A 56,558-nucleotide genomic window follows, 5' to 3' on the forward strand; every position below is an offset into this window, starting at 1 on the left:
CACCTCGGGTTACGTGCCGATGGGCGCGGTGGGCATCCACGAACGCGTCGCGCGCCCGATCATCGACAACGGCGAATTCAATCACGGCCTCACGTACTCGGGGCACCCGGTCGCGGCGGCGGTGGCGGTCGCGAACCTCAAACTGCTGCGCGACGAAGGGATCGTCGAGCGCGTGAAGCACGACACGGGCCCGTACTTCCAGGCGCTGATGCGCGAAACCTTCGCGCGTCACCCGATCGTCGGCGAAGTGCACGGCCACGGGATGGTCGCGAGCCTGCAGCTCGCCGAGTCGCCGGCCGAACGCCGCCGCTTCGCGAACGGCGGCGAGGTCGGCACGATCTGCCGCGACTTCTGCTTCAACGGCAACCTGATCATGCGCGCGACCGGCGACCGGATGCTGCTGTCGCCGCCGCTCGTGATTTCGCGTCAGGAAATCGATGAACTCGTATCGAAGGCGAAGAAGGCCGTCGATGCGACCGCCCAGCAACTGGGCCTTTCGTAACGACTTTGCCTACAGGCGTGCGGCGGGTGCCGCGCGCCGCCATAACCCAGGGGAATTCCACCATGCGTGCCTGCTTTCTTCGCCAAGCCTGTTCCATCGCGGCCCTTGCCGCGGTGGCCGCGTTCACGTCGGTCGCCAGCCCGTCGGCGCATGCCGACGAGCTGAACGTCTACAACTGGTCCGACTACATCGCACCCGACACGATCCCGAACTTCCAGAAGCAGACGGGCATCCACGTCAAGTACGACAACTACGACAGCGACGACACGCTGCAGGCGAAGCTGCTGGCGGGCAGCTCGGGCTACGACATCGTCGTGCCGACCTCGAACTACATGGCCAAGCAGATCCAGGCCGGCGTGTACCAGAAGCTCGACAAGTCGAAGATCCCGAACCTCGCGAACCTCGACCCGCTGCTGATGAAGATGATCTCGGACGCCGATCCGGGCAACCAGTACGGCGTTCCCTGGGCCTACGGCACCGACGGCATCGGCTACAACGCGCAGGCGGTGAAGAAGGCGCTCGGCGACAAGGCGCCCGTCGACAGCTGGGCGCTGGTGTTCGACCCGGCCAACATGGAAAAGCTGAAGAGCTGCGGCGTGTCGTTCCTCGATCAGGCCGTCGACGTGTTCGCGGCCACGCTGCAGTACATGGGCAAGGATCCGAACAGCAAGAACCCCGGCGACTACCAGGCTGCGTTCGAAGTCCTGAAGAAAGTCCGCCCGTACATCACCCAGTTCAACTCGTCCGGCTACATCAACGACCTCGCGAACAACGACGTGTGCGTCGTGCTCGGCTGGTCGGGCGACGTCGGCATCGCGCACCGCCGCTCGTCGGAGGCGAAGCGCCCGTACGACATCAAGTTCTCGAACCCGAAGGAAGGCGGCCTGCTGTGGTTCGACGTGATGGTGATCCCGAAGGATGCACCGCACCCCGAGGCCGCGCTGAAGTGGATCAACTACGTGTCCGACCCGAAGGTCAACGCGGCGATCACCAACACGGTGTTCTACCCGACCGCGAACAAGGCAGCGCACCCGTTCGTCACGCCGGCCGTCGCGCAGGATCCGACCGTCTATCCGCCCGAGGACGTGCTGAAGAAGATGGTGCTGATGAAGCCGATGCCGGCCGACATCCTGCGCCTCGAGAACCGTCTGTGGGCGCAGCTGAAGACGGGCCACTGATCACGAACCATCACGGCGGCGCAGGCATCGGCTGAACGCCTGCCCGCCAGAGATCCGCGGACGCTTCGTCCGCCCGCGCGCACCGCGCGCTGTTCCATCCGGCACGAGCCGTTGTCCGCGAGTCGCGTTGTACGCCTCGCGCGGGACGCTCACGCCTGCAATCCGTGAAGAACGAATGGTGACTCCCATGCAATCGATACCCTCTTCCGCTGCCGCACGCCACACCCAACCGGCCGCCGCGGCCCGCACGAAGAACGATGCGTTCGTGCGCATCGAAAACGTCGTGAAGAAGTTCGGCGACAGCACGGCCGTCGACAACGTGAACCTGACGATCGCGAAGAACGAGCTGTTCGCGCTGCTCGGCAGCTCCGGCTGCGGCAAGTCGACGCTGTTGCGCATGCTCGCCGGGCTCGAGACGGCGACCTCCGGCAAGATCTTCGTCGACGGCGAGGACCTCGCGTCGCTGCCGCCGTACCGCCGCCCGGTCAACATGATGTTCCAGTCGTATGCGCTGTTCCCGCACATGTCGGTCGAATCGAACGTCGCGTTCGGGCTGAAGCAGGAAGGCACGCCGAAAAACGAGATCAAGGAACGCGTGGCCGACGCGCTCGCGCTGGTGCAGATGAGCAAGTACGCGAAGCGCAAGCCGCACCAGCTGTCCGGCGGCCAGCAGCAGCGCGTCGCGCTCGCGCGCTCGCTGGTGAAGCGCCCGAAGCTGCTGCTGCTCGACGAGCCGATGTCCGCGCTCGACAAGAAGATCCGCCAGAAGACCCAGCTCGAACTGGTGAACATCATCGAGAAGGTCGACGTGACCTGCGTGATGGTCACGCACGACCAGGAAGAGGCGATGACGATGGCGAGCCGCCTCGCGGTGATGAGCGAAGGCAAGATCGTGCAGATCGGCACGCCGGGCGAAGTGTACGAATACCCGAACAGCCGCTTCTCGGCCGAGTTCATCGGCTCGACGAACCTGTTCGAAGGCCGCGTGGTCGAGGACGAACCCGATCACATCTTCGTCGAAAGCGACGACCTCGAGGCACGCATGTACGTGAGCCACGGCGTGACCGGCCCGCTCGGGATGCCGGTCGGTATTTCCGTGCGGCCGGAGCGCGTGCACGTATCGCGCGAGAAGCCGGGCTCGCATCACAACTGGGCGCGCGGCGTGGTGACCGACATCGCGTACATGGGCGCCTACTCGCTGTATCACGTGCGTTTGCCGAGCGGCAAGACGGTCGTGTCGAACCTGTCGAGCTCGCACCTGATGCACGACAGCGCGCCGGCGTGGAACGACGACGTGTTCGTGTCGTGGTCGCCGGCCAGCGGCGTCGTGCTGACGCAGTGAGGACGACATGATGAGAACTTCCGCCTCCACTCCGTCCGCGCCGGTTTCGACCGGTGCCGCCGCAACGACACAGGCTTCGAAGCGCCGCAGCCGGTTCGCCGCGCTGTCGCGCTTCCTGCCGTCCGGCCGCGGCGTCGCGATCGGCGTGCCGTTCCTGTGGCTCGTGATCTTCTTCGCGCTGCCGTTCGTGCTGGTGTTCAAGATCAGCTTCGCCGACCAGGTGATGGGGATCCCGCCGTACACGTCGCTCGTCGAGATCAAGGACGGCGTCGTGCACTTCGCGCTGCAGCTGTCGCACTACGCGTTCCTGCTGCAGGACGACCTGTACATCGCGACCTATCTCAGCTCGCTGAAGATGGCCGCCGTGTCGACGCTGCTGTGCCTGCTGATCGGATTCCCGATGGCGTACTACATCGCACGCTCGGAGCCGGGCCGGCGCAACGTGCTGATGATGGCCGTGATGCTGCCGTTCTGGACGTCGTTCCTGATCCGCGTGTACGCATGGATCGGGATCCTGAAGGATGACGGCCTCCTGAACCACACGCTGATCGCGCTCGGCATCATCCACACGCCGCTGCGCCTCTATCACAGCGACGCGGGCGTCTACATCGGGATGGTCTATTCGTACCTGCCGTTCATGGTGATGCCGCTCTACGCGCACCTCGTGAAGATGGACCTCACGCTGCTCGAGGCCGCCTACGACCTCGGCGCGAAGCCGTGGGTCGCGTTCACGCGCATCACGCTGCCGCTGTCGAAGAACGGGATCATCGCCGGCAGCCTGCTGGTGTTCATCCCGGCAGTCGGCGAGTACGTGATTCCGGAACTGCTCGGCGGCGCCGACACGCTGATGATCGGCCGCGTGATGTGGGATGAATTCTTCAACAACATGGACTGGCCGATGGCGTCCGCGGTGACGGTCGCGATGGTGCTGCTGTTGCTGGTGCCGATGGCGCTGTTCCAGTACTACCAGGTCAAGGAACTGGAGGAAGCGAAATGATCAAGCCGAGCAAACCGCTGTCGACGGGCGTCCTCGCCTTCGGCTTCCTGTTCCTGTACATCCCGATCATCAGCCTGGTCGTGTACTCGTTCAACGAGTCGAAGCTGGTGACGGTGTGGTCGGGCTTCTCGCTGAAGTGGTACGCGGCGCTGTGGCAGGACGACGAGCTGCTCACCGCCGCGTGGCTGTCGCTGAAGATCGGCCTGCTGACCGCCACCGCGTCGGTCGTGATCGGCACGTGGGCGGGCTTCGTGCTCGCGCGCTTCGGCCGCTTCAAGGGCTTCACGCTGTACACGGGGATGATCAACGCGCCGCTGGTGATTCCGGAGGTGATCCAGGGGATCTCGCTGCTGCTGCTGTTCGTGGCGCTGGAGCAGATGTTCGGCTGGCCGAAGGGCCGCGGGATGGTGACGATCTGGATCGGCCACGTGATGCTGTGCGTGTCGTACGTGGCGATCATCGTGCAGTCGCGCGTGAAGGAGATGAACAAGTCGCTGGAGGAAGCCGCGCTCGACCTGGGTGCGACGCCGCTGAAGGTGTTCTTCGTGGTGACGCTGCCGCTGATCTCGCAGGCGCTGCTGTCGGGCTGGCTGCTGTCGTTCACGCTGTCGATCGACGACCTGGTGCTGTCGGCGTTCCTGTCGGGGCCGGGCTCGACCACGCTGCCGCTGGTGGTGTTCTCGCGCGTGCGGCTCGGGCTGAACCCGGAAATGAACGCACTGGCGACGCTGTTCATCACCGCGGTGACCATCGGCGTGATCGTCGTGAACCAGATGATGATCGCGCGCGAACGGCGCCGGGTGGCCGACATGAAGGCGGCGTTCGCGGCGGCCTGACGCCCCGCTTCCCTTTTCATCGATAACAAGACCCGCGCGCCGCGAGAAGCGGCGCGCGGGCCGATCACAGATTGACCAAGCGCACGACAAGGAGAATCCGCAATGAAGAAGAAACTGATCTGCCTGCTGGTGGCCGGCGCGTTGCCCGGCATCGCGCTGGCCGACTCGACCTCCGCCGAAATCAAGGCACTGCAGGCGCAGGTCGCCGCGCTGCAGAAGCAGATGAAGGCCATGCAGGCGCAGCTCGCCGCGAAGCCCGGCGTCGCCCCGGTCGCGCAGGCCGGCGCGACGATCGCGGCTAAGCCGGTGATCGTGGCCGCCGACCCGTCGTCGCCGGACTACGGCAAGGCTCAAGCCACGCTGACCAACGACGAAGTCAGTGAAATGAAGCAGCAGATCGCGAACCAGCAGCTGAAGGTCGACTCGCTGACGGACGCGGCCAACACCGGGCCGCTCGCGGGCCTGTCGGTCACCGGCTACATCGACCCGACCTACATCTACAACCGCGCGGCCGGCACGTCGTCGTTCCTGTTCGCGAACCACGAGAACGCGTACAACTACTTCAACAGCACGTTCGGCGATCTCTACCTCGACATCAAGAAGACCTTCGGCGTCGGCCCGATGGCGCCGTCGGCGGAGATCACGCTGATGCCGAACCGCGGCAACGGCATCACGCTGCTGCAGAACTCGCGCGGCTCGATCACCGACAACCTGCTGAACACCGCGGTCGTCAACGTACCGATCACCGCCGAGACGACACTCGTCGCCGGCCTGATCCCGAGCTTCGGCGGCTACGAGGTGCAGCAGTCGAACCAGATGCTCACGCTCACGCACAACCTGCTGTACGATTTCTCCGATCCGGGCAGCTACGTCGGTATCGGCGCGAACTACACGAAGGGCGCCTGGGCGTGGAAGTTCTTCCTCGGCAACGAGCAGTACCGCACGTACGGCTCGGTCACGCAGACGGGCACCAACGCACTCGGCGATCCGATCTCCACCAGCAACAAGGTGCCGACCTTCACCGCGCGCGCGGACTACACGTGGTCGAGCGCGCTCGACATCGGCGGTTCGTTCAACATCGGGCGGCAGACGCTGGCGAGCGCGATCGACGACCAGGGCAACGTCCACTACGGCCCGGGCGGCGCGGCACCGAGCGCGTACGGTTCGTTCTTCTTCGGCGAACTCGACGCGACCTACACGCTCGCCGACATTCAGTACAACGCCGAAGTCGACTACGGCCGGCAGCAGCATGCGGCGTTCAACGGCGGGCTCGCGCAGTGGTACGGCCTGTCGCTGCTCGCGCACCGCAAGTTCAACGCGCCGGTGGTCGGCCGCATGGGCGTGACGCTGCGCTACGACCTGCTCGCCAACTCGAAGAACGGCGGCGGCGGCGGCGGCATCGCGCTGAACGGCAACGGGATGGATCCGAGCAACGGCTTCGGCGTCGACGCGGACTGCCTCGCGCAGTCGAAGGCCGGCGGCGGCCTGGGCTTCGAGTGCAAGGGCGCGGTGCGCCAGGACGTCGCGCTCGACCTGCTGTTCTATCCGACCCAGCAGATCACCGTGAAGGTCGAATACCGGCACGACTGGGCGAACAACAAGGTGTTCCTGCGCAACGACGGTTCGTACGGCAAGTCCAACGACCTGCTCGCGACGCAGTTCATCTATTCGTTCTGATGCGGGCCGCGCGGGACGCCGTGCCGCGCGCATGGCGTCCCGCATCGTTTCACCCGGCCGGATCGCGGTGCGTCGCGCACCGGCGCCGGCCGTCTTCGACGGAGTCGGTTTGATGACGCAGTCTTTCACCCGCCGCGCCGACGCGCTCGCGCGCGACTCGTACTACGAAGCAACCGCCACGCGCCCCGTGGCCGACGACCCCGTGCTCGAGGATGCGATCGACGTCGACGTGTGCGTGATCGGCGCGGGCTTCGCGGGCCTGTCGACGGCGCTCGATTGCCGTGCGCGCGGGCTGTCGGTCGCCGTGATCGATGCGCATCGGCCCGGCTGGGGCGCATCGGGCCGCAACGGCGGACAGGCGATCACGGGTTTCGCGAAAGACGAGGTGATCGAGCAGCAGCTCGGCGCCGCCGGCGCACGCGCGGCGTGGTCGCTGTCGCTCGACGGGCTCGCGCTGATCGCCGAGCGGATCGCGCGCCACGGCATCGACTGCGACTTCACGCGCGGCTACCTGACGGTCGCGACCAAGCCGCGCCGCATCGACGACCTGCGCGCCTGGATGGATGCCGCGCGCTCGCGCTGGGGCCATCCGTCGCTGTCGTGGCTCGACACCGGCGAAATCCGCGCGCGCATCGCGTCGCCGGGCTATCTGGCGGGCGTCTACGATCCGCTGTCGGGCCACCTGCATCCGCTCAAGTATTGCCTCGGCCTCGCCGAGGCCGCGCGCCGCGAAGGCGTCGCGCTCCACGCGCACACGCCCGCGCTCGACGTCGTGCGCGGCGCCCGGCCGGTCGTGCGCACGCCGTCGGGCGAGGTGCGCTGCCGCTTCGTCGTGTCGTGCTGCAACGCGGGCCCCGGCGGCATCCTGCCGGCCGCGACCGCCGCGCGCATCGCGCCGATCGCGTCGTACATCATCGCGACCGAACCGCTCGGCCGCGCGCGCGCCGACGCGCTGATCGCGCAGCGCGAAGCCGTGTGCGACAACAACTTCTTCCTCGACTACTTCCGTCTGTCGGCCGACCACCGGATGCTGTTCGGCGGTCGTGCGAACTCCGCGGGCGCGTCGCCCGACACGCTCGCCGACACGATCCGGCAGCGCATGGTCGGCGTGTTCCCGCAGCTCGCCGACGTGCGCGTCGACCACGCGTGGGGCGGCTTCGTCGACGTCACGCGCAACCGCGCGCCGGACTTCGGCGCGCTCGATCCGAACTTCTTCTACGTCCAGGGCTTCAGCGGGCACGGCGTCGCGCTGACCGGCATCGCCGGACGCGCGATCGCCGGCGCGATCGCGGGCGACACGCGCGCGTTCGACCTGTTCGCGCAGCTGCGCCACCGGCGCTTTCCCGGCGGCGACGCATGGCGGCAGCCCGCGCTCGAACTCGGGATGCTGTATCACCGCGTGCGCGAGCTGTTCTGAGCCCACTTCATTCGTTTTCCTGATCATGCAGACATTCGCCAACCAGCCGCACGTCGCGTCGTACTACGCGGCGACCGCCAACGATACGACCCGCCATGCGCCGCTCGCCGGCGCGACCGACACCGACGTGTGCGTGATCGGCGCGGGCCTCACCGGCTTGTCCGCCGCGCTCAACCTCGCCGAGCGCGGCCATTCGGTGACCGTGCTCGAGGCGTCGCGGGTCGGATGGGCGGCGAGCGGGCGCAACGGCGGCCAGCTGATCGGCGGCTTTGCATGCGACATCGACACGTTCGGCAACTTCATGCCGGAAGGCGACGTGAAGCGGATCTGGGACATGGGGCTCGAAACGCTGTCGCTCGTGAAGTCGCGCATCGCGAAGCACGACATCGACTGCGCGCTCGTGCCCGGCTACCTGACCGCCGCGAACACCGAGCGCGACGCGGATGCGCTGAAGCGCTGGCGCGACGAGGCCGCGAAGCGCTTCGGCTACGACCGCTTTCATTTCGTCGAAGCGGACGAACTCGGCGACTACGTGCAATCGGCGCGCTATCGCGGCGGCCTGTACGACCCCGACAGCGGCCACCTGCATCCGCTGAACTACACGCTCGGGCTCGCGCGCGCGGCCGCCGACGCGGGCGTGCGGATCCACGAGGACAGCTGCGTGACGCGCGTGCGCGACGTGTCGGGCGGCCACGTCGTCGAGACCGGCCAGGGGCAGGTGCGCGCGCGCTTCGTGGTGCTCGCGTGCAACACGTACGTCGGCACGCTCGCGCCCGCGCTGTCGAAGAAGATCATGCCGGTCGGCACCTACGTGATCGCGACCGAGCCGCTCGGCGCGGCGCGCGCCGCCGCGCTGATGCCCGCGCGCGCGGCGATCTGCGACAGCCGCTTCGTGCTCGACTATTTCCGGCCGGCGCCCGACACGCGGCTCGTGTGGGGCGGCAAGGTCAGCTATTCGACGCGGCCACCGCGCAATCTCGCCGACGCGATGCGCGCGGACATGCTGAAGACGTTCCCGCAGCTCGCGGACGTGAAGGTCGACTACGCATGGGGCGGCTTCGTCGACATCACGATGAACCGCGCGCCGCACTTCGGGCGCGTCGCGCCGACGCTGTATTTCGCGCAGGGTTTCTCGGGGCACGGCGTGAACACGACCGCGCTCGCGGGCAAGCTGATCGCCGAGGCGATCGACGGCCAGGCGAGCCGCTTCGACCTGTTCGGCAAGATTCGGCATCGCGACTTCCCCGGCGGCGCGACGCTGCGCACGCCGGCGCTGGTGCTCGCGATGAGCTGGTACCGGCTGCTCGACGCGTTCGGCATGCATTGAGCGGCGGCGCACGGCACGACGCACGCGACGTACCGGCCACGCAAAACGGCCGCGCAAGCGCGGCCGTTTCATCGAATCTCGCGGCTTCGGCACGGCTTGCAGGCGACCTTGCCTGCCCGACGCGCCGAAGCCGTGGTCCGCGCGCCGGTCAGTCGGTCCCGTACTTCGGCGAACGCGGCCCGTACAGCAGCCCGTTCGGCGGCCCCGCGGACAGCAGCCTGCTGCTGGTCAAACCGGCCACATCGTGCGCTTCGTCGGTCAGCGAATGCGCGACCTGCTTGACGGCCGCCTGCACCAGCATGCCGACGACCCCGAACGCGTTGACGCTCATGTTGTTGCCGACTTCCTTGCCGGTCGCACGGCCCTCGCCCTGCCACAGCACGTCGCCGGTCTTCAGGTCGACGAGCTTCGCCGACGCCGCGACCACCGTCGTGCTGTCCACCACCTGGTAGACGGAGCCGTATTGCGTGATCTTCGCGTACAGCGCGGCGTCCGCGCCGAAGATTTCGCGCAGCTTCGCCGGCGACGTGCCCTGGATTTCCGCGGCGTTCGTGAGGCCGTTCTGCTTGAACGTCTCGTCCATCACCGCGACCGGCACCACGTAGTAGCCCGACTCGGCCAGCGGCTGCGTCATCTGCGACAGCACGCCGTAGGTCGCGCCGACATCGGTCGTCTCGTTGAGCGGCGGCAGCACGAGGATCGAGCGCGGCTGGCTCTTCTTGAAGGCCGTGTAGTCGGGGCGTTTGACGGGCTGCGCGCACGCGCTCAACAGCGCGACGATCGACAGCACGGACAGCAGCTTGAATGAAAGTGTCTTGATCATGGCAGGCACGTCACTGTTTGGCGGGAGTCGGATCGGCATTCTTCTGGCCGGCGATCGTCTGGCCGGCGGCCGACGGATTCGCGGCCTTCGCGGCCTTCGCGTCGCCGGCTTTCTTCTTCATCAGGAAATCCATGAACGACGCGGATTCCGGAAAGAGCGCCTTCTCGGCCTGGAATTCCTGCGCGGCCTGCTGTTCGCTGCCGACGCTCGCGTAGAGCATCCCGAGATGCGCATGGAAGCCCGGCGGCGGCGTCTTGCCCTTCGCGCGAATCTCCTGCAGCGCCTTTTCGAGCGCGTCGATCTGCTCCTGCGGGGACTTCTGCCCCTTGAAGTATTCGTACACCTGCGGCTGATAGCCGTTCCATTGATAGAGCGGCGGCGTGGTCGGCGCCGCGCAGCCCGCGAGCAGCATGACGGCCGCCGTCGCCGGCAGCCAGATTCCCCGTTTCATGGTCTTGTCTCTTCTGGTTGATGAATGATTCGTCGCGCCGTACTGCGCACGGCGCCTATTGCGGTGCCTTCAGCGTGCCGGCGTCGACCTGGTCGACGAGGTGGTTCACGGCCTCCTGGATCGCGAGGTCCAGCACCTTGCCGTTGAGCGTCGAGTCGTAACCGGCCGTGCCGCCGAAGCCGATCACTTCGCGGTTCGACAGGCTGAACTCGCCCGCGCCCTGGCTCGACGCGACAACTTCCGACGTCGTCGTGTCGACGATGTTCAGGTTGACCTTCGCGTACGCGACTTGCGTCTTGCCGCGGCCGAGAATGCCGAACAGCTGGTGATCGCCGACGTCCTTGCGGCCGAACTCGGTCACGTCGCCGGTCACGACGTAGTTCGCGCCCTTCACCGCCTGCGCCTTCTTCATGAAGCCCGCTTCCTGCTTGATCTCGTCGAGGTTCTCGCGATCGAGCACGTTGAAGCGGCGGCTCTGCTGCAGGCGCGTAACGAGGATCGTCTTCGCCTGTCCGCCGAGGCGGTCGATGCCGTCCGAGAAGATGCCGCGCATGTAGCTCGAGCGGTTGTCGAACTTGCCGACCGCGATCGCGACGGGCTTGCCCGCGTACGGCTTCTGCGCGCTGCTCACGGCCGGCACGTCGAGCGTGCGCGACGACTCGGTCGCGCAGCCAGACAGCGCCGCGACGAGCGCCGCCGCCACGAGAACGGTGCGTCGTGTCTGATTGTTCACTGCGGGTCTCCTTACGTGAAAAGATTGCCCGGAACGGGCTCGCCGGCTTGCCGACAAACCGGCGGTCGATGCGATGATCGAAGCGGCCGGGGCGCGCATCGGCGCGCGCGACTTCATCGCCCGGACGGCGATGGAGATGGCGGCATGCGAAGGGAAAGTGCGCGCAACGGACGTGTTGCGGCGAGACGCGAACGCGCGGCGCATGGATCGACGACCCCGCTTGCGCCGGCTACCGCGTGATTCTGGTTACTGCGCTGTTGATCGCGCATGATCGGCCCCGTATATGATTTTGGCCGATCATACCAAGTCTGATTATCGAGACGGGATTTCTTTAGAAGAATTGACGATCTTTACAAATCGCCGCGGATCCATGGTGCGTCAACACGCCAGCGGCGCGTGCGCGGGACGCCCGCGCCGGCCCGCGAGCCGGCGCGCCGCTGGCGGTCAGTCGGCCGCCTTCTGCCGCATCGTCACGAACTCCTCGGCCGCGGTCGGGTGAATGCCGATCGTGTCGTCGAATTGCGCCTTCGTCGCGCCCGCGCGAATCGCGATCGCGATGCCCTGGATGATCTCGCCCGCGTCGCGGCCGACCATGTGCGCGCCGATCACGCGCTGGCTGTCGCGCGCGACCACCAGCTTCATCAGCGTGCGCTCGTTGCGGCCCGACAGCGTGTGGCGCAGCGCCTTGAAGGACGTGCGGTAGATGTCGACTTCACCGTGCACGCGACGCGCATCGGCCTCGGTCAGGCCGACCGTCGCGACCTCCGGCTGGCTGAACACGGCCGACGGGACGTAATCGTGATCGGCCGCGACGCGCGCGCCGCCGAACAGCGTGCGCGCGAGCAGCGCGCCGTCGCGCGTCGCCACCGGCGTGAGCTGCGGCCGCGACGTGACGTCGCCGAGCGCATGGATCGAAGGCACCGACGTCGCCGAATACGCATCGACCGCGATCGCGCCGCGCGCGTCGAGCATCACACCGGCGCGCTCGAGGCCGAGCCCTTCGACGTTCGGCACGCGGCCGGTCGCATAGAGCACCGCGTCGTACGGCCCGTGCTGCGCGTCGCCGACGTGCACGGAGAGCGTGCCGTCGTCCGCGCGCGCGATCGATTCGATCACCGCGCGCGCGTGGATCGCGACGCCCTGCTTCGTCATTTCGTCGGTGAGGAACTGTCGCACGTCGTCGTCGAAGCCGCGCAGGATCTTCTCGCCGCGATAGAACAGGTCGACCTGGCTGCCGAAGCCGTTGAAGATGCCGGCGAACTCGACCGCGATATAGCCGCCGCCGACCACCGCGATGCGCTTGGGGCACGCCGGGAGCGACAGGGCCTCGCGCGACGTGATCGCATGCTCGATGCCGGGACGGTGCGGCAGCGCCGGCCGCGAGCCGGTCGCGATCGCGATGTGGCGCGCGCGGATCGTGCGCTCGCCGATCGCGACCGTATGCGCGTCGACGAGGGTCGCGCGTCCTGCGTGCATCGCGACGCCGGATTGCCGCAGCAGGTCGATGTAGATGTCGCTGAGCCGGTTGATCTCGCGATCCTTCGCGGCGATCAGCGCGGACCAGTCGAGCGTGCCGGCGCCGAAGGTCCAGCCGAAGCCCTTCGCATCCTCGAGTTCGTGCGGATAGTGCGATGCGTAGACGAGCAGCTTCTTCGGGATGCAGCCGCGCAGCACGCAGGTGCCGCCGATCTGCTCCTGTTCCGCTATGCCGACGCGCGCGCCGTATGACGCCGCCATCCGGGCGAGCCTCACGCCGCCGGAGCCGGCCCCGATGACGAACAGGTCGTAGTCGAAATCCATCGCAAGCCCTCATCGCAGTTCGGATGACGGCACGATAGCAAGATTCGGGAATTCGTGCGGAACGTGGCGCCGCAGGACGCGCGCGCCATAAAAAACGGCGAGAGACGTTGCCTCTCGCCGGTCAAACCGGCTGCCGGGTGTGCCATGCGTCACCGATCGACCACATGCCCGGCCTGCCGGCCGCGCGGCACCGGTCCGCCCGGATGCGCGAACGGCGCACCCGCGGCGGGACCAGCCGCCTTGCTCAGGCCTGCGACGTGTCGCTGCCGTCCGTCGCCTGCGTGTCGTCTGCCTGCTGCGGCTGCTCTTCCTTCTTCTCGAGCATGCCTTCGATCGCCTCGGCGCCCTTGAAGCCGGCGACGGCCGCCGCCGCCTTGGTCAGCAGGCCCGCATCCGGATCGACCTTCTCGGCTGCCTCGACGGCTGCCACTGCGCCAGCGATTTCACCCACGGTGTTCAGGATACCCATCGTCATCCCCTTTCAAAAAAATCGTGAGCGCATCGTCCCACGAAAAAAAACCGGCGGACCGTGTTTGTCATCACCGGATACACAAGTTACGCACCAGGCCGGCCGCACGCGAAACGCGCGCCGGAACGACGCCCGCGCGTGCGTTGCGGCACGCGGCGGACCCTGCACGCAGCGTAGCGGAATCGCTTCGCGCGCACTGTCAAAGTATGTTCTGGAATGCCGACGGAACCCTTACGGGCGGCGTGTTCCCGATGGAGCAATCGCTGAATGGTCGTCTGCGCGCAGGAAGGCGCGTGGCGAAAAAAAAGAGGCTCCTTCCTGGAGCCTCTTCGATGCGCGCCGAACCGGGGCCGGCGCACGCGTTGACGATTTTCGTCAGAAGATATTGCGCAGGCCGATCGCGATGCCGGTCTGGTTGCTGCGACCCGGCAGCTCGACGTTCGCCGCGCCGTTCGTCTTGTTGAAGTCGACCGTGCCGTAGACTTCCGTGCGCTTGCTGAGCGCGTATTCGGCGATGCCGACGATCGCGTAGCGGTTGCCGCTCGCGAGCGTGCCGTTCGCGGTCATCGCGTTGCGCATGTGGTCGTAGTAGAACGCGCCCGTCAGCGTCAGCGGCGTGCTGACCTGCCAGCTCACGCCCGCGAACGGACCGTCGTCGATCCGGCCCGTGCCCTTCGCGACCGGGATCGACTGCTGCGCGAGCAGGCTGTCGACGAAACCGGTGTCGTCCTTCGAGCGCAGGTAGCCCGCATAGATCTTCGCCTTGCTGAACGCATACACGACGTTCGCGTGGTAGATCGTCTGCTTGCGTGCGGAGTTGTCGCTGTTCTGCTGCGCGCCGGCCGCGATGCTGAGCGGGCCCGTCACGTACGACAGCGACACGCCCCATGCATTGCCCTTGCCGAGCGAGCCCGGGATCTGGCCCGAGAAGCCGCCCGCGCCGGTCGATTCGTAGTTGGTGCCCGTCGAGTACATCGCCTTCGCGGTCAGGCCCGCGAACGTGCCCGTGTACTTGATCTGGTTGTCCGCATACAGGCCGCCGCCGAGTGCGACCGGCAGCCAGGCATTTTCGAGGTAGTTGCCGACCGTCAGCGGATCGTAGGTGTCCGACAGCAGGTCGAACAGCGGCGTCTTCTGGCGGCCGAGGGTCACCGTGCCGTACGGGCTGTCCAGGCCGACGTATGCCGCACGGTTGAACAGGCGGCCGCTGTCGGCGAATGCGCCGTTCTGCAGGTTCACGCCGCTTTCGAGCTTGAACACGGCCTTCAGGCCGCTGCCGAGGTCTTCCGTGCCGTAGATGCCGAAGCGGCTGTTGGTGATCGCGCCGTTGGACATCGACAGCAGGCCGTCGTTCTTGGCGTTCGCGTTGGTCAGGTAGCGAACGCTGACGTCGGCGACGCCCCACAGCGTGACCGAGCTTTGTGCTGCTGCGTACTGGCTGGCGAAGGCCAGCACTGCGCCCCCTGCGATGGCTGCGAGCCGGGTGGTCTGCTTCATGAGCTTTCCTTTTTGTAGGTGTCTCCATTCATGGCCGGCCGCGTGCGCAGCCGGGTGGCGATCGCGGACGCTCATGGCGCGCGCGATGTGGGCTGAATCATAAGACCAGTGCGCACGCTGAAAGAAATTGAAACGCGCGGTCGCGCGCGATTGTCGCCCTGGAACAACGTTTCCCGCGCCGGGCTTGCCTGTCGCGCGACGGATGCGGGTTGCGGCGATGGCGGGACGAAGGCCGGCGCTGTAAGGCGCGGCCGGAGCAACCGGTTTGCGCTGGGGCAGCGTGGCGGAGGGTGCCGCGATGAGCCGGTGATTCGGTCACGCGGCGGACCGGCCGGCCGCATGGCGGCGGCCCTGCGCGCGTCAGGCCGGCCGCGGCGTTCCGCCGTCGGGGTTGCTGCCGTTACTGCCGTTACTGCCGTTACTGCCGTTGCTGCCGCGAACTTCGGCGCCCCCGTTGCCGGCCGCCCCATCGCCACTGTCGCGCCCACCGCCCGCGCGCCGCCGCGCCCGCCGCACGATCTCCGCGAACGCACCGGCGAGCAACAACACGGCGCCCCACAGCGCGACGTCCGGCATGAGCCGCGTCACGAGGCCGCCGACCACCGCGCCGGCCAGGAAGCAGAAGCTGATCGTCGCGAGCAGCGCCGAATCGTGCAGCGCGCCCGCGTCGTAGCGGGGAATCAGCCCGACGAACAGCTTCTGCGCGGCGCGCCGCAGGTTGCCGGTCGTCATCACCGACGTGTACGACAGCTCCTCGAGATGAGTAAACGACAGCGTCTGCAGCGTCGCGACGAACGAGATCCCGGGAATCAGCCACGCGCTCGACGCGCCGACGAGCCCGCTCGCGGCGACGCCGAGAAACGCGATCTCGACGATCAGGCTCGCGAACGCGGTGTGCCGCATCCAGCCGCGCTGCGCGGCGAGACCGAGCAGGTGCGCGACGAACACCGCGACCACGAAACCGCCGAGCGGCGGCACGTGATGCAGCGCGGCCGCCCATTCGCCGGCCGACACGTTGATGCCGAGCAGCGCGACGTTGCCGGTCATCGTGTTCGCGAACACGTGGCCGTGACCGACGTACGTGTACGCGTCGAGATAGCCGCCGGACAGCGTGAGCAGCGCGGCGACGGTGAGATTGCGGCTGGCGCCGTCGAGATCCATCAAGCCTCCCGTGAAGAGTCGCGCCAGTATCGCGCACGGGAGGCCGGTTGTGCGCCGCTCACTGGCCGATGCCGGTGAGCCCGATCAGCGCGCCGGCCGCGAGCAGCCACAGCGGATGGATACGCGTGCGCCACGCGAGCACCGCGCATGCGGCGGTGATGCCCCACTGGATCGCGGTGCGGTTCGACGCTTCCGAGATCAGCACCGCGCTGGCCGCGACGAGCCCGGCCGTGACCGGCATCAGCCCCTGTTGCACGTAGCGGCGCCACGGCCGGTCGCGAAAGCGCTCCCACGCGCGCAGCGCGAGCACCGTGACGATCGACGACGGCCCGAACTTCGCGATCGATGCGACCAGCAGCCCGGCCCAGCCGGCCACATGCCAGCCGACCAGCGGCACGATCATCATGTTCGGCCCCGGCGCGGCCTGCGCGAGCGCGAACAGCGCGGTGAACGCGTGCGCGCTCATCCAGTGGTGCACGTCGACGACCTGCCGCTGCATCTCCGGCAGGATCGTGTTGCCGCCGCCGAATGCGAGCAGCGACAGCTGGCTGAAGATCGTCGCGATCGCGATCAGCGTGTCGTTCATGACCGGCCTCCATCGCGCACGGCGGCGCGCTGCGGTGCCGGCGTCTCGCGGCGCCGCGACGCGAGCCAGATGCTCACGGGCGTCAGCACCAGCATCGCGCTCAGGAGCGGGATGCGCAGCACCGCGATCGCGGCGAATGCGAGGGCCGCGATGCCGGCCGCGGTGCGCGGCGCGTGCAGCAGCGGCTTCGCGACCTTCACGGCCATCGCGACGAGCAGGCCCGCTGCCGCGGCGGCGAGCCCGCCGAACAGGTGCTGCACGCGCGGATCGCCCTGCGTCTTCGCATACAGCACACCGAGCCCGACGACCACGAGCGTCGGGCCCGCGATCAGCCCGAGAATGCCGGCGAACGCGCCCGCGACGCCGCGAAAGCGCATGCCGACGGCGACCGACAGGTTGATCACGTTGCCGCCCGGCAGGAACTGGCACAGCCCGAGCAGATCGGTGAATTCGTCGGCGGTGAGCCATTTGCGGTCGTCGACGATCGTGCGCCGCGCGAACGGCAGCGCGCCGCCGAACGACATCAGGCCGAGCGACAGGAAGCCGGTGAACAGCTCGGCGAGGCCGACACGACGTGGGGACGCGGCAGGCGGCGGAGAAACGGATTGCATGGGGCTCCTCATCAAACGATGCCCCGAGGTTACCGCCGTGCGGCACGCCGGCAAAACGATTTTATCGGCGCGTCCTTGTGATCTAGAATCACAAGCATGGCACGCGATCTCCCGCCCTTTTCCGCGCTTCGGGCCTTTGAAGCAGCGGCACGACATGAAAGCTTCAGCGCCGCCGGCGACGAGCTGCATGTGACTCATGGTGCCATCAGCCGGCAGATCGCCGGGTTCGAGGCGTGGCTCGGCAAGCCGGTGTTCCACCGCTACGGCAAGCGCGTGAAGCTCACCGACGAAGGCCGCCGCTATCTGGATACCGTCCGCGCCGCGTTCGACAGCATCGCGCTCGCCACCGAGCAGTTGCGCAACACCGGGGCCGCGCGCGTGCTGCGCATCAATGCGCTGCCGACCTTCGCGATGAAATGGCTGCTGCCGCGCCTGTCGCGGTTCCAGCGCGACGTGCCGAACGTCGAGCTGAAGCTGTCCACGTCGAACGCGCCGCTCGATGCGCTCGACGGTTTCGACGTCGCGATCCGCCGCGGCCCCGGCCACTGGCCGAACTGCACGAGCGGCCACTTCCTCGACGAAAGCGTGATTCCGGTCTGCAGCCCCGCGCTGCTCAAGCGCGCGCCGATCACCCGCGCGGACGATCTCGCGCGGCACGTGCTGCTGCATTCGGACACGCGACCGGAAGGCTGGCGCGACTGGTTCGCGGCGGCCGGCGTGACGATGAAGGGGCGCAAGCGGCAGTCGTTCGACCACTTCTACCTGGCGCTGCAGGCGGCCGTCGACGGGCTGGGCGTCGCGCTCGGCCCGCTGCCGCTGATCGACGACGAGCTCGCGAGCGGGCGTCTCGTGATGCCGCTCGACGGGCCGCGCATCGCGACACGCAGCTACTGGTGGATCGCGCCGGGCACGCCGGCCGACGATCCGCTGGTCGCGCAGTTCTGCGCGTGGCTGGAAGCGCTGGGGAATGCGAACGGATGACGCGCGCCGCGTCGCCGCTACCCGATCGAAACGACGCGCCGTGCCACCTCACGTCCCCGTCCGCGTTGCAGGAATGAAACCGATCCGCGCGCAACGCCCGCGATTCCCCTGCGGAATCGATGTCGCGCGCCCCTGCGTTTCCCCGTCGTTCCCGCCACCGCACGTGAGGCCTGGCATGCGGCCGACCGGCCCACCGCCGCGCGTTTCAGCGCTGAAACATTTTCGCGTGCGCCACCTTGCACCGGCGTCACGCGGCCCCCGCCGAGCCCCTGTTTGCGCGAAAGTCCGCGTGCTGGCCCGTTGCTTGCTGATGCAGCCGTGCAGACGACGAACCCTGCACGGGCGAACGACCCGATGCAGGTGACAAACATTCATCCAGCGGGTCGGGGGAAATCATGTCGAAACTCATATCGGCCGTCACACGGCTGCTGTCCTGCATCACTGCCGCTGTTGCGCACCCGCTGATGCCGACGGCGCGACTTCGCACCGTCGAGATCCGCTGCGCCGACACGGTCCGCAACAGCACACGACGTCACGACACCGCGATCCGGTAAGCGAAATCCGCAGCCCCGGCGCGCGCACGCGCGCTACGACGATCATCCGCGCCGTTCGCGCGGGCATTGCCGCCGGCGTCGCGGCTCACACCACCGGCCCCGGCTCCTTTTCCTTGCGCAGGATCGCGTACAGGATGATCGCGCCGAACGTCGCGGTGCCGATCCCTCCGAGCCCGAAGCCGCCGATCTTCAGCGAGAAGTCGCCGGCGCCGAGCACCAGCGTGACGGCCGCGACGATCAGGTTGCGGTTGTCGGAGAAGTCGACCTTGTTGACGACCCAGATCCGCGCGCCCGTCACCGCGATCAGCCCGAACACGACGATCGACACGCCGCCGAGCACCGGGCCCGGAATCGTCTGGATCACCGCGCCGAACTTCGGCGAGAAGCCCAGCCCGATCGCGATCAGCGCGGCGACCGCGAACACGAGCGTCGAATAGATCCGCGTGACGGCCATCACGCCGATGTTCTCCGCATAGGTGGTCACGCCGGTGCCGCCGACGCTGCCCGACACGATCGTCGCGAGCCCGTCGCCGATGAACGCGCGACCGACGTAGCGGTCGAGGTTGGTGCCCGTCATCGCGCTGACGGCCTTGATGTGGCCGAGGTTCTCCGCGACCAGGATCACCGCGACCGGCGCGAGCATCAGCATCGCGTGCGGATCGAACACCGGCGCGCGGAAGCTCGGCACGCCGAACCACGCGGCATGCGCGACGATCGCGAAATCGACCGGCTTGCCGAGGCCCATCCCGTTGGTCGCGATCGCATAGATCACGTAGGCGATCACCAGCCCGACGAGGATCAGCAGGCGCTGCATCATCCCGCGCGCGAACACCGCGACGCCGCCGACGCACAGCACCGTGACGAGCGCCATCACCGAGTCGAAGGTCGATGCCGACACGCCCTTGACCGCGATCGGCGCGAGGTTCAGCCCGATCACCGCGACCACCGCGCCGGTGACGACGGGCGGCATCAGCGTCTCGATCCAGCGCGTGCCGATGGCCTGCACCAGCGCGCCGAGCGCGACGTACACGACGCCGCACGCGACGATCCCGCCGAGCGCGACCGGGATGTTCGGGTTCGGGCCGCTGCCGCCGTAGCCCGTCACCGCGATCACGAGGCCGATGAACGCGAAGCTCGAGCCGAGGTAGCTCGGCACGCGGCCGCCGACCAGCACGAAGAACAGCAGCGTGCCGATACCCGACATGAAGATGCACAGGTTCGGGTCGAAGCCCATCAGCAGCGGTGCGAGCACGGTCGAGCCGAACATCGCGACGACGTGCTGCACGCCCATCGCGACCATCTGCGGCCACGCGAGGCGTTCGTCGGGGCCGACCACGCGCGAGACCGCGCCGGTCGGTTGCACCCGCCAGCGCGGGAAGTAGGAATCGGACATGGGGAAAAGGGCTCCTGTCGTACGCCGGCTGCGGGACGGTGCGCCGGTCTGGAATCTGGCGCGAGTTTACGGAGCGGAAATGGGGCTGGCAAGCGCGAACCGCCGGGGCGGCGGGCGTGCCTGCCGGGGGGCATCGGAGCGGCGCGACCGCGTCGGCGGCGGCCGGCCGGCGCACCGCGCGATGTAAGCAGGCGCTCACATCGCAGCGGACGCCACGCGGATCACGGATTGATGTACTGGAACAGCGACATGTTCTGCAGCTGCGCGTAGGCCTTCTGCGCGCCGCTCAGCGCGTTCTGCACCTGCAGGTACTGGCTGATGGTCGTGACCATGTTGGCGCTCGTCAGGTCCGACAGGTTGCTGGTCGTCTGCAGCGCCGCGGTCTGGTTGACGGTCTGCATCGCCTTGACCTCCTGCTCGCGGCCGCCGACCGACGCCAGCACGGTCGTGACGTTGCGCATCGAGTTGCCGATCTTCGTCGCGGCCGTGCTCAGCGTGTTCGACAGCGCGGCGGTCGCCGTCGGATTGCCGGCGACGGGCGTCTTCAACGCCGTGATCATCGAATCGAGCGTCGAGAACACGTCGACCCCGCTCGCCTGCGGCGCGGGCGTGACCGAAAAGGTGTCGGTGGGCGACGGCGTGCCCGACACGGCGACCTTCATCCCGTTGCCGAGCGCGATCGCGGTGCCCGACGTATAGGCCTGCGCGGGGCCGGGAGTCGGGGGTGAAATCGAGTTGTCGGTCACCGTGTAGGTCGGCGCGGCCGCGGTGCCGCCGAAGGTGATCGTGAACTGATGGCCGTTGGTCGCAGCCGACGGATCCGTCACCGTGACGTTGCCGATGGTGGCCGTGCCGGTGTTGGCCGCGCCGGCCGCCTGGACGGGCGAGTTGCCCAGCGCCTGCACCGACATGAACACCGAGAGGCCCGAGTCGCCCTGCGGCACGCTGCGCGAATCGTCGATCTGCACGGTGCGCGTGCCCGTATCGCCGACATAGCTGATGCTGCCGGCGGCGTCCTTCGTGAACGGCGCCGTCGAATTCTGGTAGCCGGCGAACAGGTAGTTGCCCGCGCCGTCGGTCGAGTTCGCGAGCGACACCAGTTGGTCGCGGTAGCCCTCGAGCTGCGCCGCGAGCGCTGCGCGGTTATTGTCGGCGAGCGAACCGTCGCCGGCGCGCACGATCGTCGACTGGACGCTGCCGAGTACGTTGCCGACGCTCTGCAGCGCCTGGTCCTCGGCCTGCAGCGACGCGAGCGCCGTGCTCTGGTTCGCCGCGTACTGCGACAGCGTGGCCGACGTCATCGACAGCTGCACGGCCTGCGCCGCGCCCAACGGGTTGTCGGCCGGCGTCGACAGGCTCACGCCGCTCGAGATCTGCTGGTAGAGCTGCGCGAGTTGGGCCTGCTGATCGTTCATCTGGCCGACGTTCAGCTGGTAGAACTGGGTCGTGGAAATCCGCATCGTTTCTATCCTCTCGAATCCGCTCAGCTGAACAGGCCCAGCACGGTCTGGAACAGCGAAGCCGCCGTCTGGATCACCTTCGCGTTCGCCTGGTAGAGCTGCTGGTACTGCATCAGGTTCGCGGCTTCCTCGTTCTGGTTCACGCCCGACACCGACTGCTGCGCGGACGTGATCTGGCCGACCAGCGCCGTCTGGGCGGTACTCGACGACTTGAGCTGGCTCGCCGCGTTGCCGATGTTGTTCACGTAGTTCGCGTAGGCGCCCGTGAGCGTCGTCGTGCCGCCGCCGAGGGTCTTCGCGTTGACGAGCCGCGACAGCGCGAGCGCGTTGCTGCCGTCGCTCGTGCCGCCCGCGTACGGCCCGATCGTGAACGAATCGCCGTCCGACGGTGTGCCCGACAGCGTGACGGTCACGCCGTTCAGCGCACCGGCGGCCGTGCCCGACATCGTCATCGCCGCGCCGGTCGACGGGTCGTACGGCACGGGGTCAGTTGGATTGCTGATCGTCACCGACGTCGGCGGCGTGCCCGGGATCGTCACCGTGGTACCGGCCGGGAAGCCCGACAGCGACTGCGTCGCCGCGTCGTAGGTCAGCTTGGTCGACGGCACCTGATAGCCGGAGGTCACCCCGCTCAGCGTGATCTTGGCGGTGCCGATGTTGGTGCTCGACGCCGACGTGACGACCGGCGACGCGGCCGCGATCGCGGAGCCGCTCGTCGTCGCGAGGCCGAAGCCCGTCAGCGCGCCGCGCGTCGGCAGCACGGTGAACTGGTCGCCGGCATTCATCGCGCCGGACGAGAACGAGAAGTTCAGCCCGCCGAGCGAGACCGGCATCGGCCCCGCCTTCTGGTCGACCACCGACCCGCTCGCGCGGTCGGTCAGCGTGTAGTTCGTGCCGTCATACGACAGCGTGTAGTCGCTCGTCGTCGGCTGCGACGCGTTGGCGAACGAGACGGACAGCGCCGCGTTGCCGGTATTGCCCTGGTTCGAATAGACGGTCGGGTTCGCCACCGTGAACAGGTTGCCGCCCGGATTGCCCGCCAGGTCGACGCCGAGCGCGTTCTGCCCGTTGACCTGCGCGGCGAAGCTGGTCGCGAGCGCGCCGAGCTGCGCCTGCGCGGGGTCGAGCGTCTGGCTGCGGAACGCGAGCAGGCCGCCAAGCGTGCCGCCCGACAGCGACGCATCGGGCAGCGCCTGGTTCGGCCCCGGCGGGTTCGCGCCGGCGATGCCCTGCGACACGACGGTCAGCTCGCTCGGATCGGACGACGACGTGACGGTCGCGAGCTGGTAGCTCTTGTCGGCAAGAACGAGCGGCTGGCCGCCCGCGAGGAACACGCTGTAGCCGCTGTCGTTGCGCACCACCTGCACGCCGGCGAGGCTCGACAGGTTCGACACCGCGAGGTCGCGCTGGTCCATCAGCTGGTTCGGCGGCTGCCCCTGGCTGCTCGCTGCCGAGATCTGCTGGTTCAGCTGCGCGATCTGCTTGGTGTACGTGTTGATCTGCGACACGGTGTTGGTGAGCTGCGTATTCACGCTCTGGCGCAGCGCGTCGTACTGCTGGCCGGCCGCGTTGAGCTGGTTCGCGAGGATTTGCGCGTTGCTGACCGCGGTCTGCCGTACCGACGGATCGGACGCGTTGTTCGCGACGTTCTGCAGCCCGGTGAAATAGCCCGTGATCCCGGTCGAGATGCCGGCCGTCGGGCTGCCGACGTAATTGTTCAGCTGCGCGACGAGCGAATACCACGTCGACAGCGAGCCGCCCTGCGACTGCGCGCTGTTCAGCTGGTCGCTCAGGTACTGGCTGTACTGCCGCTGCACGGTGACGGTATTCACGCCCTGCGGCATGTAGCCGCTCGCCGTGTACTGACCGCTCGCCTCGGCATAGACCGGGCGCTCGACCGAATAGCCGGGCGTCGCGGCGTTGCTGATGTTCTGGCCGGTCGTCGTGAGGCCCCAGAGCGCGGCATTGAGGCCGCTGACACCGAGGTTCATGAGTGAGTTGGACATGCGCGATCCTGATGAGCCGGCCGCGCTGCGGCCGCCGGGTTGCGTGACTCCCGGTATAACGGCCGCGGATCGGAAAAATTGAGGGAAAAATGCGCGCGCGACGCGCGCGTGCGCGTCGTCCGGCGAGCGGCCCGGCGCACGCTGCCGACGCCGGTGCGAAAGCGGCCCCGAACCGGGCCGCGAACGGATGCGTCAGGCCCGCGCGAGCGAGCGGCGCTTCATCTCGAGCTGCGTGATCAGGCGCTGCAGCGTGTTCTCCGCGCTGCCCGGCAGCGACATGAAGCGAAAGCCGAGCTGGTAGCGGCGCGAGCCGTTCGGCATCTGGGTCGAACGCTGCGACACGAGCTGCAGGTCGAGCGACAGCTTGCCGTGGCCGTTCAGCTCGAGCTCGACGCCCGGCAGCAGCGTGCCGACATCGAGCGCCTCGACGCGCTCGTCGGCGGTCCGCAGGCCGACGCCGCCGAGCGACAGGTTATGCACCTCGAACATGAAGCCCTCGCCGTCCGGCAACCGGCCGCGGCACAGGAACGGATCGACGATCGGTGCATCGACGCGGAAATACTCGCGGCGCTGGATGCACATCAGCACGTCGGGGAAATCGGCGACGAACGCGGGCAGCCCCTCGTAGCGCGTCTCGCGCGGCGTGTTCGTGGTGAATTCGACGCGCACGCCTTCCGGCGCGGCCGCGAAGGTGCAATGCGACGCGCCGAGGATGCCGGCGTTCTGCTCGGACAGCGCGCCCCAGTCGAACGTGAACGTGCGCGCGCCGACGTCGACCTCGAGCAGGCGCGTGACGAGCTGGCCGCCCGGGTACTGGACGGTCAGGAAGTCGCCCCGGTTCACGAGGTTGCGCAGCTGCACGCCGATCTCCAGCGGATTGCGGCGGGCGTAGTCGGGCCCGGAATGGCCCGCATCCAGGCTCGGATCGGTCGACGTTTCGATATTCATGGCTAGCCGGTTTTCTTTTCAGGGCGCCCGGGCGACCGGTGCGCAGTAAAACCGGGCCAGAACATGGCCCGGTTACAGGTCTCTCACACTTAGCGGCAGTGCTCACCGAAAGTTTAGATCGAAACGCCGGTATTTTTCGCGCAAACGTTGAAAACCGCGCGCGGCGGGATGCCGGGCACGGTTCGCAAGATTGTAAAAACGGCGGCAGGCGGGGCCGTTGCGGCCCTGCCCCGTCAGCCGATCTGCTGCATGATCGAGATCAGCTTCTTCGCGTAATTCGGGTCGGTCGCGTAACCGGCCTTCTGCATTCCGTGCGCGAAACCCTCGACGCTGCGGCTCGCGCTGAGCACGCCCGCATAGCGCGGGTTGTTCTTCAGCAGGTTCGCATAGTCGGTCATCGCGTGCTCGTACGAGTCGTACGCGCGGAATTTCGCGACGACGCGGCGCGGCGTGCCGTTCACGTATTCGGTCGTCAGCGCCGACACCGTGCGGCCCGTCCAGCCCTTGTTCGCCTTGATGCCGAACACGTTGTAGCTCGTCGAGCCGTCGGTCGCGCGGATCTCGCGCTTGCCCCAGCCCGATTCGAGCGCGGCCTGGCCGACGATGAAGCGCGCCGGGATGCCGGTGGTCGCGCTCGCCGCCTGCGCCGGGCCGGCGAGCCGGTCGACGAACGCGTCGGCGTCCTGCACGCCGCTCGCGCCCTTCAGCGGCGGCGTCAGCGCGCTGCCGGCCGTGTAGCCGCGCGAGCCGGCGAGCCCGCCGTTGTTCGCCGCGTTCGCGTAGGCCCGCGCCATCGCGTTCATCGCGGCGAGGCTGCCTTCGTTGCCCGACGTGCCCGAGCCGGCCGCACCCAGGCCCGCCGCAGCGAGCCCGGCCGCGCCCGCGTCGGCCGCCGTGTCGCTGCCCGAGCCCTGCCCCGCGTTGCGCAGCAGCTGCTTCATCAGCGCGTCGGCCACGCCGATCCCGCGCTTCGACATCTGCTGCGCGAGCTGCTGGTCGAGCATCGACGTGTACATCTTCGACGTGTGCGAATCGAGCAGCCCGCCGTCGGGCGACGCGTCGCGCATGCTCTTGAGCATCATCTGCGTGAACATCGCGTCGAACTGGCCCGCGACCGCCTTCGCACCGGCCTGCGGCGACTGCTTCGCCTGCGCGCGCAGCGCGTCGAAGCCCTGCACGTCGAGGGCGAAGCGCTGCGTCAGGTCGTTCGCGTTCGGAAGATTCGCCGCCATTCAGATCACCTCCAGGTCTGCGCGCAGCGCGCCGGCCGCCTTCATCGCCTGCAGGATCGACATCAGGTCCGCCGGCGTCGCGCCGAGCGTGTTCAGCGCCTTCACGACGTCGGCCAGGTTCGCGCCGGCCGTCACCATCTTGAGCGCGCCGTTGTCCTGCTTCAGCTGGATCTGCGACTGCTGCGCGACCACCGTCTGCCCGTTCGAGAACGGCCCCGGCTGCGACACCACCGGCTGCGTGTTGACGACCACCGACAGGTTGCCGTGCGCGACCGCGCAGCTCTGCAGCGTGACCATCTGGTTCATCACGATCGAGCCGGTGCGCGCGTTCAGGATCACCTTCGCGGCGGCCTTGTCCGGGCTCACGTCGAGGTTCTGCAGGCGCGCCATGAACGCGACCTGCTGCGCGGAATCCGCCGGCGCGGCGAGCTGGATCGTGCGGCCGTCGAGCGCCGTCGCGGTGCCCGGGCCGAAGCTCGAATTGACCGCGGACACGATCCGCTGCGCGGTGCCGTAGTCCATGTCGTTCAGCTGCAGCTGCAGCACGCCGTTCATCTGCGCGATCGCGTTCGGCACCGCCCGCTCGACGATCGCGCCGCCGACGATCCGGCCGGCCGCGAGCTGGTTCACCTGCACGCGGCTGCCGTTCGCACTCGCGCCCGCGCCGCCGACCGCCATGTTGCCCTGCGCGAGCGCGTACACCTGCCCGTCCGCGCCCTTCAGCGGCGTGAGCAGCAGCGTGCCGCCGCGCAGGCTCTTCGCGTTGCCGAGCGACGACACGGTCACGTCGAGCGCCTCGCCCGGCCGCGCGAACGGCGGCAGCGTCGCGGTCACCATCACGGCCGCGACGTTCTTCAGCTGCATGTTGTTCAGCGACGACGGCCCGCCGTTGGCCGAGCCGTTGTTGATCGAGATGCCGAGGTTCGCGAGCATGTTCGCGAGCGTCTGCGTCGTGAACGGCGTCTGCATCGTCTGGTCGCCCGTGCCGTCGAGGCCGACGACGAGGCCATAGCCGATCAGCGGGTTGTCGCGCACGCCCTGGATCTGCGCGAGGTCCTTCAGGCGCTCCGCGTGCGCGGGTGCCGCGCCGAGCGCGCACGTCGCCAGCACGAACGCGGCGGCGATCCGCGCGACGGCACGCGCACGGGACGACAGGCGGTGGAAAAGAGGCTGCTGCATCGTCATCACCACGGTGCGATGTTGAGGAAGAAGCGCTGCAGCCAGCCCATCGTCTCGGCTTCGTTGATGTAGCCCTTCGACGAGTATTCGATCTTCGCGTCGGCGACCTGCGTCGAATAGACGGAGTTCGCGCCCGAGATCGTGTTCGGGTTGACGACCCCCGAGAAGCGCACGAATTCGTTGCCCTGGTTGATCAGCATCTGCTTCTCGCCGCTGACCACAAGGTTGCCGTTCGGCAGCACGTTGGTGACGGTCACCGTGATCGTGCCGTTGAACGTGTTCGCCGCGCTCGCGCCGCCGGTGGCCGCGAACTTGTTGGTGCCGGCCGCCGACAGGTTCGCCTTCGCGAACAGCCCGCCGAGGAAGCCGGCCGTCGGCACGTTGAAGTCGGTGTTGCCCTGGCGGTTCGTGTTCGCGCCCGACGACTTGGTCGCGTTGATGTTCTCCGCGATCATGATCGTCAGGATGTCGCCGACGTTGCGCGGCCGCTGATCCTCGAACAGCGGCCGCCCCGCATAGCCGGGGTTGTAGATCGAGCCGGGCGCCTGCATCGACATCGGCATCGGCGGCTGCGCCGTCATCGGCTGCTGGATGATCGGGTCGCGCGGAATCTGCGCGCAACCGGCGAGCGCGGCCACCGCGACCGCGCACGCGGCGCGGACGGGGGCTGACGGGAGGAGGCGAACCTGCTTCATGGCGACGACGGGACGTTCCGGTTAGCTCTTCATCTGCGTGACGGTCTGCAGCATCTGGTCGGACGTCGTCACGGCCTTGCTGTTGATCTCGTAGGCACGCTGCGTCTGGATCATGTTGACGAGCTCCTGCACGACGTTCACGTTCGACGCCTCGACATAGCCCTGGTTGAGCACGCCCGCGCCGTTCAGGCCCGGCTGCGACACGTTCGGCGCGCCCGAGGACGTGGTCTCGGCGAACAGGTTCTCGCCCTTCGCCTCGAGGCCGGCCGGGTTGATGAAGGTCGCGATCTGCAGCGAGCCGATCTGCACCGCGTTGCTCGAGCCCGGCTGCGTGACCGACACGACGCCGTCCTTGCCGATCGTCAGCGACTGCGCGTTCTGCGGCACCGTGATCGCCGGCAGGATCTGGTAGCCGCTCGACGTGACGAGCTGGCCCTGCGCGTTGGTCTGGAACGATCCGTCGCGCGTGTACGCGTTCGTGCCGTCCGGCATCAGCACCTGGAAGAAGCCCGCGCCGTTAATCGCGACGTCCTTCGAGTTGCCGGTCTGCGTGAGGCCGCCCTGCGTATACAGGCGCTCGGTTGCGACCTGCTGCACGCCGGTGCCGAGCTGCAGGCCCGACGGCAGCTCGGTCTGCTGCGTCGAGTTCGCGCCCGGCTGGCGGATGGTCTGGTACAGCAGATCCTCGAACACCGCGCGCGACGCCTTGAAGCCGTTCGTGCTGGTGTTCGCGAGGTTGTTCGAGATCACGTCCATCTGCGCCTGCTGCGCATTCATGCCGGTGGCGGCAATGTAGAGCGAACGGTTCATGTTGAATCTTCTCCTGGGTGCGAGGGCCGGGCCGCTCAGCTGAAGTTGAGCAGCTGGTTCGCCGACTGCTCGTTCTGGTCGGCCGTCTGGATCAGCTTCGACTGCAGCTGGAACGCCCGTGCGTTGTCGATCATCGCGACCATCGCGGTCACCGGGTTCACGTTGCTGCCTTCGAGCGAATTCGGCGTGACGACCACGGTCGGGTCGGCGTCGGCCGGATTGCCGTCCGCGGTGCGGAACAGCCCGTCGTTGCCGCGCGCGAGCGTGGCCGGGTCGGGGTTCACGAGCTTCATCTGGTCGACGATCGCGACCGCCGTCGGCGGGTCGCCCGGCATCAGCGCGGACACCGTGCCGTCCTTGCCGATCGTCACTTCCGCGTTCGGCGGCACCGAGATCGGGCCGCCGTTGCCGAGCACCGGCAGGTTGCTCGCGTTGACGAGCTGGCCGTTTTCATCGACGTGCAGGTTGCCGGCGCGCGTGTAGGCCTCGCTGCCGTCGGCGGTCTGCACCGACAGCCAGCCGGCGCCCTGCACGGCGACGTCGAGCGGGTTGCCGGTGCGCGTGATCGGACCCGGCGCGTAATCCGCGCCGGGCGTCGACGCGAGCACGTAGGTGCGCGTCGTCGTCGGGTCGATGTTGCTGCCGTCGCCGAAATTCATCGGCACCGCGCGGTAGGTCGCGAGCTGCGCGCGAAAACCCGTCGTCGACGCGTTCGCGAGGTTGTTCGCGACGATCGCCTGCTGGTCGAGCGACTGCGACGCGCCCGTCATCGCCGTGTAGATCAGTCGGTCCATGGCTGCCGGTTATCCGCGCGTTACAGGTTGATGAGCGTCTGGTCGACGGTCTGCTGCGTCTTGATCGTCTGCGCGTTCGCCTGGTAGTTGCGCTGCGCGGTGATCAGGTTGACGAGCTGCGACGTCAGGTCGACGTTCGAGTTCTCCAGCGCGCTGCCCTGCAGCGTGCCGTGGTTCGTGCTGCCCGGCGCGGAGATCTGCGGCACGCCCGACGCGGCCGTCTCGGCGTACTGGTTGCCGCCGAGGCTGGTCAGCCCGTTCGGGTTGTTGAAGTTCGCGATCGCGATCTGGCCGAGCACCGCCGTCTGGCCGTTCGAATAGTTGCCGGTCAGCTTGCCGTCCGAGCCGATCGAGAAGGTCGTCAGCGTGCCGCTCGCGTAGCCGTCCTGCGCGAGGTTGTTCACGCCGTCCTTGCCGCCGTACTGCGTGGTGCCGGTCAGGTCGAGCGTGAGGTTCTGCGGCGTCGCCGAGCCGTCGGTGGTCGGCACGGTGAACTGGAACTGGCCGAGCGACGCGGTCGGCGTCGCGGAACCCGGCAGCGTCGTGCTCTGGATCGCGCCCGACGTGTCGAACGTGACCGTGCCGAGGTCGGTCGCGGTGCCGCCCTGCACGCCCGCGTAGGCTTCCCACGAGCCGGCCGCCGACTTCACGAAATACATGTTGACCGCCTGCGAGCCGCCGAGCGAGTCGTACACCTGGATCGACGTCGAATAGTTGTACGTCGTGGTGTCGGTCGGGTCGAACGGCGTCTTGGCCGGCACCGTGTCCTGCGAGTTCAGGTTGAACTGGCCGGTGATCTTGGTCGTCGGGGTCGGCGCGATGTTGGTCGTCGGCGCCTGCAGCGCCACGGTCTGCGCGGTGTTCAGCACGCCGTTCTTGCCGGCCGCGTATCCCATCAGGTTCGCGCCCGCCGAGTTGACGATGAAGCCGTTCTTGTCGCGCTGGAACGTGCCGTCGCGCGAGTACGTCGTCACGCCGTTGTTCGACATCTGGAAGAAGCCGTTGCCGTTGATCGCGACGTCGAGCGACGAGTTCGTCGTGTTGATCGTGCCCTGGCCGAACTGCTGCTGCACCGACGCGAGCGTCGTGCCGATCCCGATCTGCGTGTTGACCGACGTCGCGAGCGAGTTCGCGTACATGTCGGAGAACTGCGCGGTGCTCGACTTGAAGCCGACCGTGTTCGCGTTCGCGATGTTGTTGCCGATCACGTCGAGCGCGTTCGATGCGCCGGCGAGGCCGCTCAGACCCTGTTGATAACCCATTTCGGTCTCCGTTTTCGAGAAAGCTGGATCAGTTGCTGGTGGTCGTGCCGCCGGACGACGACGACGCGGTGTTCGGGAAAATCGACGCGACCTGGGTCAAGCCCACCGTCGTGCCGTTCGACAGCACGAGCCCCGCCGTGCCGTCGGCCTGCTTGATCACGCTCTGTACCTGCGCGGCCGCGAGCACGGTCGGCGCGTACGTCTTGCCGTCGCTGCCCGTGTACTGCGCGCTCACGGTGTACTTGCCGTCCGGCAGCGCGTTGCCGGCCGTATCCGTCGGCGTCCAGTTGAACGGCACCGTGCCGGCCGACTGCTGGCCCGCGTTGATCGTGTTCACGACGACGCCCGCGCTGTTCTTCACAGTGATCGTCAGGTTCGACACGTCGCTCGTGAGCGACACGCCGAACGGCGATGCCGCGCCGCTCTTCACCGCGACGCTGTTGCCCGGCGCGAGCACGTTCGTGCCGATCAGCAGCGCGGCCTGCGTCTGCTGGCCGGCCGCGAGTTGCGTCGACAGCGACGTGAGCGACGTATTCAGCTGCGCGATGCCGCTCACCGTGTTGATCTGCGCGAGCTGCGACGTCATCTGCGAGCTGTCGACCGGGCTCGTCGGATCCTGGTTCTGCAGCTGCGTGACGAGCAGCTTCAGGAACGTCGCCTGCAGGTCGCTCGCCGAGGTGCCGGTCGTCGACACGTTGTTGGTGTTCATCGTGTCGGTCGGCAGGGTCGACACGTTGGTGCCGCTGCTGCCGATCGTCGTGCTGGAGGAAGTCATCCTGGGTAGCCTTGTGTCGAAACGGTCGGGTCTGGGCCCGGGTGTGGAAGGTCGCTCGGCGCGCGGCTTACGTGCCGATCGTCAGCGTCTTGAGCATCAGCGTCTTCGCGGTGTTCAGCGTCTCGACGTTGGCCTGGTACGAGCGCGACGCCGAGATCATGTTCACCATCTCCTGCACCGGATCGACGTTCGGCATCTGCACGTAGCCGTTCGCGTCGGCGGCCGGGTTCGCCGGGTCGTAGGTCGACTTCATCGGCGACGGATCGTCGACGACCTTCGTCACGCGCACGCCGCCCACGCCCTGGCCGGACGCGGTGCGCGCGCCGCCCATCGGGTCGGTCGCGAACACGACCTGCTTGGCCTTGTACGGCTTGCCGTCGGGGCCGGTCGCGCTGTCGGCGTTCGCGAGGTTCGACGCGGTGACGTTCAGGCGCTGCGATTGCGCGGACAGCGCCGAACCGGCGACGCCGAAGATGTTCATCAACGAGGGCATGGAGGCTCCTGGTGCTTGTGCTCGGGTTCGGTTGCGCTTACGAGTTCGTCGAGATCGCGGCGATCATCGCCTTGATCTGCTGGGTCATCACGGTCATCCCGGTTTCGTAGTGCAGCGCGTTGTTCGCGAACTGCACGCGCTCGACGTCGAGATCGACCGTGTTGCCGTCGAGCGACGGCTGCAGCGGCATCCGGTACTGCGCGCGGCCGTAGTCGTCGGCCGGGCCGCCGGTCGGCATCAGCTTCGCGGTGCCGGCCATGTGGCCGGGCGCCGTCGACACCATCGTCATCCCGCTCGCCACGCCGGCCGGCTGCGCCATCGGCAGCTGCGCGGCGTTGCTCGGCGCGAGGCCGCCGCCGGCCTGCTTCAGCGAGCGCGCGAGGGTCGACGCGAAATCGGCGTCGCGGGCCTGGTAGCCGGGCGTGTCGGCGTTCGCGATGTTCGACGACAGCAGTTCCTGCCGATAGGCGCGCACGTCGAGCGCCTGTCGGCCGAACGCGAATTCGGCATCGAGTTTGTCCAGCATGTGTGCGTCTCTCCGTATGAAGCGCTGCACGCCCGTTGCGCCGGATGGCGACCCAAGGGGCTTTTTTCCATGACAGCGATGGTAGGCGGCGGGCGCAACCGGCAATCGGACGAATAACGCGGCAAAGGCCCCCTCTATTCATCGTTTGCGCGACGGCCCGGCTCCCTAGAATGCGAATCGGATCAACGGCTTCGAGGACACGGCGATGACAGGCAGCGCACTTCGCGGCAACCACGGACGCGGCACGCGCAGGTCGCGTGCGTTCGCGCTCGCCGCGGCGCTGTGGCTCGCGGTGCCGGCCGCGCACGCGGACGACGGGATGATCGTGATTCCCGGCCGCGGCGAAACGGCCGAGACCGCGCTCGCGCAGGCGAACGCGGCCAGTGGCGGTCAGTTCGGCGGGAATGCGGGGACGGCTTCGGGTACGGGTACAGGTGTGGCCACGACGGTCGGTGCAGTCGGTGCAGTCGGTGCGGGTGGCGCAGGTGGCGCGGGTGGTGCTGCCGGCGTGACCGGCGCGGCCGCGGCCGGCTACGCGGCGCAGCCGGCTGGCTCGATGGTCGTGATGAACGTCCCGCCGCCGGCTGCCGTGCCGGCGCCGACGCCGCGCCCCGCCTACGCCGCCGCGCGCACGAACGCCACGACCACCTCGAACGCCTCGAATGCCTCGAATGCCTCGAACGCCTCGAACGCCTCGAACGCCTCGAACGCCTCGAACGCCTCGAACGCCTCGAACGCAGGTTATGGTGCCCTGCGCGCCGCCGATCCGGGCGCCGTCGCGACCGTCGTCGCCGGCGCGGCCGACCCGGCATCGATTTCCGCGCGACCGGCCATCGCCGCGCGCCTCGCCGCGGCCCGCGCCGCTTCAGCCGCGCCGGCCCCGCGCGCACCGACGGCTGCCGCCAACCCGCCCCAGGTAGCCGCCGCGCCCCAGCCGGCGACACCGCCCGGCCAGCAGGACCCCGACACGATCCGGCGCACGGCGCTCGCATTCCTGCAGCAGCAGGTCGCGGGCCTGCCGGGCAAGACGACCGCGACCGTCGCGGCCGCGTTTCCGCGCGGGCTCGCCGCGTGCACGACGCTCGAGCCGTTCCTGCCGACCGGCGCGCGCCTGTGGGGCCGCACGACGGTCGGTGTGCGCTGCGCGGGCGAGCGGCCGTGGACCGTCTACCTGCAGGCGAAGGTCGCCGTGCAGGCCACCTATTACGTCGCCGCGCGCCAGATCGCGCCCGGCGAGCCGCTCACCGCGGCCGACCTCGTCGCGCGCGAAGGCGACCTGACGGTGCTGCCGCTCGCGGTGATCACCGATCCCGCGCAGGCGGTCGGCGCGACCGCGCTGGCGCGGATCTCGGCCGGGCTGCCGCTGCGCCAGGACATGCTGAAGAGCGCCGCGTCGGTGTCGGCCGGCCAGACGGTACGGGTCGTCGCGGCCGGGCCCGGCTTCACGATCTCGGCCGAGGGCAGCGCGCTCGCGAATGCGGCGCCGGGACAGTCGGTGCGGGTCCGGATGGCCGCGGGGCAAATCGTCACGGCGATCGTCAAGGATGCCGGAACCGTCGAAATTCCGCTGTAGGGCCGAATCGCACCGCAAGATTGTAAAGAATTGTTTATTCGGAGAATTTCGGGCTCACGATGCTAAAGTTCGGGCCGACCCGGCCGTTATCTGGGTCATACCGTCCAGGAAACCCACCGTGAAGATCGATTCCACTCCGAACCCGAGCCCACTCGCGTCGACCGGCAACGGCGCGGCCCGCGCGCAATCCGGCGCGGCTTCGTCGTCGTCCGCGCAGGCGGCCGACGCAGGATCGACCGGCGGCGACACGAGCGTGAACCTGTCGGGTCTGTCCGGCCAGCTGCGTTCGCTGTCGGCCTCCGGCAGCGCCGACATCGACACGGCCCTCGTCCAGTCGATCAAGGACGCGCTGAACAACGGCACGTTGACGATCGACGTGAACAAGATCGCCGACGGCGTATTGAATACCGCCCGCGACCTGCTGCAACAGCAGCGCTCGCAGGGCAACTGAGCCGGCCCGGGGCCCGTCACGCCCTGACCGGTCCCCTGGTTTGCCGGCATGCGGATACGCGTGCCGGCGCGACGAGCATGACGCGATGAGAGAAGAGCTGCTGGCCACGGTCAACGACGAACACGCGACGGTCGAAGCGTTCGCGTCCCTGCTCGCCTACGAGGAAAAGGCGCTGACTACGCCGGAGCCGCTTGAAATGCTGCCCGGCATCGTCGAGAAGAAGAGCGCGCTGATCGACCGGCTCGCGCAGCTCGAACGCACGCGCGACACGCAGCTGTCCGCGCTCGGCTTTCCGGCCGGCAAGAAAGGGATGGACCAGGCCGCCGAACGCGACGCACGCCTCGCCGGCCGCTGGCAGTTGCTGCTGCAGGCCGCCGAACGCGCGCGCCAGGCCAATGCGACCAACGGGATGCTGATCCGGATCCGGATGGACTACAACGAGCGCGCGCTCGCGGTGCTGCGCTCGGCGCCCGCGCCGGCCGGCGTGTACGGGCCCGACGGGCGGGTATCGGCGCTGATGCGCTGATTCTCCGACGCACCGATTCCCTGACGCACCGATTCTCTGACGTACCGTTTCACTGACGTACCGATTCTCTGACGTACGGATTCACGACGGACCGATCACGCCGGCGCATCGACGCGCCGCGCGTGCATCGCGCGGCCCGCCTGCGGCCGCGCGCCCCTTCCCCGCCTTACAGCAGCGGACACGCAGTGACCTGCGTGCCGCGTTCCATGCAAAGCCGTTCGTAGTCGCGCAGGTACGCGCGCTCGTCGTCGTTCAGCAGTTCGACGTCGATCAAGTCCCAGTCGTAGCCGACCGTGACGATGTTCTCGAACGCAACGGTGTCCGATGCGTCGTCGTCCGCGCGCACGATCACGATGTTCTCGATCCGCACGCCGCCCTTGCCCGGCACGTAGATGCCTGGCTCGACCGAAATCACCGCGTTCGGCACCAGCCCGTACTGCGCGCCCGGCGCGAACCGCACGCCGCCCTCGTGCACGTGGATCCCGACGCCGTGCCCGGTGCCGTGGCCGAAATCGTAGCCGTGGTCGCGGCACACCTGGCGCACCGCCGCATCGACGTCGCCGCCCGTCGCCGTCTTCGGGAAGCGCGTGACGAGCCCCTTGATGCAGGCCTTCAGCGCGACCGTGTAGATCTCGCGTTGCCACGGCTGCGCGACCGTCTCCGGCCGCGTGCGGCGCAGCACGACGCGCGTGCAGTCCGTCGCGAAACCGGCGTCGTAATACGCGCCGCTGTCGAGCAGCACGAGTTCGCCTTCGGTCAGCTCGACGTCGGCGCTCGCCGCCGTGTAGTGCGCGAACGCGCTGTTCGCGCCGTTCGCCGCGATGGACGGGAACGTCAGCGCGACCGCCGAGCGGGCGCCGTACGCGTCGTTGATCGTGCGGGCCAGGTCGTACTCGGTATGGCGCTGCCCCGGCTCGCCGGCCTTCGCCCAGCGCATCGTTTCGGCGATCGCCGCCGAACTGCGCGCGAACGCGTCGCGGAACCGGTCGAGCACCGCCGGCGTCTTGCCGGCGCGCAGCGCCTCGACCGGGTTGAAGTCGGCGTGCCGCGCGTGCGGCCACACGCGGCGCACTGACTCGACGAGCGCGCAGTTGACCGACTCGAAGCCGTAACACACGTGCTCGACCGCGAACCGCGCGAGGAAGCGCTCGAGTTCGGCGAAGTCGCGCCGGATCACGTGCAGCGCCGGATACGACGCCAGTTCGACCGGGCAGCGGTCGCAGCCCTCCGGCAGGAACAGCGCGACCTGCTCGCCGATAGCGAACAGGAAGCCCAGGTGCGACGACGCATTCGGGATATGATAGCCGCGGCTGTTCAGCAGGTACGCGAGGTCGTCCGACGCGCACGTGAAGAACGCGGTCGTGCCGGGCGCAGCGCCGGTGTGTGCGGCGAGCCGCCGGTTCAGCGCGTCGAGGTTCTGCGCGACGCTCGCGCCGGTCATCGCGTCCGGCAGCTCGAAGATCGGCCGCTCGACCACCCAGCCCGGCAGCGCGATCGCGCGGTCGATCTCGCGCTCGACGAGGCTCGTCCAGTCGAGCGACGCCGCCTGCGTCTGCGCGACCAGCCGGTCGCGCTGCGCGACGCTGATCCGCAGCGCGTCGTAGCCGACCCGCGCGAGCCGGCTCGCGTGCGCGAGCAGCCAGTCGGCCAGCGCCTGCCAGATCGTCACGTTCATCCCGAGTTTCTCGATGCGCACGCGCGCCGGGTCGCACTGCTGTTCGGCCTGCAGGTGATAGCGGCCGTCGACGAACAGCACGAACGGCGGCACGCCGAGCGCCTCGGCGGTCGCCGCGCTCAGGAAGATGCCGCAGCCGGCCGAGCCGTCGAAGCCCGACAGCGCGTAGCGCGGGTTGTTGCGGCGCGGCAGGTATTCGGTGATGTACTCGTCCTGCGACGTGACCACGACCGCGTCGAGCCGGGCGGCGTCGAGCAGGCGCGACAGGCCGGCCTGCGTGTCGGCGACGGACGCGTCGTACGGGGGAAGGCCGGAGAAGCTGTATTTCAGTCGATCAATCATCGGATACCCGTTATGGATTGTTGTCGGCGGCCGGCGGCGTCACGCGGCATGGCGCCCGCCTCACCCGGCACGCTGCCCGCGCGCGGACGACGCGCGGCCCGGCGGGCAGCCGAGCCGTGGCGCCGTTCCAGCGGCAGGCTTTCGGGGAAATTTTTTGTCTCACTTAACTTTGTTTGATGCGTGCGACAGAATCTAGAGCACGGTGAAATTGAGGTCAAGCTAAAATTTTCGTAGGGCTAAAATTGCCGATGCGTGCGGTGCGCGACGGCGGCACCGCCGTGCGCGGCGTGGCGGCGGACCGGCGCGACTGCGCGGTACAATGCGCCCGCATCGTCGTCCCGACGGCCGTGCTTCGTGCGATTCGCGGAACGGCAACGTCCGGCGACTGCACCGCCCCCCTCGCTCGCCTCCCGACTCGTTGCCACGAAAGAGATCCATGGATTCAGACATCATGCGTATCGGCCAGCGCATTCGCCGCCTGCGCCGGGAAGCGAAGAAAACGCTGCTGGAAGTCGCGACCGAAGCGAACCTGTCGGTCGGGTTCCTGTCGCAGGTCGAGCGCCATCTGACCGGCATCTCGCTGTCATCGCTCGTCAACGTCGCGAAAGCGCTCGACGTACCGCTCGGCACGCTGATCGACCAGCCGCGCCAGGCGCAGCCCGACTCGCACGCGGGCCGCCGCGAACCGTACGCGGTCGACGCCGCATCGCAGTGGTACGAGCGCCTGTCCACCACCTTCGACGGCAGCCAGATCAACGCGCTCAAGGTCCGGATGATGGAGGGCTACCGGTCGGAATGGGTCGCGCACGGCGGCGACGAGTTCGTGTACGTGCTGACCGGCCAGCTCTGCTACACGATCGGCAAGAAGGATTACCCGCTGTCGCCCGGTGATTCGCTGCACTTCGACGCGAGGAAGCGCCATCGCGTCGCGAACGTCGGCGACGGGCCCGCGGAGCTGATCGCGGTCGGCACGCTGCCCCTCTTCGACGACAACTGCGCCGAGTTGGGGTCCGCCGCGATGAAAATCAGGCTGCTCGCGCGCGATGCCGGCGCGACGCCGGGCGAGCCGCGCGTGAGCCGCCGCGAACCGGCACCGAAGCGGGAGCGCGACGCGGACGCCGCGCAGCCCGCCGACAAGCCGGCCCGCGCCGCGGCCAAGACGGCTGCCGGGAAGTCCCGCTCGGCCACCGGCAAACGTCCGGCTGCCGCCACGCCGGCGCGCCGCACCGCCGAGCGCATGAAGAAATGACGGCTGGCGGCCGGGCGGCGCACCGCTCGGCGCGGTCCGCACGATTTGCGGAATCGATTCACGGCCTGATTCGCAACCCGATTCCCCCGCCTATTCCGCGATCGCCAGCGCCTGCTTGACGGCCTCGACCCGCGCGCGATGCACGGCGTCCTTGATCTGCATCGCATCGTTGCCGACACCGCGCGCGATCGCGCCCGCGTCGACGCTGCGCGCCGCCACCAGCGCCACGCGCAGCCGCTCGGCCTGCGGATACGGCTGCGTGTCGAGCCCGAGCCGGCCGCGCGCATCCGCTTCGCACGCCTGCAGCATCTCGGCGAAGCGCGCCGGCTTGCGCAGCGCGTCGCTGCGCTCGAAGAAGCGCACCAGCGCGGCCGCGCCCATTTCCATCACGCGATGCAGGTTGCCGTGCTCGCGCGCGACCACCAGCGCGAGATCGCGGCAATCGTTCGGCACGCGCAGCCGCTCGCACAGCGGCTTGATGAGGTCGACGCTGCGGCCTTCGTGGCCGACATGGCGCGGCAGCACGTCGGCGGGCGTCGTCGCCTTGCCGAGATCGTGCGTGAGCGCCGCGAAACGCACCGGCAGCGAATAGCCCTGCTTCGCCGCATAGTCGACGACCATCATCACGTGCACGCCGGTATCGACTTCCGGGTGGTAGTCGGCGCGCTGCGGCACGCCCCACAGCGCGTCGACCTCGGGCAGGATGCGCGCGAGCGCGCCGCAATCGCGCAGCACCGCGAACATCCGCGACGGTTTCGCCTCCATCAGCCCACGCGCGATCTCCTGCCACACGCGCTCGGGCACCAGCGCATCCGCTTCGCCCGCGTCGACCATGCGCCGCATCAGCGCGAGCGTGTCGTCCGCGACCGTGAAATCGGCGAAGCGCGCGGCAAAGCGCGCGATCCGCAGGATCCGCACCGGATCCTCGACGAACGCGTCGCCGACATGCCGGAACACGCGTGCGCGCAGGTCGGCCTGCCCGTCGAACGGATCGATCACCGGGCCGACCAGCGCGCCCTCCGGGCTCACTTCGCGCGCCATCGCGTTGATCGTCAGGTCACGCCGCGCGAGGTCATCTTCGAGCGTCACGTCCGGCGCATAGTAGAACTGGAAGCCGTGATAGCCGGCCGCCGTCTTGCGCTCGGTGCGCGCGAGCGCGTATTCCTCCTGCGTGTCCGGATGCAGGAACACGGGGAAATCCTTGCCGACCGGCCGGAAGCCCTGCGCGGCCATCTGCTCGGGCGTCGCGCCCACCACCACGTAGTCGCGGTCCTGCACCGGCACGCCGAGCAATTCGTCGCGGATCGCTCCGCCTACTGCGTAGATGTTCATGGCGTCGGTTCGTATTCGGCGATCACGTTGGTTTCGCGGCGCGCGCCATCGATCCAGCGCTGCACCGCCGGCAGTGCCGTCACGCGCGCGGCATACCCGGCCGCTTCCGGCGACAGCGCCGGCGCATACGTGTTGAAGCGCATCACGACGGGCGCATACATCGCATCGGCGATGCCGAATTCGCCGAACAGGAACGGGCCGCCCGAGGCCTCGATGCAAGCGCTCCACAGCGCGTCGATGCGCGCGACGTCGGCGAGCGCCTCGGGCGTCGCGCCGCGCCCCGGCATCGACGCGCGCACGCTCATTCCCATCTGCGTGCGCAGCGCGGCGAAGCCCGAATGCATCTCGGCCGAGATGCAGCGCGCATGCACGCGATCGAGCGGATCGGCCGGCCACATCGGGAACTGCGGATAGCGCTCGGCGAGCGTCTCGGCGATCGCGAGCGAATCCCAGATCGCGACGCCGTGGTCGTCGATCAGGCACGGCACCTTGCCGGTCGGCGAATACTCGCGGATGCGCGCGGCCGTGTCGTCGCGGCGCAGCTCGATCACGATCTCGTCGAACGGGATGCCGAAATGCGCGAGCAGCAGCCACGGCCGCATCGACCACGACGAGTAGTTCTTGTCTCCAATGACGAGTTTCATGGCGGTGTTCCGGAAAGCGCGAAAGTGAATGACGGAAGCGACGGTCCGCGGCGCCTAGCGGCGGCGCGAGCGGAACCAGTCGAAGCGGGAGCGCCGCGCGGCATGGCCGAGATACGCGGGCGCGATACTCTCGAGACTCGCGGGCGAGATCCCGAGTTCCGGTGCGAGCGGCCCGGACAGCACGTTCGGCACCGACATCGACGCGAGATTGTCACGCGTGATCACCGGCTCGCCGGGCAGGCATTCGAACACGCTCGCCTGCAGCCGCGCGAGCGCGTCGGGCAGCCGCACGATGCGTGCCTGCCGGCCGACCAGCGTGCCGCAATAGCGCACCAGCTGCTCGAGCGTGTAGACGGTCGGGCCGCCGAGTTCGTAGGTCTTGCCGTGCGCGGCCGCGAGATCCAGCGTGTTGACGAACGCGCGCACGACATCGCCGACGAACACCGGCTGGAAGCGCGCATCGGGCATCGCGAGCGGCAGCACCGGCAGCGTGCGCTGCAGGTTCGCGAACGTGTTCAGGAACGCGTCGCCGGGGCCGAACACGACCGACGGGCGGAAGATCGTCAGCGCGAGCGAATCGGTCGCCGCGACCGCATGCAGCGCGGCCTCGCCGTCGCCCTTCGAGCGCTGGTACATGCTCGGGCCGTGCGAATCGGCGCCGAGCGCGCTCATGTGCAGCACGCGCCGCACGCCGACTTCGACGCACGCGGCGGCCAGCGCGGCCGGCAGCGCGACGTGCGCGCGCTCGAACCCGGGCCCGTACGGCGTGCCACGGCCGCCGTGCAGCACGCCGACGAGATTGACGGCCGCATGCGCGCCGGCGACGAACCGGGCGAGCGTGCGCGTATCGAGCGCGTCGAGCTCGACGATCTCGACCGGCAGCATCTGCAGGTGGCGTGCGTGCTCGCGCCGCCGCGTGCCGATCCGCACCTGCTTGCCGGCGTCGATCAGCGCGTTGACGAGCCGGCTGCCGATGAAGCCGGTGCCGCCCAGCAGCGCGACGGTCTGGCGATCCATGTTCGGGTCCTCAAAAGAACACTGCCGCGTCTCGCGCGGCAGTGTGAAGATTGCGGATCAGGGCGAGATCATGCCTAGGCGTTTCTTCAACGACTGCGGTTTGCCCTCGAAGAGCGCCGCGTAGTAGACGGTGTTCGACAGCACGTTCTTCACGTAGTCGCGCGTCTCGTTGAACGGAATCGTCTCCGCGAAGATCGCGCCTTCGACCGGCTGCGTCAACACCTGGCGCCACTGGCGCGGCCGGCCCGGGCCCGCGTTGTAGCCGGCGGTTGCCAGCACCGGCGAGCTGTCGAAGTTGTTGTAGATGTCCGCCAGATACCAGGTGCCGAGCTGGATGTTGGTATTGATGTCGTGCATCTGCGCACGCGTGATCGTGCCCATCCCGAGCTTCTTCGCGACGAGCTGCGCGGTGGCCGGCATCAGCTGCATCAGGCCGCCCGCGCCGACCGACGAACGCGCGTTCGTGATGAAGCGCGACTCCTGGCGGATCAGCCCGTATGCCCATTCGATGTCGAGGCCCGACGACTGCGCGTAGCGCTCGACGATGTCACGGTACGGCGACGGGTAGCGCAGCGTGAAGTCGTGCTCGGCCTTCGTGCGGTCGGCCGTGTTGACGGTGCGGTCGAGCAGGTCGATGCGCTTGCCGTATTCGGCGGCCGCGAGCAGCTGGCGATCGGTCATCCCGCGCAGCGGCCAGTTCCATTCGCGGTTGCCTTCGAGGCGCAGGTTCAGCGCATAGAAGCGCTGCGCGAGCGCGAAGCCAGGGATCTTGCTCATCGCGTCGACGTCGCCATCGCTCACCTTCGTGCGCGGCGGGATCGACGTGCGCTGGCCGAGCTCTTCGCCGGCGAGCTGCCCGTAGAAGTTGTACTGGCCCGCGACCTGCTCGAATTCCTGGTTCGCCTGCAGCGTGTCGCCGCTCTGCTTGAGCGCGCGCGCATGCCAGTAGATCCATGCCGGATCGTCGCGCAGTGACGGCGGCATCTGTTCGATCGACCAGCGCACCATCGGCCAGTTGCCGGCGAGCAGCGCGGCGCGCGTGCGCCATTCGTAGCCCGGGTTCGACAGCGGCGCGTTCGCGGATTTCGCATACCAGACCGACGCGAGCGCCGAGCGCTTGATCGCGCCCTGGTAGCCGATCGCGCCCCACGCGATCGCCTGCTCCTGCTTCGTCAGCGAGCCGGCGATCGACGTCAGCATCCCGGCCGCCGCGTCCGGATCGTTGCGCGCCATGCGGCCGAGCGCGATCAGCGCGAGCTGGTGCGATGCCGCGTCCGGGCCGACGCCGCGCGCGAGGTACAGCGGCGGCGCGCTGGTCGCCTGGTCGAAACCGACCGGGCGCGCGCCGAGCGCGTCGACGATCTTGCCGCCGAGCGTCGTGTAGTTCTGCTCGTACGCGAGGCGCGCCTGCTGCCACACGTCGTCGCTCGTGAACTGCTGGTTGACGGTGAGCGCCGTAATCAGGTCGACACAGGCATCGCCGTAGTATTTCGGCTCGACGAGCAGCGCACGCGCCGCCTCGGCGACGTTCTCGCCGCGCGCCGCGCGCGATTCGAGCGCGTAGCACTTGACCTGCGTGTCGTCGTCGAGCACGAAGCGCTTGTACTGGTCGTCGAAGTTGCGCCAGTCGTGACGCGCGCCGAGCACGAGCAGGTAGTCGTTGCGCAGGCGGTCGGCGATCGCCTGGCCGTCATAGCGCTGCAGGAACGACTGCACCGGCGCGTCCGGTGCGTCGACGCGTGCGCGGCCGGTCGAATCGAACAGCTGCGGCTTGATCTGGAAATACTCGACGTAGGACGGGACCGGATAGTTCGGGATCATCGACGCGAGCTGCGCGGCCTTCGCGGCGTCGTTGCGGCGCGCGGCCTCGCGCAGTTGCACGAAGATCTGGTCGTCCCCGGCGAGCGTGTCGTCGCCCGGTGCGGCGCACGCGGCCGTGCCCGCGACGAGCGCGGCGGCCGAAAGCGTGAGCGCGACCGCGCGATATACTCGGAAAAGGCTGTTCGACATCGTTATGAATGGAGCACGAAGTGAGCGAAAGCATAGCATGCAACCCTGTGCCGAACCCGAAGGTTGCACTGCGCAAAACGCTGTCCGGCGCGCGTCGCGACGCCGCGTCGCAGCCCGCCGCGAACGCCGCGCTCGACGCGCGGCTGCGCCTGTTGCTCGAGCGCCTCGCGCCCGCGACGGTCGGCTTCTACTGGCCGCTGCCGGGCGAATTCGACGCCCGCGACGCGGTGCTCGCGTGGGCCGGGGCCGGCACGGGCCGCCGCGCCGCGCTGCCGGTGATCGGCGAGCGTCACACGCCGCTCGCGTTCCATGCGTGGGATGCGGATACGCCGATGCGCGAAGGCCATCACCGGATTCCGGAACCGGCGTCGGGCGTCGTCGTCGTGCCCGACCTGCTGCTGATTCCGTGCGTGGGATTCGATCTGCAGCGCTACCGGCTCGGCTATGGCGGCGGCTACTACGACCGCACGCTCGCGGTGTGGCCCGGCGACACGCTGCCGGTGACGGTCGGCATCGCGTATGAAGCGTGCCGCGTCGATGCGCTGCCGGCCGAGGCGCACGATCTCGCGATGCGCTGGATCGTGACCGACGGCGCGCTTTACCCCGCCGCCTGATGACGCGGCGCGCGCTGCTGCGTGAGCGGCATGCCGCGCGTCACCGCGCTCACCCTCCCGTCCGCAATCGTTTACAGCGACGCCGCCGCGCGCGCGGCCGTGTCGTAGAGGCCCGATGCGTGGCGCAGCAACTGCGCCGCGTCGCCGATCTGCTCGTTGGTGAGGCCGCTGTCCTTCAGCGTCTCGATCAGGCAATGCTCGCGCACCTCCCGATACTTCAGGCACAGCTCGCGGCCCGCGTCGGTCGCGAAGAAGAACACCTCCTTGCCGCTCTTCTCGCTCTTCACATAGCCGCGCGCGATCAGTTTTTTCAGCGCATAGGTCGCGACGTGCGTATCCTCGATATTGAGCACGAAGCAGATGTCGGCGAGCTTCTTCTTGCGTTCGCGGTGGCTCACGTGATGCAGCAGCGACACCTCGACCGCCGTCATGTCCTTCGCGCCCGCGGCCGACATGCAGCGCACCATCCAGCGGTTGAATGCGTTGCCGGCCATGATGAGCCCGTATTCGAGTTCCGACAGCTCCGCGCTCGAATCGGAAACGAGGTGTTCGGATGACACGATCTTGGTCGCAGGACGCTTCATGGAAAGGCGGAGCAAGCCGGATGACAGGGTGTGCCGAGTGTACGCCAGAAGCCCGGACATACGGGCTAGGCGAAAACGCTTATTGGGAAGTTGTCGATATTTTATTGACAATGTGCGCTAACATTGCCGTCCGAACCGTGCCAGTCCGATGACGCAACCCCGCATTTATCCGCTCGGCGATGCCGCCCTCGTCTGCGAGGTACCGCCGCCCGCCACGCTCGATTGCCAGCGCCGCGTCTGGGCCGTCGCCGAGGTCGCGCGCGCGTGGCCCGACGTGATCGACGTCGTGCCGGGCATGAACAACCTGACGATCGTGTTCGACGCGCTCGCCACGACGGCCGACTCGCTCACGCCGGCGCTGCGCGACGCGTGGGAAACCGCCGACGTCGAGCACGCGGACGGCCGGGAAATCGACATCCCGGTCGAATACGGCGGTGCCGCCGGTCCCGACCTCGCCGCCGTCGCCGCGCACACCGGGCTGTCGGCCGACGAAGTCGTCGCGCGCCACGCGGCCGGCGCCTACGTCGTGTTCTTCGTCGGCTTCCAGCCGGGCTTCGCGTATCTCGGCGGCCTCGATGCGTCGCTGCACACGCCGCGCCGCGCGGCCCCGCGCCTCGAGGTGCCGGCCGGCTCGGTCGGCATCGGCGGTGCGCAGACGGGCATCTATCCGGCCACGTCGCCCGGCGGCTGGCAGCTGATCGGCCGCACGTCGCACGTGCTGTTCGACCCGGCGCGGCCGCAGCCGACGCTGCTGCTGCCCGGCGACCGCGTGCGCTTCACCATTGCCGGAGTCGACGCGACATGAGCCAGAACACCGCACCGGGCACGATCGAGGTCGTCCGCGCCGGCCCGCTGTCGACCGTGCAGGATCTCGGCCGCCGCGGCACGCGCCATCTCGGCGTCGCGCAGGGCGGCGCGCTCGACGGCCTCGCGCTCGAAGTCGGCAACCGGCTGGTCGGCAACCGCCCCGACGCGGCGGCCGTCGAAATCACGATCGGGCCGGCCGCGTTCCGCTTCACGCGCGCGACGCGCATCGCGATCACCGGCACCGAATTCGGCGCGACGCTCGACGGCCGGCCCGTGTATTCCTGGTGGAGCCTGCCGGTCGACGCCGGCCAGACGCTCGTGCTGCCGGCCGCGAAACGCGGCATGCGCGGCTACCTGTGCATCGCGGGCGGCATCGACGTGCTGCCGATGCTCGGCTCGCGCAGCACCGATCTCGCGTCGCGCTTCGGCGGCCTCGGCGGCCGCGCGCTGCGCGACGGCGACCGGCTGCCGGTCGGCGTGCCGCCGGCCGGCGCCGGCTGCCTCGCGGCCGACGCGCCCGAATTCGGCGTGAAGGCGCCCGCGTGGTGCGCGTTCGTGCGCGTCGACGAACCGCCGCGCCGCCACCGGCCCGCGCATGCGCCGTGGGCGATGCCCGTGCGCGTGCTGCCGGGCCCCGACTACGCGTCGTTCGCGGCCGATTCGCAGCAGGCGTTCTGGGACGAGGAATGGCTCGTCACCGCGAACAGCAACCGGATGGGCTATCGTCTCGCCGGCGCCGAACTGGTGCGCGAGCGGCCGGTCGAGCTGCTGTCGCACGCGGTGCTGCCCGGCACGATCCAGGTGCCGCCGAACGGCCAGCCGATCGTACTGATGCACGATGCGCAGACCACCGGCGGCTATCCGAAGATCGGCACGGTGATCCGCGCGGATCTCTGGAAACTCGCACAGGCGCGGCTCAACCTGCCGATCCGCTTCGTGCGCACGACACCCGACGCCGCGCGCGCCGCCCTGGTCGCAGAACGTGCCTATCTGCGCCAGATCGACGTCGCGATCGAGATGCGCGAGGAAACGCGCCGCCGCGCGCAATCGCGCGCAGCGTGACAATGACGGAAGCAGGACGAAGGACGCGCCACACACCCGTGGACGAGGAACATCATGGAAATCGATCTGAATGCCGATCTCGGTGAAGGATGCGGATCGGACGAGGCGCTGCTCGACCTCGTCACGTCGGCGAACATCGCGTGCGGCTGGCATGCAGGCGGCGCCAATGCGATGCGCGACTGCGTGCGCTGGGCCGTGCAGAAAGGCGTGTCGATCGGCGCGCACCCGAGCTTTCACGACCCGGAGAATTTCGGCCGCAAGGAAATGCAGCTGCCGGCCGGCGACATCTACGCGGGCGTGCTGTACCAGCTCGGCGCGCTGTCGGCGATCGCGCAGGCCGAGGGCGGCCGCATCGCGCACGTGAAGCCGCACGGCGCGCTGTACAACCAGGCCGCGCGCGACCCGCTGATCGCCGACGCGGTGGTGTCCGCGATCCACGACTTCGATCCGTCGCTGGCCGTGTTCGGGCTCGCGAACAGCGTGTTCGTCGCGGCCGCGCGCCACGCGGGGCTCGCCGCGGTGGAGGAAGTATTCGCCGATCGCGGCTACCGCGCGGACGGCTCGCTCGTGCCGCGCAGCCAGCCCGGCGCGCTGATCGACGATGAAGAAGCGGTGCTCGCGCGCACGCTCGACATGGTGCGCGAGCGGCAGGTGCGGGCAGTGAGCGGCGAGTGGGTGCCGCTCAACGCGCAGACGGTCTGCCTGCACGGCGACGGCCCGCATGCGCTCGCGTTCGCGAAACGGATCCGCGCGGCGCTCGAAGCGGCGGGTGTCGACGTCGTCGCGCCCGGCGCGCTGCAGGCCGGGGAAGACGCATGATGGCGTGACGCGTCGTTGAAGCGCTCAGCCGCCGCAGGCCAAAAACCGCCGCCACAAAAGAAAAAAGCGCCCTCGTGGCGCTTTTCTGTTGGCGCAATCGCCGCGGACTTCGCCGTCTGTCGATTCGCCCCCCGAAACCGTCTGTCGACGGTGACCGGAAACATGCTCCGGATCAAAAAACGTCCGCCGCCGCCCGCTTGCTGCTTCCCCCGGTCGGACGACGGAACGTTGCTTATGCCGCAAGTCTGTCGCATGCATTTGTTGTGCCGACGATGTTTGGCCCCGCCGTGCATGCAGACACTCCGCGGCCGGCACGTTACATACGTGCCGGCTACGCTAACCCCGCGCTTTGTTTTCTGCTACCCCGTAGAACTTATCTATTCTTTTCATTTTTTCAACTTGTGGGATGAAGAATAGAGATTGGCAGAACCGGATGTCAATCGTTTTAAACGCTATTTCCTGAAGATTCGAGGGTTTTCCTTATCGAGCCGCGTGGCCGCGCGGGCGCCTCGCAGCGCGTGCATCTCGTCGATCAAACAGGGGAGGATCGGCGCGCGGTGCGCGGCGCAATCAGTTCGCGTCGACCTGATACCCTTGCTGGCGCAACAATTCGAGCACGCCGCGCGGGCCGCCCAGATGCAGCGCGCCGATGGCCACGAATACCGCCCGGTTCGGCGCGGCGATTGCCGTCATCCGTGCAACGAAGCGCCGGTTGCGCTCGTACAGGATCTTGTTGTCGATCGACGCCGACAGCGCCTTCGAACGGGCCAGCCGCTCGCTCTTCGCGACCGCCCACGCCGAGATCGCGTCGGCGTCGCCAATTCGCCACAGCCGGTGCAGCGCCTTGATGTCGTCGGCGTTCTGCGCCGGGGTCTGCACCATGTCCTGCGCGAGCATCTCGCGCTGCTCGGCGAGCGTCAGCCCGGTGAACGCGCGCATCTGCTCGGCGAGCGTCTCGAGCCCGATCACGCGGCCGCCCTTCTTCTTCAGGAACACGTTCTGCAGCTGCGCCTCGGTGCCGTACTCGGTCTGCAGGCCGGCCGCCAGCGAGTCGTAGGTTTCGACGACCAGCGCCGCGAGCCACGGCCGCATCCGGCGGATCTCCGCGAGCGCGGCCGGGTTGCCGCGCAAGCGCGCCGCGAGGCGCTGCCACTGCGGCTCGGGCAGCAGGCGCTGCAGGCACGGGTAGCGGCACACGCCGTACTTCGACACGTCGTCCTGCGATTCGAGGAGATCGTCCGGCGACAGTTCGAGCGCGAGCGTCGGCGACGCGGCGAGCGCCGCGAGGATGCGCGGCCTGAACGGCTGCGCGGGCGGATAGTCGGACGGGTCGCCCGTGTGCAGCGTGCCGAGCACGTACAGCGTGACCCTGCCCCGCGTCGCGACATAGAACGGCATGCGCGCCGGCTGCACGCGCACCGTGCCGCGCGCGACCGTGCCGTTCGACACGGACGGCACGTGGAAGCCCGGCAGGTTCATGCCGGGCGGCGGAACCTGCGACGGATGGATCGGCGAACTCGCCGGCGCGCGCCCTTCGGCACGCGCGGCGTCGACCGGGACCAGCACGCTGGCCGCCACGCACGCGCCGGCCAGCGCCGCGCCCGTGACCGTGCGCACGCTCCAGCGCCGTGCATTGCGGCACGCGCGCATCACGCGCGCGCGGCCGCCCCCCGAACGGCGCACGCCAGGCGCGCGCGCCGCCAAACCATCAGGCATTCACCTCCCCTACCTCCTCGGCGCGATGGCAGGCCACGCGGCGTCCGTCGACGTCGCGCAGCTGCGGTTCCTCGACGCGGCAGCGCTCGACCGCGTACGGGCAGCGCTGGTGAAACGCGCAGCCCGACGGCGGATTGAGCGGCGACGGCAGCTCGCCCTGCAGCTTGATCTGCACGCGGCGGTCTTCCTCGAAGATCGCCGGCGTCGCCGACATCAGCGCGCGCGTGTACGGATGGCGCGGATGCGCGTAGATCGTCGCCTTGTCGCCGAGCTCGGCGACGCTGCCGAAGTACATCACCATCACGTCGTCGGCGACGTGCTCGACCACCGACAGGTTGTGCGAGATGAACACGTAGCTCGTCTTGAACTGCTCCTGCAGGTCCATGAACAGGTTCAGGATCTGCGCCTGGATCGACACGTCGAGCGCGGACACCGGTTCGTCGGCGACGACGATCCGCGGATCGAGGATCATCGCGCGCGCGATCGCGACCCGCTGGCGCTGGCCGCCCGAGAACATGTGCGGATAACGCTTCGCGTGCTCGGGCCGCAGGCCGACCGTGCGCATGATCTGCGCGACGCGCTGCGCGCGTTCGGCGGCCGTCAGGTTCGCGTTGATCTCGAGCGGCTCGGAGAGCGTCTGCTCGACGGTCTTGCGCGGGTTCAGCGACGCGAACGGGTTCTGGAACACCATCTGCACGCGACGGCGCAGGTCGGCGACCGTCTCGCGGCTCGCGCCGGCCACGTCCTTGCCGTCGATCGTCAGGTGGCCCGAGGTGGGCGTCTCGATCATCGTGAGCTGGCGCGCGAGCGTCGATTTCCCGCAGCCCGACTCGCCGACGACGGCGAGCGTCTTGCCGCGCTTGAGCGTGAACGACACGCCGTTCAGCGCCTTCACCGTGCCCTGCCCGAACATCCCGCGCTTGACCGTGTAGTGCTTCGCGAGCCGGTCGGCGACCAGCACCGCTTCCTCGTCGTGCGGCGTGGCACGCGTTTCGTGGACTGCATTCATCGTGCGCCTCCCGTCAGGTCGAGGTTGGAAACATTGAGCGGCTTGATGCAGCGCGCGCGCATCGCATCGTTGGCCGGCACCAGCGTATCGAGCGCCGGACGCGCCTTGCGGCAATCGTCGACGACGTACTTGCAGCGCGGCGCGAACAGGCACCCGGACGGGCGATCATCGCGGCCCGGCACCATGCCCGGCAATGCGGCAAGGCGACGCGCCCCCTGATTGTGCTCGGGAATCGCCGCGAGCAGCGCTTCGGTATACGGATGATGCGGCGCACGGAAGATGTCCGGCACGCGATTGGTCTCGATGACCTCGCCCGCATACATCACCGCGACGCGCTGCGCGACCTCCGACACGACGGCCAGGTCGTGCGAGATCAGCACGAGCGCCATCCCGCGCTCCTTCTGCAGCTTCACGAGCAGGTCCATGATCTGCGCCTGGATCGTCACGTCGAGCGCGGTGGTCGGCTCGTCGGCGATCAGCAGCTTCGGGTTGCACGCGACCGCCATCGCGATCATCACGCGCTGGTTCATGCCGCCCGACATCTGGTGCGGGAACGCCGTGATGCGGTTCTTCGCATCCGGAATGCCGACCTGGTCGAGCAGCTCGAGCGCGCGCCGGTGCAGCGCGTCGCCGCGCAGGCCTTCGTGCAGCTTCAGCACCTCCTTGATCTGGTAGCCGACCGTGTAGCTCGGGTTCAGGCTCGTCAGCGCATCCTGGAACACCATCGCGATGTCCTTGCCGACGATCTTGCGGCGCGCCTTCGGCGACGCCTTCAGCAGGTCCACGCCGTTGAACGTGACCTCGTCGGCCGTCACCTTGCCCGGCGCATCGATCAGGCCCATCAGCGCCATCATCGTCACGCTCTTGCCCGAGCCCGATTCGCCGACGACGCCCACCACCTCGCCCGGCGCGATCGACAGGTTGATCCGGTCGACCGCGGGCAGGCCGTTGAAGTTCACCGCGAGATTGCGGATAGTCAGTAGATCTTGGCTCATGGTCACGCCATCCGCTTCAGTTTGGGATCGAGCGCGTCGCGCAGCCCGTCGCCGAGCAGGTTGATCGCGAGCACCGAAATCAGGATCGACAGGCCGGGCATCGTCACGATCCACCATGCGTTGTCGATGTAGTCGCGCGCGGACGCGAGCATCGCGCCCCACTCGGCGGTCGGCGGCTGCACGCCGAGGCCGAGGAAGCCGAGCGCGGCCGCGTCGAGGATGGCCGACGAGAAGCCGAGCGTCGCCTGCACGATCAGCGGCGCCGTGCAGTTCGGCAGCACCTGCGAGAACATCAGGCGCAGCGTGCCGGCACCGGCCACGCGCGACGCCGTCACGTACTCCTTCTGCAGCTCGCCGAGCGCGGATGCGCGCGTGAGACGCACGTAGGCCGGCAGCGCGACGATCGCGATCGCGAACATCGTGTTGGTGAGGCCCGGGCCGATGATCGCGACGACCGCGACCGCGAGCAGCAGCGACGGCAGCGCGAGCAGCACGTCCATGATGCGCATCACGGGCGTGTCGGCCCACTTCTGGAAGAACGCGGCGATCAGCCCGAGCACGATGCCGGGGATCAGCGCGAGCACGACCGACACGAAGCCGATCCAGAACGACATGCGCGCGCCGAACATCAGGCGCGAAAGGATGTCGCGGCCCGCTTCGTCGGTGCCGAGGATGAACTGCCAGTTGCCGCCCGCGAGCCATGCGGGCGGGATCTTCACGTAGTCGCGGTATTGCTCGACCGGGCTGTGCGGCGCGATCAACGGCGCGAACAGCGCGACGAGGATCAGCACCAGCACGACGATGCCGGCGCCGACGGCGCCGCGGTTGCGCGAGAAATTGGCCCAGAACTCGCGCAGCGCGAGCGCACGGCCGCCGGCCGGCGCGGATTCGCTCGGCAGGGTGTTTTGCAGATTGCTCATGGGATTACCTCGTGTGGCGGATGCGCGGATTCAGCACGCCGTACAGCAGGTCGACGACCAGGTTCACGACGATCACGAGCGTCGCGATCAGCAGGATGCCGCCCTGGACGACCGGATAGTCGCGGCGGCCGATCGCATCGATCAGCCACTTGCCGACACCGGGCCACGAAAAGAGCGTCTCGGTCAGCACGGCGCCGGCCAGCAGCGTGCCGATCTGCAGGCCGATCACGGTGACGACCGGGATCAGCGCATTGCGCAGCGCATGCACGACGACCACGCGCACGGGCGACAGCCCCTTCGCGCGCGCCGTGCGGATGTAGTCCTCGCGCAGCACTTCGAGCATCGACGAGCGCGTCATCCGCGCGATCACCGCGAGCGGGATCGTGCCGAGCACGATCGCCGGCAGGATCAGGTGGCTGACCGCCGATTTGAACGCGCCTTCGTCGGGTGCGAGCAGCGCGTCGATCAGCATGAAACCGGTCGGATGCGGGAAATCGTATTCGACCGCGATGCGGCCCGACACGGGCGTCCAGCCGAGGTACGACGAAAACACCATGATGAGGATCAGCCCCCACCAGAAGATCGGCATCGAGTAGCCGGTGAGCGCGGTGCCCATCACGCCGTGATCGACGACCGAGCCGCGCCGCAGCGCGGCGATCACGCCGGCCGGCAGCCCGACCGCGAGCGCGAACACGAGCGCGCACAGCGACAGTTCGACGGTCGCCGGGAAGCGCGCGAAGAATTCGCCCGCGACGCTGGTGTTGGTGATGATCGACGTGCCGAGGTCGCCATGCAGCGCCCGGCCGATGTAGTGGATGTACTGCAGCGGCAGCGGCTGGTCGAGCCCGAGGCGTTTCATGGCCTCCGCATGCATCGCGGGATCGACGCCACGCTCGCCCATCATCACTTCGATGGGGTCGCCCGGTATCAGGTGAATCAGCGCAAACGCCAGGATGGTGATGCCGATGAAGGTCGGGATCACCATGCCCACGCGGCGCAACACGAATGTGAACATGATGCGTCTCGTATTTTCTTGTGGGAAATGTACGACCGGCGACGAGGGGCTTTTGGCCCCTCGTCGCCGGATGATTTCAAGCCGGTCTTCTCAAGACGACAGCTTACGCCAGGCCGGTTACTTCACGCTGACACCGTCGAAACGCGCATAGCCGAGCGGCTCGATGCGCATGTCGACCACGTTCTTGCGTACCGGCTGGTAGACCGTCGAGTTCGCGATCGGCGAGAACGGCAGCTGCTGCGCGAAGATCTGCTGGGCCTGCGTGTAGATCTTCGTGCGCGCGTCCTGGCCCGTCGTCGTGCGACCCTTCTGGATCAGCTCGTCGAACGGCTTGTAGCACCAGTGCGAGAAGTTGTTGCCCTTGATCGCCTCGCAGCCGAGCAGCGTGCCGAGCCAGTTGTCGGGGTCGCCGTTGTCGCCCGTCCAGCCGATCAGCATCGTGTCCTGCTCGCCCGTGTGCGCGCGCTTGATGTACTCGCCCCACTCGTACGTGACGATCTTCGCCTTCACGCCGATCTTCGCCCAGTCGGCCTGGATCATCTCGGCCATCAGGCGGGCGTTCGGGTTGTATGCGCGCTGCACCGGCATCGCCCACAGCGTGATGTCGAAACCGTTCGGATAGCCGGCCTTCGCGAGCAGCGCCTTCGCCTTCTCGGTGTCGTTCGGGGCCATCTTCAGGTTCTTGTCGTACGACCATTGGGTCGGCGGCATCGGCGCGCTGGCGGCCTGGCCGGCACCCTGATAGACGGATTCGAGAATCGCCTTCTTGTTGATCGCCATGTCGAGCGCCTGACGCACTTCGAGCTTGTCGACCGGCTTGTGCTCGACGTTGTACGCGAGGTAGCCGAGGTTGAAGCCCGGCTGCGACGGCATGTCGATGCCCGAGTCGGCCTTCAGCGCCGCGATGTCGGCCGGACGCGGATAGCTCATCACCTGGCACTCGTTGCGCTTGATCTTCTGCACGCGCACGCCCGGGTCGGGCGTGATCGAGAAGATCAGCTTCGACAGCTTCACCGCGCCCTTCTTCCAGTAATCAGGATTGCCATCGAAACGGATCGTCGCGTCCTTCGTATAGCTGCGGAAGATGAACGGGCCCGTGCCGACCGGCTTCTGGTTGATGTCGGCGGCCTTGCCGGCCTTCATCAGCTGGTCGCCGTATTCGGCCGACAGGATCGACGCGAATTCCATCGCCATGTTCTGGATGAACGGCGCGTTCGGCTCGGACAGCGTGAACTTCACGGTGTACGGATCGACCTTCTCGATCTTCGTGATCAGCTTGTCGAGGCCCATGTCGGTGAAGTACGGGAACGACACCGGGTAGGCCTTGCGGAACGCATTGTTCGGATCGAGCATGCGCTCGAACGAGAACACGACGTCGTCCGCGTTGAATTCACGCGTCGGCTTGAAGAAGTCGGTCGTGTGGAACTTCACGCCATGACGCAGGTGGAACGTGTACACCTTGCCGTCGGACGAGACGTCCCACTTCTCGGCGAGGCCGGGCTCGACCTTGGTGCCGCCGCGCTCGAATTCGACGAGGCGGTTGTAGACGGTGAACGTGGCGGCGGTGAAATCGACGCCGGTCGTGAATTGCGCGGAATCAAAACCCGCCGGGCTGCCTTCTGAGCAGTAGACGAGCGTTTTGTTCGGGATCTGTGCGAATGCAGAACCCGCGACGCCGAGCGATGCCGCTGCCACGCCTGCGATGGCGGTAACACGCAGGGTGTGCAACAGACGGTTGTATTCCATGTTTCCTCCAGGTCTCCAGATCGGAACCGGTCCCCCTGGGGGCCGGGTACGCGGATATTACTTGAGCTAGCGATTTTGCAACAAGCTGGAGAAAAAACTCTTCTAGACGCGCATCCACGCGGGTTTTTGCCGATGTCTTACGCACGCGAAAAGTGCCTCTGCGCGCGCGAGCGGCCATTTCGTTCATCCCGCGCATGTTTCGTTCGACAACTAAACAATTCGGGCGCGAACGCAGAGGGTTGTCGCGCCGTGTTCGCAGCCAGGCCGCACATCGTTGCGGCTTCCGAAACGATGCATGCGATGCAATGCAACCGTCAGGCCGGCGCGTCGAGATCCGCGCTGCGCGCGGGCACGAACGCGACCGCGACGATCGACAGTGCGATTCCCGCCATCACGTAATAGGTCGGTGCGAGCGGCGTGCCCGTCACCTTAATCAGCCACGTGACGATGAACTGCCCGAAACCGCCGAACAGCATCACCGCGACGTTGTACGCGATCGACAGCCCGGTCGAGCGCACGTTGGCCGGGAACAGCTCGGCGATCATCGCGCCGAACGGCCCGTAATAGCCGGCGAGCGTCACCGACAGCAAGGCCTGCACCACGATCAGCCGCGCGATGCTCGGCGCCGCGTCGAGCCACGCGAACAGCGGATACATCAGCACGAGCGTCAGCCCGAGCGACCATAGCGACAGCCCCTTGCGGCCAATGCGGTCCGACCATGCGCCCGCGACCGGCGACAGCACCATCAGCAGCAGGTTGCCGATGATCACCGCATAGAACGATTGCGCATACGGCAGCTTCAGCTGCTTCACCGCGAAGGTCGGCAGATAGCTGATCAGCACGTAGACCGTCACCGTCAGCGCGATCACCGAGCCGAGCCCGCACAGCACCTCGCGCGGATGGCGCGTGAACACTTCGCCGAGCGTTGCGCGGCGTGCGCTTTGCTGCGCATGCAGGAACGCTTCGGAATCGGCGAGATGACGGCGGATGTAGAAACCGATCGGGCCGATCACGAGCCCGAGGATGAACGGCACGCGCCAGCCCCAGCTGCGCAGCGCGTCGTGCGACAGCCCGCGCGTGACGGCCGCGCCGACGAGCGCGCCGATCAGCAGCGCGCCCGCCTGGCTCGCCATCTGCCAGCTGCCGTAGAAGCCGCGTTTCGAGAACGGCGCGGCTTCGATCAGCAGCGCCGTTGCGCTGCCGAATTCGCCGCCCGCCGAGAAGCCCTGCAACAGGCGGCCGAGCACGATCAGGAGCGGGCCGCCGATGCCGATCGCCGCATAGGGCGGCGCGATCGCGAGCAGGAAGATGCCGGCCGTCATCAGCAGGATCACGAGCGACAGCGCGGCCTTGCGGCCCGCGCGGTCGGCGTACAGCCCGAACACGATGCCGCCGATCGGGCGCATGAAGAACGCGACGCCGAAGGTCGCGGTGGTCAGGAGCAGCGACGAGTATTCGCTGGTCGTCGGGAAGAACAGTTCGGCGATCACGACGGTCATGAAGCCGAATACCGTGAAGTCGTACCACTCGAGCGCGTTGCCGATCACGGCGGCGACTACCGCGCGGCGGTTCAGCGCGCGCTCGGGCCGGATCGTTTTCGTTGAATTCGCAATCGTCGCCATGCGAGCCTCGTTCTCGTGAATCCGCCGTATCGGGCGCGGCGCGCGGAGAGCCCGCGGCGCGTTGGTTTGCAGCGAGTGTAGAAAGCGACGGAACCGTTTTCAAGCATAAAAAACGCCCGCCATCGTCCGATGGCGGGCGTTTTGCGGTTTTCGCCACATTGCGGCATCGCACGATGCCGCCGCGGGCATCAACCCATCTTCGAGAATGCGCTGCACCAGCCCTTCGCCGATACCTGCTTGCCCGGGAATGCACCGCACGGGCCCGACGCCGAGCCCTTCTTGCCCTGGTACAGCATGCAGGCCGCGCAATCCTGG

Annotated in this window: 53 protein-coding genes (1 of these 53 running past the window's edge); 17 read left to right on the forward strand and 36 right to left on the reverse strand. The window is 68.3% G+C overall.

Annotated elements, in window-relative coordinates; all coding sequences use genetic code 11:
• From U4Z31_RS17005 to U4Z31_RS17040, 8 genes are all read left to right on the forward strand, one after another.
• Window positions 1-502: aminotransferase class III-fold pyridoxal phosphate-dependent enzyme (locus U4Z31_RS17005; protein ID WP_321810908.1), on the forward strand; the 502-nt coding region annotated here is incomplete at its 5' end.
• A gap of 62 nt (window positions 503-564) precedes the next feature.
• Window positions 565-1,680, forward strand: coding sequence for a polyamine ABC transporter substrate-binding protein (locus U4Z31_RS17010; RefSeq protein ID WP_124486634.1), 1,116 nt, complete (start codon window positions 565-567; stop codon window positions 1,678-1,680).
• A 187-nt stretch (window positions 1,681-1,867) separates the two neighbouring features.
• Window positions 1,868-3,022, forward strand: coding sequence for an ABC transporter ATP-binding protein (locus U4Z31_RS17015; protein ID WP_124486635.1), 1,155 nt, complete (start codon window positions 1,868-1,870; stop codon window positions 3,020-3,022).
• A gap of 10 nt (window positions 3,023-3,032) precedes the next feature.
• Window positions 3,033-4,019: an ABC transporter permease subunit gene (locus U4Z31_RS17020; protein WP_044847898.1), complete on the forward strand. Its 987-nt coding sequence runs from the start codon at window positions 3,033-3,035 to the stop codon at window positions 4,017-4,019.
• Window positions 4,016-4,855, forward strand: coding sequence for an ABC transporter permease subunit (locus U4Z31_RS17025; RefSeq protein WP_044847895.1), 840 nt, complete (start codon window positions 4,016-4,018; stop codon window positions 4,853-4,855). The genes U4Z31_RS17020 and U4Z31_RS17025 overlap by 4 nt, the downstream gene beginning before the upstream one ends.
• Before the next feature lie 102 nt (window positions 4,856-4,957).
• Window positions 4,958-6,532: a DUF3138 family protein gene (locus tag U4Z31_RS17030; protein WP_321810909.1), complete on the forward strand. Its 1,575-nt coding sequence runs from the start codon at window positions 4,958-4,960 to the stop codon at window positions 6,530-6,532.
• 112 nt (window positions 6,533-6,644) lie between these two features.
• On the forward strand, window positions 6,645-7,949 hold the full coding sequence (locus U4Z31_RS17035) for an FAD-dependent oxidoreductase (protein WP_321810910.1): 1,305 nt from the start codon (window positions 6,645-6,647) through the stop codon (window positions 7,947-7,949).
• Between the two features lie 25 nt (window positions 7,950-7,974).
• Window positions 7,975-9,276, forward strand: coding sequence for an FAD-binding oxidoreductase (locus tag U4Z31_RS17040; RefSeq protein ID WP_321810911.1), 1,302 nt, complete (start codon window positions 7,975-7,977; stop codon window positions 9,274-9,276).
• A gap of 148 nt (window positions 9,277-9,424) precedes the next feature.
• On the opposite strand, the gene U4Z31_RS17045 is transcribed toward U4Z31_RS17040, so the two are convergent.
• The 9 genes from U4Z31_RS17045 to U4Z31_RS17085 all read right to left on the reverse strand — a co-directional run bounded on the left by U4Z31_RS17045 (window position 9,425) and on the right by U4Z31_RS17085 (window position 17,407).
• On the reverse strand, window positions 9,425-10,099 hold the full coding sequence (locus U4Z31_RS17045) for a DUF799 domain-containing protein (protein WP_044847891.1): 675 nt from the start codon (window positions 10,097-10,099) through the stop codon (window positions 9,425-9,427).
• A gap of 10 nt (window positions 10,100-10,109) precedes the next feature.
• Entirely contained in the window at window positions 10,110-10,550 is a 441-nt protein-coding gene (locus U4Z31_RS17050; RefSeq protein WP_124520518.1) for a DUF4810 domain-containing protein, read from the reverse strand.
• A 55-nt stretch (window positions 10,551-10,605) separates the two neighbouring features.
• Entirely contained in the window at window positions 10,606-11,283 is a 678-nt protein-coding gene (locus tag U4Z31_RS17055) for a CsgG/HfaB family protein (protein WP_321803269.1), read from the reverse strand.
• A 444-nt stretch (window positions 11,284-11,727) separates the two neighbouring features.
• Window positions 11,728-13,083, reverse strand: a complete 1,356-nt coding sequence (gene gor / locus U4Z31_RS17060) for a glutathione-disulfide reductase (RefSeq protein WP_321810912.1) — start codon at window positions 13,081-13,083, stop codon at window positions 11,728-11,730.
• 244 nt (window positions 13,084-13,327) lie between these two features.
• On the reverse strand, window positions 13,328-13,552 hold the full coding sequence (locus U4Z31_RS17065) for a hypothetical protein (protein ID WP_014895816.1): 225 nt from the start codon (window positions 13,550-13,552) through the stop codon (window positions 13,328-13,330).
• A 375-nt stretch (window positions 13,553-13,927) separates the two neighbouring features.
• Entirely contained in the window at window positions 13,928-15,049 is a 1,122-nt protein-coding gene (locus tag U4Z31_RS17070; protein WP_044847888.1) for a porin, read from the reverse strand.
• A 360-nt stretch (window positions 15,050-15,409) separates the two neighbouring features.
• Window positions 15,410-16,210, reverse strand: coding sequence for a YoaK family protein (locus U4Z31_RS17075; RefSeq protein WP_321810913.1), 801 nt, complete (start codon window positions 16,208-16,210; stop codon window positions 15,410-15,412).
• Window positions 16,211-16,268: 58 nt separating this feature from the next.
• On the reverse strand, window positions 16,269-16,796 hold the full coding sequence (locus U4Z31_RS17080) for a chromate transporter (RefSeq protein ID WP_321810914.1): 528 nt from the start codon (window positions 16,794-16,796) through the stop codon (window positions 16,269-16,271).
• Window positions 16,793-17,407: a chromate transporter gene (locus tag U4Z31_RS17085; RefSeq protein WP_321810915.1), complete on the reverse strand. Its 615-nt coding sequence runs from the start codon at window positions 17,405-17,407 to the stop codon at window positions 16,793-16,795. The genes U4Z31_RS17080 and U4Z31_RS17085 overlap by 4 nt, the downstream gene beginning before the upstream one ends.
• 96 nt (window positions 17,408-17,503) lie before the next feature.
• On the opposite strand from U4Z31_RS17085, the gene U4Z31_RS17090 reads away from it, so the two are divergent.
• Window positions 17,504-18,388: a transcriptional regulator GcvA gene (locus U4Z31_RS17090; RefSeq protein WP_124486642.1), complete on the forward strand. Its 885-nt coding sequence runs from the start codon at window positions 17,504-17,506 to the stop codon at window positions 18,386-18,388.
• A gap of 639 nt (window positions 18,389-19,027) precedes the next feature.
• On the opposite strand, the gene U4Z31_RS17095 is transcribed toward U4Z31_RS17090, so the two are convergent.
• The 13 genes from U4Z31_RS17095 to U4Z31_RS17155 form a co-directional block, all read right to left on the reverse strand.
• Complete coding sequence (locus U4Z31_RS17095) at window positions 19,028-20,335, reverse strand: solute carrier family 23 protein (protein WP_044847883.1); 1,308 nt, start codon at window positions 20,333-20,335, stop codon at window positions 19,028-19,030.
• Window positions 20,336-20,556: 221 nt separating this feature from the next.
• Window positions 20,557-21,795, reverse strand: a complete 1,239-nt coding sequence (flgL, locus tag U4Z31_RS17100; RefSeq protein ID WP_321803261.1) for a flagellar hook-associated protein FlgL — start codon at window positions 21,793-21,795, stop codon at window positions 20,557-20,559.
• A gap of 23 nt (window positions 21,796-21,818) precedes the next feature.
• Entirely contained in the window at window positions 21,819-23,801 is a 1,983-nt protein-coding gene (gene flgK / locus U4Z31_RS17105) for a flagellar hook-associated protein FlgK (RefSeq protein ID WP_321810916.1), read from the reverse strand.
• 192 nt (window positions 23,802-23,993) lie between these two features.
• Window positions 23,994-24,749 (reverse strand): flagellar brake protein, encoded by a 756-nt coding sequence (locus U4Z31_RS17110; protein ID WP_044847880.1) that lies wholly within the window; start codon window positions 24,747-24,749, stop codon window positions 23,994-23,996.
• Window positions 24,750-24,982: 233 nt separating this feature from the next.
• Window positions 24,983-25,981, reverse strand: a complete 999-nt coding sequence (gene flgJ, locus U4Z31_RS17115; RefSeq protein WP_321810917.1) for a flagellar assembly peptidoglycan hydrolase FlgJ — start codon at window positions 25,979-25,981, stop codon at window positions 24,983-24,985.
• Entirely contained in the window at window positions 25,982-27,160 is a 1,179-nt protein-coding gene (locus U4Z31_RS17120) for a flagellar basal body P-ring protein FlgI (RefSeq protein ID WP_321810918.1), read from the reverse strand.
• 5 nt (window positions 27,161-27,165) lie between these two features.
• Window positions 27,166-27,855, reverse strand: a complete 690-nt coding sequence (flgH, locus tag U4Z31_RS17125; RefSeq protein ID WP_044847878.1) for a flagellar basal body L-ring protein FlgH — start codon at window positions 27,853-27,855, stop codon at window positions 27,166-27,168.
• A 21-nt stretch (window positions 27,856-27,876) separates the two neighbouring features.
• Window positions 27,877-28,665: a flagellar basal-body rod protein FlgG gene (gene flgG, locus U4Z31_RS17130; protein ID WP_014895799.1), complete on the reverse strand. Its 789-nt coding sequence runs from the start codon at window positions 28,663-28,665 to the stop codon at window positions 27,877-27,879.
• A gap of 35 nt (window positions 28,666-28,700) precedes the next feature.
• A complete protein-coding gene (flgF, locus tag U4Z31_RS17135; RefSeq protein ID WP_044847877.1) occupies window positions 28,701-29,459 on the reverse strand; it encodes a flagellar basal-body rod protein FlgF in 759 nt (252 codons plus the stop codon).
• Between the two features lie 20 nt (window positions 29,460-29,479).
• The gene (flgE, locus tag U4Z31_RS17140) at window positions 29,480-30,721 is read right to left on the reverse strand and encodes a flagellar hook protein FlgE (protein ID WP_044847876.1); all 1,242 of its coding nucleotides are present in this window, start codon (window positions 30,719-30,721) and stop codon (window positions 29,480-29,482) included.
• A 28-nt stretch (window positions 30,722-30,749) separates the two neighbouring features.
• Window positions 30,750-31,496, reverse strand: a complete 747-nt coding sequence (locus U4Z31_RS17145; RefSeq protein ID WP_044847875.1) for a flagellar hook assembly protein FlgD — start codon at window positions 31,494-31,496, stop codon at window positions 30,750-30,752.
• 67 nt (window positions 31,497-31,563) lie between these two features.
• Entirely contained in the window at window positions 31,564-31,989 is a 426-nt protein-coding gene (flgC, locus tag U4Z31_RS17150) for a flagellar basal body rod protein FlgC (RefSeq protein WP_044847874.1), read from the reverse strand.
• A gap of 37 nt (window positions 31,990-32,026) precedes the next feature.
• Entirely contained in the window at window positions 32,027-32,515 is a 489-nt protein-coding gene (locus tag U4Z31_RS17155; RefSeq protein ID WP_321810919.1) for a flagellar basal body rod protein FlgB, read from the reverse strand.
• Between the two features lie 205 nt (window positions 32,516-32,720).
• Between U4Z31_RS17155 and flgA the strand changes: the two genes are divergently transcribed.
• The 3 genes from flgA (at window position 32,721) to U4Z31_RS17170 (ending at window position 35,065) form a co-directional block, all read left to right on the forward strand.
• Window positions 32,721-34,088, forward strand: coding sequence for a flagellar basal body P-ring formation chaperone FlgA (gene flgA, locus U4Z31_RS17160; RefSeq protein ID WP_321810920.1), 1,368 nt, complete (start codon window positions 32,721-32,723; stop codon window positions 34,086-34,088).
• A gap of 118 nt (window positions 34,089-34,206) precedes the next feature.
• Window positions 34,207-34,539 carry a flagellar biosynthesis anti-sigma factor FlgM gene (gene flgM, locus U4Z31_RS17165; protein ID WP_044847871.1) on the forward strand — a complete coding sequence of 111 codons (333 nt, stop codon included), beginning with the start codon at window positions 34,207-34,209 and terminating at the stop codon, window positions 34,537-34,539.
• An 85-nt stretch (window positions 34,540-34,624) separates the two neighbouring features.
• Window positions 34,625-35,065 carry a flagella synthesis protein FlgN gene (locus tag U4Z31_RS17170; RefSeq protein WP_039317824.1) on the forward strand — a complete coding sequence of 147 codons (441 nt, stop codon included), beginning with the start codon at window positions 34,625-34,627 and terminating at the stop codon, window positions 35,063-35,065.
• A gap of 166 nt (window positions 35,066-35,231) precedes the next feature.
• Here the strand turns inward: U4Z31_RS17170 and U4Z31_RS17175 are convergent, their stop codons facing one another.
• Window positions 35,232-37,082 (reverse strand): M24 family metallopeptidase, encoded by a 1,851-nt coding sequence (locus U4Z31_RS17175; RefSeq protein WP_321810921.1) that lies wholly within the window; start codon window positions 37,080-37,082, stop codon window positions 35,232-35,234.
• Between the two features lie 436 nt (window positions 37,083-37,518).
• Between U4Z31_RS17175 and U4Z31_RS17180 the strand changes: the two genes are divergently transcribed.
• Window positions 37,519-38,331 carry an XRE family transcriptional regulator gene (locus tag U4Z31_RS17180; protein ID WP_321810922.1) on the forward strand — a complete coding sequence of 271 codons (813 nt, stop codon included), beginning with the start codon at window positions 37,519-37,521 and terminating at the stop codon, window positions 38,329-38,331.
• Window positions 38,332-38,421: 90 nt separating this feature from the next.
• Here U4Z31_RS17180 and U4Z31_RS17185 read toward each other — a convergent pair whose 3' ends face one another.
• Genes U4Z31_RS17185 through U4Z31_RS17200 form a run of 4 tightly spaced genes read right to left on the reverse strand, consistent with a single transcriptional unit; the run spans window position 38,422 to window position 43,334 of the window.
• On the reverse strand, window positions 38,422-39,663 hold the full coding sequence (locus U4Z31_RS17185; RefSeq protein WP_321810923.1) for a multifunctional CCA addition/repair protein: 1,242 nt from the start codon (window positions 39,661-39,663) through the stop codon (window positions 38,422-38,424).
• The gene (locus tag U4Z31_RS17190; RefSeq protein ID WP_321810924.1) at window positions 39,660-40,307 is read right to left on the reverse strand and encodes a glutathione S-transferase family protein; all 648 of its coding nucleotides are present in this window, start codon (window positions 40,305-40,307) and stop codon (window positions 39,660-39,662) included. Before U4Z31_RS17190 ends, U4Z31_RS17185 begins: the two co-directional genes overlap by 4 nt.
• 54 nt (window positions 40,308-40,361) lie before the next feature.
• Window positions 40,362-41,324: a complex I NDUFA9 subunit family protein gene (locus tag U4Z31_RS17195; protein ID WP_044847866.1), complete on the reverse strand. Its 963-nt coding sequence runs from the start codon at window positions 41,322-41,324 to the stop codon at window positions 40,362-40,364.
• 57 nt (window positions 41,325-41,381) lie between these two features.
• Window positions 41,382-43,334: a lytic transglycosylase domain-containing protein gene (locus tag U4Z31_RS17200; RefSeq protein WP_321810925.1), complete on the reverse strand. Its 1,953-nt coding sequence runs from the start codon at window positions 43,332-43,334 to the stop codon at window positions 41,382-41,384.
• An 8-nt stretch (window positions 43,335-43,342) separates the two neighbouring features.
• Between U4Z31_RS17200 and U4Z31_RS17205 the strand changes: the two genes are divergently transcribed.
• Window positions 43,343-43,948: a 5-formyltetrahydrofolate cyclo-ligase gene (locus U4Z31_RS17205; RefSeq protein ID WP_321810926.1), complete on the forward strand. Its 606-nt coding sequence runs from the start codon at window positions 43,343-43,345 to the stop codon at window positions 43,946-43,948.
• A gap of 71 nt (window positions 43,949-44,019) precedes the next feature.
• On the opposite strand, the gene U4Z31_RS17210 is transcribed toward U4Z31_RS17205, so the two are convergent.
• Window positions 44,020-44,532, reverse strand: a complete 513-nt coding sequence (locus tag U4Z31_RS17210) for a winged helix DNA-binding protein (protein ID WP_044847863.1) — start codon at window positions 44,530-44,532, stop codon at window positions 44,020-44,022.
• A gap of 148 nt (window positions 44,533-44,680) precedes the next feature.
• Between U4Z31_RS17210 and pxpB the strand changes: the two genes are divergently transcribed.
• From pxpB to pxpA, 3 genes are read left to right on the forward strand one after another with little or no spacing between them, the layout of a single operon-like run.
• Entirely contained in the window at window positions 44,681-45,337 is a 657-nt protein-coding gene (gene pxpB, locus U4Z31_RS17215) for a 5-oxoprolinase subunit PxpB (RefSeq protein WP_044847862.1), read from the forward strand.
• On the forward strand, window positions 45,334-46,401 hold the full coding sequence (locus U4Z31_RS17220; protein ID WP_124520540.1) for a biotin-dependent carboxyltransferase family protein: 1,068 nt from the start codon (window positions 45,334-45,336) through the stop codon (window positions 46,399-46,401). Before pxpB ends, U4Z31_RS17220 begins: the two co-directional genes overlap by 4 nt.
• A gap of 54 nt (window positions 46,402-46,455) precedes the next feature.
• Window positions 46,456-47,220, forward strand: coding sequence for a 5-oxoprolinase subunit PxpA (gene pxpA, locus U4Z31_RS17225; RefSeq protein ID WP_321810927.1), 765 nt, complete (start codon window positions 46,456-46,458; stop codon window positions 47,218-47,220).
• 570 nt (window positions 47,221-47,790) lie between these two features.
• On the opposite strand, the gene U4Z31_RS17230 is transcribed toward pxpA, so the two are convergent.
• The 8 genes from U4Z31_RS17230 to U4Z31_RS17265 all read right to left on the reverse strand — a co-directional run.
• Entirely contained in the window at window positions 47,791-48,936 is a 1,146-nt protein-coding gene (locus U4Z31_RS17230) for a TraB/GumN family protein (RefSeq protein ID WP_321810928.1), read from the reverse strand.
• Window positions 48,929-49,945, reverse strand: a complete 1,017-nt coding sequence (locus tag U4Z31_RS17235; protein WP_044848858.1) for a peptide ABC transporter ATP-binding protein — start codon at window positions 49,943-49,945, stop codon at window positions 48,929-48,931. The genes U4Z31_RS17230 and U4Z31_RS17235 overlap by 8 nt, the downstream gene beginning before the upstream one ends.
• Window positions 49,942-50,940, reverse strand: a complete 999-nt coding sequence (locus tag U4Z31_RS17240) for an ABC transporter ATP-binding protein (RefSeq protein ID WP_044848857.1) — start codon at window positions 50,938-50,940, stop codon at window positions 49,942-49,944. Before U4Z31_RS17240 ends, U4Z31_RS17235 begins: the two co-directional genes overlap by 4 nt.
• A gap of 2 nt (window positions 50,941-50,942) precedes the next feature.
• Window positions 50,943-51,860, reverse strand: coding sequence for an ABC transporter permease subunit (locus U4Z31_RS17245; RefSeq protein WP_044848856.1), 918 nt, complete (start codon window positions 51,858-51,860; stop codon window positions 50,943-50,945).
• A 4-nt stretch (window positions 51,861-51,864) separates the two neighbouring features.
• Window positions 51,865-52,875, reverse strand: a complete 1,011-nt coding sequence (locus tag U4Z31_RS17250) for an ABC transporter permease subunit (RefSeq protein ID WP_044848855.1) — start codon at window positions 52,873-52,875, stop codon at window positions 51,865-51,867.
• A gap of 117 nt (window positions 52,876-52,992) precedes the next feature.
• A complete protein-coding gene (locus U4Z31_RS17255) occupies window positions 52,993-54,621 on the reverse strand; it encodes an ABC transporter substrate-binding protein (protein WP_321810929.1) in 1,629 nt (542 codons plus the stop codon).
• Between the two features lie 314 nt (window positions 54,622-54,935).
• Window positions 54,936-56,243, reverse strand: a complete 1,308-nt coding sequence (locus U4Z31_RS17260; protein ID WP_321810930.1) for an MFS transporter — start codon at window positions 56,241-56,243, stop codon at window positions 54,936-54,938.
• A 188-nt stretch (window positions 56,244-56,431) separates the two neighbouring features.
• On the reverse strand, window positions 56,432-56,558 hold the end of the coding sequence (locus tag U4Z31_RS17265) for a high-potential iron-sulfur protein (RefSeq protein ID WP_021163765.1). It continues 185 nt past the right edge of the window; only the last 127 of its 312 coding nucleotides appear in the window; the start codon falls outside the window, past its right edge; it ends in the stop codon at window positions 56,432-56,434.

It is taken from the genome of Burkholderia sp. BCC1985 (genome assembly GCF_905339915.1).
Lineage (GTDB): Bacteria > Pseudomonadota > Gammaproteobacteria > Burkholderiales > Burkholderiaceae > Burkholderia.

Bases quoted from the DNA above. Each gene is read 5' to 3' on its own strand.
- U4Z31_RS17010 (WP_124486634.1), top strand. From the start codon at position 565: ATGCGTGCCTGCTTTCTTCGCCAAGCCTGTTCCATCGCGGCCCTTGCC.
- U4Z31_RS17015 (WP_124486635.1), top strand. From the start codon at position 1,868: ATGCAATCGATACCCTCTTCCGCTGCCGCACGCCACACCCAACCGGCC.
- U4Z31_RS17020 (WP_044847898.1), top strand. From the start codon at position 3,033: ATGAGAACTTCCGCCTCCACTCCGTCCGCGCCGGTTTCGACCGGTGCC.
- U4Z31_RS17025 (WP_044847895.1), top strand. From the start codon at position 4,016: ATGATCAAGCCGAGCAAACCGCTGTCGACGGGCGTCCTCGCCTTCGGC.
- U4Z31_RS17030 (WP_321810909.1), top strand. From the start codon at position 4,958: ATGAAGAAGAAACTGATCTGCCTGCTGGTGGCCGGCGCGTTGCCCGGC.
- U4Z31_RS17035 (WP_321810910.1), top strand. From the start codon at position 6,645: ATGACGCAGTCTTTCACCCGCCGCGCCGACGCGCTCGCGCGCGACTCG.
- U4Z31_RS17040 (WP_321810911.1), top strand. From the start codon at position 7,975: ATGCAGACATTCGCCAACCAGCCGCACGTCGCGTCGTACTACGCGGCG.
- U4Z31_RS17045 (WP_044847891.1), bottom strand. From the start codon at position 10,099: ATGATCAAGACACTTTCATTCAAGCTGCTGTCCGTGCTGTCGATCGTC.
- U4Z31_RS17050 (WP_124520518.1), bottom strand. From the start codon at position 10,550: ATGAAACGGGGAATCTGGCTGCCGGCGACGGCGGCCGTCATGCTGCTC.
- gor (WP_321810912.1), bottom strand. From the start codon at position 13,083: ATGGATTTCGACTACGACCTGTTCGTCATCGGGGCCGGCTCCGGCGGC.
- U4Z31_RS17065 (WP_014895816.1), bottom strand. From the start codon at position 13,552: ATGGGTATCCTGAACACCGTGGGTGAAATCGCTGGCGCAGTGGCAGCC.
- U4Z31_RS17070 (WP_044847888.1), bottom strand. From the start codon at position 15,049: ATGAAGCAGACCACCCGGCTCGCAGCCATCGCAGGGGGCGCAGTGCTG.
- U4Z31_RS17075 (WP_321810913.1), bottom strand. From the start codon at position 16,210: ATGGATCTCGACGGCGCCAGCCGCAATCTCACCGTCGCCGCGCTGCTC.
- U4Z31_RS17080 (WP_321810914.1), bottom strand. From the start codon at position 16,796: ATGAACGACACGCTGATCGCGATCGCGACGATCTTCAGCCAGCTGTCG.
- U4Z31_RS17085 (WP_321810915.1), bottom strand. From the start codon at position 17,407: ATGCAATCCGTTTCTCCGCCGCCTGCCGCGTCCCCACGTCGTGTCGGC.
- U4Z31_RS17090 (WP_124486642.1), top strand. From the start codon at position 17,504: ATGGCACGCGATCTCCCGCCCTTTTCCGCGCTTCGGGCCTTTGAAGCA.
- U4Z31_RS17095 (WP_044847883.1), bottom strand. From the start codon at position 20,335: ATGTCCGATTCCTACTTCCCGCGCTGGCGGGTGCAACCGACCGGCGCG.
- flgL (WP_321803261.1), bottom strand. From the start codon at position 21,795: ATGCGGATTTCCACGACCCAGTTCTACCAGCTGAACGTCGGCCAGATG.
- flgK (WP_321810916.1), bottom strand. From the start codon at position 23,801: ATGTCCAACTCACTCATGAACCTCGGTGTCAGCGGCCTCAATGCCGCG.
- U4Z31_RS17110 (WP_044847880.1), bottom strand. From the start codon at position 24,749: ATGAATATCGAAACGTCGACCGATCCGAGCCTGGATGCGGGCCATTCC.
- flgJ (WP_321810917.1), bottom strand. From the start codon at position 25,981: ATGGCGGCGAATCTTCCGAACGCGAACGACCTGACGCAGCGCTTCGCC.
- U4Z31_RS17120 (WP_321810918.1), bottom strand. From the start codon at position 27,160: ATGCAGCAGCCTCTTTTCCACCGCCTGTCGTCCCGTGCGCGTGCCGTC.
- flgH (WP_044847878.1), bottom strand. From the start codon at position 27,855: ATGAAGCAGGTTCGCCTCCTCCCGTCAGCCCCCGTCCGCGCCGCGTGC.
- flgG (WP_014895799.1), bottom strand. From the start codon at position 28,665: ATGAACCGTTCGCTCTACATTGCCGCCACCGGCATGAATGCGCAGCAG.
- flgF (WP_044847877.1), bottom strand. From the start codon at position 29,459: ATGGACCGACTGATCTACACGGCGATGACGGGCGCGTCGCAGTCGCTC.
- flgE (WP_044847876.1), bottom strand. From the start codon at position 30,721: ATGGGTTATCAACAGGGTCTGAGCGGCCTCGCCGGCGCATCGAACGCG.
- U4Z31_RS17145 (WP_044847875.1), bottom strand. From the start codon at position 31,496: ATGACTTCCTCCAGCACGACGATCGGCAGCAGCGGCACCAACGTGTCG.
- flgC (WP_044847874.1), bottom strand. From the start codon at position 31,989: ATGCCCTCGTTGATGAACATCTTCGGCGTCGCCGGTTCGGCGCTGTCC.
- U4Z31_RS17155 (WP_321810919.1), bottom strand. From the start codon at position 32,515: ATGCTGGACAAACTCGATGCCGAATTCGCGTTCGGCCGACAGGCGCTC.
- flgA (WP_321810920.1), top strand. From the start codon at position 32,721: ATGACAGGCAGCGCACTTCGCGGCAACCACGGACGCGGCACGCGCAGG.
- U4Z31_RS17170 (WP_039317824.1), top strand. From the start codon at position 34,625: ATGAGAGAAGAGCTGCTGGCCACGGTCAACGACGAACACGCGACGGTC.
- U4Z31_RS17175 (WP_321810921.1), bottom strand. From the start codon at position 37,082: ATGATTGATCGACTGAAATACAGCTTCTCCGGCCTTCCCCCGTACGAC.
- U4Z31_RS17180 (WP_321810922.1), top strand. From the start codon at position 37,519: ATGGATTCAGACATCATGCGTATCGGCCAGCGCATTCGCCGCCTGCGC.
- U4Z31_RS17185 (WP_321810923.1), bottom strand. From the start codon at position 39,663: ATGAACATCTACGCAGTAGGCGGAGCGATCCGCGACGAATTGCTCGGC.
- U4Z31_RS17190 (WP_321810924.1), bottom strand. From the start codon at position 40,307: ATGAAACTCGTCATTGGAGACAAGAACTACTCGTCGTGGTCGATGCGG.
- U4Z31_RS17195 (WP_044847866.1), bottom strand. From the start codon at position 41,324: ATGGATCGCCAGACCGTCGCGCTGCTGGGCGGCACCGGCTTCATCGGC.
- U4Z31_RS17200 (WP_321810925.1), bottom strand. From the start codon at position 43,334: ATGTCGAACAGCCTTTTCCGAGTATATCGCGCGGTCGCGCTCACGCTT.
- U4Z31_RS17205 (WP_321810926.1), top strand. From the start codon at position 43,343: ATGGAGCACGAAGTGAGCGAAAGCATAGCATGCAACCCTGTGCCGAAC.
- U4Z31_RS17210 (WP_044847863.1), bottom strand. From the start codon at position 44,532: ATGAAGCGTCCTGCGACCAAGATCGTGTCATCCGAACACCTCGTTTCC.
- pxpB (WP_044847862.1), top strand. From the start codon at position 44,681: ATGACGCAACCCCGCATTTATCCGCTCGGCGATGCCGCCCTCGTCTGC.
- U4Z31_RS17220 (WP_124520540.1), top strand. From the start codon at position 45,334: ATGAGCCAGAACACCGCACCGGGCACGATCGAGGTCGTCCGCGCCGGC.
- pxpA (WP_321810927.1), top strand. From the start codon at position 46,456: ATGGAAATCGATCTGAATGCCGATCTCGGTGAAGGATGCGGATCGGAC.
- U4Z31_RS17230 (WP_321810928.1), bottom strand. From the start codon at position 48,936: ATGCCTGATGGTTTGGCGGCGCGCGCGCCTGGCGTGCGCCGTTCGGGG.
- U4Z31_RS17235 (WP_044848858.1), bottom strand. From the start codon at position 49,945: ATGAATGCAGTCCACGAAACGCGTGCCACGCCGCACGACGAGGAAGCG.
- U4Z31_RS17240 (WP_044848857.1), bottom strand. From the start codon at position 50,940: ATGAGCCAAGATCTACTGACTATCCGCAATCTCGCGGTGAACTTCAAC.
- U4Z31_RS17245 (WP_044848856.1), bottom strand. From the start codon at position 51,860: ATGAGCAATCTGCAAAACACCCTGCCGAGCGAATCCGCGCCGGCCGGC.
- U4Z31_RS17250 (WP_044848855.1), bottom strand. From the start codon at position 52,875: ATGTTCACATTCGTGTTGCGCCGCGTGGGCATGGTGATCCCGACCTTC.
- U4Z31_RS17255 (WP_321810929.1), bottom strand. From the start codon at position 54,621: ATGGAATACAACCGTCTGTTGCACACCCTGCGTGTTACCGCCATCGCA.
- U4Z31_RS17260 (WP_321810930.1), bottom strand. From the start codon at position 56,243: ATGGCGACGATTGCGAATTCAACGAAAACGATCCGGCCCGAGCGCGCG.